The sequence below is a fragment of the Microcoleus sp. SVA1B4 genome (assembly GCF_036700545.1).
Classification (GTDB): domain Bacteria; phylum Cyanobacteriota; class Cyanobacteriia; order Cyanobacteriales; family Microcoleaceae; genus Microcoleus.
On the sequence record NZ_JAUBPB010000031.1, the window covers coordinates 1 to 46,317 of the forward strand.

The following is a 46,317-nucleotide window of genomic DNA, read 5'->3' on the forward strand; positions in this document are numbered from 1 at the left end:
ACAGAAGCAACAACAAGAAGACAAATCTGACAGCCGTACATAGACACTGCCACGACATTATTCACGCCAAATGGGAAGCAAAAGAGTGGGAGATGAGAAGTGATGAATCTTATTTCTAACCCCCTAACCCTTAATGGGAAAGAGGTACGCATGACAAGCGCCAAACAGTCGAGGAGCCGGATGACGGGAAACTATCACGTCCGGTTTTGCATGGGAGTTCGGGGTAGCGATACCCCGTTCGACCCTAACAAATGGGATAGAAAGTGCGCGTATTGTGGAGTTACGGATACACCGCTACAAGTCGAACACATTCATCCCAAAGCCAAAGGCGGATCTAATCGTATTTCTAATCTTTGCCTTGCCTGTGAAAAATGCAATTTCAAGAAAGGAACTCAAGACATTGAGAAATTCCTCTCTAAGAAGCCAGATGTCTTGAAAAAGATCCTGTCTCAAGCAAAACGTCCATTAAAAGACGCAGCAGCCGTTAATTCGACTCGCTGGGCGTTATTTAATCGACTCCGTATGACTGGTTTACCAGTTTCTACTGGTAGTGGCGGTTTGACAAAATTCAATCGCACTCGTTTGCAGTTACCTAAATCTCACTGGTTAGATGCTGCTTGCGTAGGTAAAGTCGAAGAGTTGAAGGTGCTGACTTCTCAACCGCTGCTAATAAAAGCAGCAGGACACGGTACTCGACAAATGTGTGGCACGGATCGGTTTGGCTTCCCAATTCGACACAGATCGAAAAAGCAAATCCATTTTGGTTTTCAAACTGGCTATATCGTTGGCGCGACAGTCACCGCAGGCAAGAAAGTCGGTTCATACGTGGGACGAGTTCTTTGCCGTGCGTCCGGTTCGTTCGACATCGCTACAACAAAGGGAAGAATAGCAGGAATTAGTCATAAATATTGCAAACCTATTCACAAAAAAGATGGCTATTCCTATGGATTTTGATTCAAAGCGACTGAAGTCGCAGCCGCTTTCCTCCCCATGTCTAAAGCCAGGGGCTTCTCGCTCGTTTTCTGGTGACAACGCTGACGGAAGGTAGTCAGGATTTTACTCCTCATTAATAGTTTTTAAGGTACTTTTCGAGAGGCGCGCTTCTACCCAACCCAGCCCAAAATCCGCAGCTAATGCCATTACAGCGGCCGGAATTGCCCCTGCCAAAAGTAACTGATTGTTGACGGTAGCAACGCCACGAAAAATAAACACCCCCAAGCCACCCGCGCCAATTGCAGCGGCGATTGTAGCGAGTCCGATCGCAATTACCGCAGCAACTCGCACCCCCGCCAGAATCACGCCCAGTGCCAGGGGAATTTCCACTTGCCATAACAGTTGCATATCCGTCATCCCCATGCCTCTTCCCGCTTCCGTAATCGCTGGATCGACGCCGACAATACCAGTATAAGTATTGCGGATAATTGGCAGTAAAGAATACAGAGTGAGGGCGATAATTGCCGTGCGATCGCCTATTCCACCCACTACCGGCACCGGGATTAGCAAGCCAAACAAAGCTAAACTGGGAATTGTTTGCATAATATTAGCAAATCCCAAAATAGGCTTTTTCAATTTTGGTTTTCTCGTAGCTAAAATTCCCAGGGGCATCCCCACAATAATAGCTATAAAAATTGCAACAGTTACTAAATATAAGTGTTCAGTTGCGCGCTGAATTATCTCAGCGCCATAGCGGTTGATAAAAATTATCATTGGGTAATTGGTTATTGCTGATTGCTGTCAACCTTATAAATCATTTTCTATTTCAGGACTTGGTTCACCAGGATAGAAGCGAGATTCCAGAATTTCCTCTAAGCTGTAAAGGCAATTTTGAGGAAATGTTTTGAGAGGTAAATCGGTTTCTCCTACTGCCAAATCTCTACCATTTTGATAAGCTTCTGGGAAAGCTTCTTGCAAGTAAGGTTTCAGACTTGGGTTATCCTGTATCAGTCTCTGAGTGTCCCGCCGCTGCACTCGAATTGTAGACAACCAGCTACGACTGCGCTGCTGGGGCTGATATTGCCACTTCAGCAAATGTCCCAGCAAAATGCTCAAACGATTTCTAAGTTCTTGACGTTCCTGTTTGCCCAAAGATTCAATCTCCTCAATTAAATTTGGCAAGTCAAGTTGACTCCACTGACACTTGCGAAGTAACTTGGCTTGTTCTTGCGTCCAAGCATAGAAGTCTGTCTCGTAAAGACTGTGCATCGTTTGATTATCAGCTTAGTTACTAAAACTATATTATCAAATTTTTGCTAAATTATTCAAATTTAGCTACTTGCAAACATTCAAGAAATGCCCCAGCTTCTGGATGCTGAGATTTGAGAAAATCATCAGGTGTTGCCAATTCAACCAACCGTCCGTCTTGCATCAAACCAATTCTAGAAGCTAACAAAAAAGCTTCTTGAATGCCGTGAGTTACAAAAATCACAGTTTTGCCAAGTTGCTGCTGCAATTGACCAAATTCTCGCTGCAATTCCAGACGAGTAATCGGGTCTAAAGCACCAAACGGTTCGTCCATTAACAATATCGGAGGGTCAGCGGCCAGTGCTCTGGCGACGCCTACCCGCTGCCGCTGTCCGCCGGATAACTGATGGGGATAGCGTTTGGCGAAGTGCTGGGGGTCGAGGTTGACTAATTCTAACAGTTGGCGGACGCGAGACTGAATACGATCGCCCTCCCAACCTTCTAATTTCGGCACTAAACCGACGTTTTGCTCGACGGTAAAATGGGGAAATAAACCGATTTCTTGAATCACATAACCAATTTTTCGGCGCAGTTGAATTGGGTTCCACTGAGTTGTCGGTTTTCCCATCACAAGAACTTCGCCGCTGCTTGGCGTTAGTAAATTGTTAATCAGTTTCATGGTAGTAGTTTTGCCACTCCCGCTGCGTCCCAGCAATACTAAAACTTCTCCTTGCAGGACTTTGAAATTGAGTTTGTCTACTAAATGCCTGCGGTTGAGACGATATGTAACGTCGAGGCATTCGACAGCAACTTCATTATTGAGAGGCATGATTAGTTCTGGTGATTTGGGTTTTCAGGAATTTAAAATCGGCGACCCTCGGAAAACAATTCCCAATTCTAAAATCTAAAATCTAAAATCGACTTGATTTTGCCATTCTAGCAATAAGGCTCGACATTGGAGGCAAGTTAATTTTTTAAGCAAGTCGCGAATTCCGTCTGGGGTGACAGGATATTCAGCACCGATAAGTTCGGGGTTTACTGTTGCTGTCGGGTGCAATTGTGCTACAAAACCGTAAAGTTTTTGATTTGAGAAGGAACTGTTTATTGCCCAGCCAATGGTATTGATCGGTTGGATGCGGGCGATCGCACTTTCGGTCACGCCTAGTTCTTTCTTGATTATAGCTGGAACGGCTGCTGCTGGCGTGGCTTCGGCTGGTACGCGACCGCCGGGAAAATCCAGGGTTGATTCTGCTACACCGGGGCGATACATCGGTCGGGGAAACAGCAATTTGTCAGCTTGAATGGTCAAGATTACAACTGAATCCGCTCTTTCTACTCGCCAATATTCTACTTTTTTTCCTTCGGTTGTTTCGAGATGTTCGGCGATTAGTTTTACCCAATGAGACTTGATCTCTACAAAGCGATCTAGAGTTTTCCACTGGGATTTTGCAGTTTGGTTCATGTCGGAATTTTTGAAATACATCAGATGTTGTTTGCTATGGTAGGCGATCGTTGCCGAGCGCAACAATAGCCGATCGACCTTTTCAGCTTTGAGCCCGTTTTTTCCTCTCGATTGTAAATTTTTGCTACAACCTTACACATTCGCCTAGATAATTCGGTAACATAGACTACATAATCAAAGTTTATCTGCGCCGTCGCTCTGGGTTGTTGCAACCCCGACCTGGTTCAGAGTCTTAGCCCAAAAGGAGTTGTGATGAAACTGCAAACAGATATTCGTACTTGGCAATCCCAACCAACGCCCGGAAGCTTCGCCAATGTCCGCGACTGGGAAAGATTTGGCTGCGCCGTACCTGCACCAAAATTGACTCCTTCTATGTGGGTTAAATTGTTCAACCCGCCAACCGCATTCAGCTTTGACGAAGCGTGGCTGTTGTGTGAATCTTCGGAAGAACAGTGGTTAGCTTGGATTCCTGATTATGGCGAAATTTTACTGAGTACACATGAATTTTGCGCTCCTAAATCGTGAATTACGCAGACAAAGTTTCATAAACCAGGTGTTAAAATCCATATCCCTCCGGTTCCACGGGATTTTTGGGAAACAAGCTGGTTTCTGCGTAATAATGTCGTTTGCAGTGAGGAATGCAAGTCCTTAAACCTTGATAAGGACTTGCATTCCTCACTACAAACCTCTTATATGATGTCGTTTCTGCCGATCATACAGCACTTTCCAGGTAAGTGAAGTACAGAGAAACCGGGTTTCTTGAATAAAACCGGTTTCTGGCGAGAAATCCAGAAGAAACCCGGTTTCTGGGGTGTACTTTATAAACCTGGAATCCGCTGTATAAGTCCTAATAGATATTAATTGAAATTTCGCCAACAAAAAGAGCAATAGAAAACCTATTGCTCTTTTTGTTCAAAAACACTCTCTAGTTTTTATCTTTAGATAGCGGAAGTTATATCAACTGGCTTCGATTGACCCCAATATTGCTGCGGTGACGGGTTTACTGTATCGATGCTTGCATGGGAGATATTGGTGAACCCGCCCTTACAGCAATTACGGTCAATTTAGCCCATGTGATATTGCTGGCTTATTTGCAAACTGCACGGTTATTTGCGTTTCTGACAATCGTGCCTACTCTACCATTAATCTGAATCGGGTTCTTAGTGCTGGCTCGAATCAAGAGTGGTTGTTTTGCCAGACATTCTCTGATTGATGCTGCCCAGGCGGTGAGAGCTCCGGTGTATTCTGTACGACCCGCTGGGGCGCGAAACTGATCGGTAATTAGGAAATCCGAGGTGATGCTAGTGTCAGTACCAACATTGGTAATAATGGGAAAATCAAAGGCTCTGGGCAAGGTTCTGTCCTGGATTCTGCCCGGTACTAACTGGTATTTCTTCGATCCACCCCTGTAGTCAATACCTGCTTGAGGGCTGGTGGGAGGGCTGGTTTGAGCTAAGGCGGGAACAGGCAAGCTTGCTACCAAAACGGTGCAGCAACTCCAAAATAATTTCGATTTCATTCGATTCATCTCCTCAACTTTATGACGATTAGCACTAATTTAGGTATGCTCAAAAGACACTAGCTTTTATTGAGAAAGCGCCTGATGATATTCAGCTTTTGAGTTTGAGTTCAACTTACCTAATTGATTACCAAACACCTTCAAAAATGTTAAAACTGGTTTGCCTGACCAACTGTAGAAAAGTTTCAGTTGAGTGAGATATGTACACATCTGAAGTTGTTACAGTATTGGGGAGTCGGTTTTACCAGAATGATTCATTTTTGAGCGATGTCATTGGAACTTTATCAAATTTTGTCTCAGATATCAAGTTTTGCCGATCGCGTATCCTGTTTTAACACTGGTTTGTGGCTCGATCGAGGTTTGAGTGTGGCGCGCTATACCAGGGCGAGAAAGATGGTAGAGTGCATCGATGGGCGTTTGAGTATTTTCAGGCGACAATAGACAGAGAAGGGGCTTGAAAATAGGTGATTTTAGTGGAAGATAGTAAATTTATCGACGTATCGGGCATTATGGGTGTTCCCGCGGCTCCGGCGGGTTACAAATCCGGCTTTGTGGGTATTGTCGGACGCCCGAATGTCGGAAAATCAACGCTGATGAATCAGTTGGTGGGACAGAAAATTGCGATTACTTCGCCGGTGTCTCAGACGACGCGTAACAGGCTGCGAGGCATCCTAACGACACCGGAAGCACAAATTATTTTTGTAGATACTCCCGGAATTCACAAGCCACATCACGAATTGGGCAAGGTTTTGGTGCAGAATGCCCGCACAGCGATTCAGTCGGTGGATGTCGTGCTATTTGTGGTGGATGGTTCGGTGGAATCGGGAGGGGGCGATCGATATATTATCGAAATTCTCAGCAATTGCAAAGTTCCGGTGATTTTTGGGATGAATAAGTTGGACGAACAACCGGAGGATTCTGTGTTGATCGATCGAACTTACGAGCAAATTGTCAATCCTGAGTGGCCTGTAGTGAAATTTTCCGCTCTCACGGGCGAGGGTGTCGAGCCGCTGCAACAATTGTTAATCGAACATTTGGAGGTTGGGCCTTATTATTATCCGCCAGATTTGGTGACTGACCAGCCGGAACGCTTTATTATGGGCGAATTGATTCGGGAACAGATTTTGCTGCTGACGCGAGAAGAAGTGCCGCATTCCGTAGCAATTGCGATCGACATTGTTCAAGAAGAAGCAAAAATTACTCGCATTCTGGCGACAATTCACGTCGAACGAGATTCCCAAAAAGGCATTTTAATCGGTAAAAGCGGCAGTATGCTCAAGTCGATCGGCAGTGCGGCCCGCGAACAGATTCAAAAGTTAATTGAAGGCAAAGTATATTTGGAGTTATTTGTCAAGGTGCAGCCGAAGTGGCGGCAGTCGCGCACTCGTTTAGCCGAATTGGGCTATCGCGTGGAAGAGTGAAACTTTGGCAGTTGGCAGTTGGGGTTCTTTCGTTCTTTAGAGCTCTTGCAAAACATCCTTTTCATCAATTGATGGGACGGGCAAGATGCCCGTCCCACAAGATTTATTTTTTCTTGTGGGATGGGCCCCAGAGCCCGTCCTAATTATTTTTGCAAGAGGTCTTTTAAATCAAGAATCGAGCACGACTTTCGCTCATAGGATCGCGAATTAAATAACTTACAATTTTAATTGTTATTGTGGGATGGGCGTCCCGCCCGTCCAAAAAGGACGGGCTTTCAGGCCCATCCCACAAACTTGTGGAAGTTATTTAATTCTCATTCCATAGAGAGTTTCATCTGGTACTGAGAGTCGGTACAAACCCCCGCTTAACAACTAGAACGCCATTCCAATAACAGTACAGTAAACTGAGAGCAGCCCCATTCGCCCCAGTTGACCTATGCCACGTTGGTTCAATACTGCTGGCCCTTGCCGCGATGACATCCACTATCTGCTTCCTGCGACCCGTCGCCTCCCTAGCCTGGAACGACTGATTGCTCAGCAGAACTATTTCGTCATCCATGCACCCCGACAAGTGGGGAAAACCACCGCTATGCTGGCGTTAGCCAAACAACTCACCAACAGCGGACAATACACCGCCGTGATGCTGTCAGTTGAAGTAGGCGCACCCTTCAGTCAAGACATTGCTGGTGCAGAAGAGGCTATTTTGGGGGCTTGGCGAGATAACATTTCCGTCCGTCTCCCACTCGAACTGCAACCGCCTGACTGGACAGCGATACAATCGGGGGGACAGAAAATTCGGGCTGCTTTACAAGCTTGGGCACAATCTTCTCCTCGTCCTTTGGTGGTTTTCATCGATGAAATTGACGCACTACAAGACCAAGCGTTGATTTCTATCCTGCGACAACTGCGCGATGGTTATCCCAATCGCCCGAAAGCGTTTCCGCAATCGGTGGGTTTAATTGGTTTGCGGGATGTTCGCGATTACAAAGTGGCTGCGGGGGGAAGCGATCGACTCCATACATCCAGTCCGTTTAATATTAAAGTGCGATCGATTACTCTGAGAGATTTTAATGCCTCAGAAGTCGCGGAACTCTACGCGCAACATACCCAAGATACCGGACAATTTTTTACACCTGAAGCCGTAGCCTTAGCTTTTGAACTGACTCAGGGACAACCTTGGTTAGTGAATGCTTTAGCTAAGGAAATTGTAGAAGAATTAGTGACAGATGAATCTATAGAAATTACACCAGAACATATTTTATCAGCTAAAGAAATTTTAATAAAACGGCAAGATACGCATTTGGATAGCTTGGCAGAACGACTCAGAGAAAACCGAGTCAAAGCCATTATCGAGCCGATGTTGGCGGGTTTGGAACTGGGCAATATCCCCAATGATGATATTCAGTTTTTAATCGATTTGGGTTTGTGTAAGATGGATGTTCTGGGTGGATTGACGATCGCCAACCCCATTTATCGGGAAGTTTTGCCCCGCGTCCTCACCGTAACGCCAATGGCTTCTCTGCCACAAATTGCACCGAGTTGGTTAACGGCCCAGGGGACATTAGACACCCAAGCGTTACTCAAAACTTTTCTCGCGTTTTGGCTACAGCATGGCGAACCGTTACTCAAAAGTGCATCTTATCCCGAAATTGCCCCGCATTTAGTGTTGATGGCATTTCTGCATCGGGTAATTAATGGTGGGGGAACATTGGAGCGAGAATATGCGATTGGACGCGACAGAATGGATTTATGTTTGCGTTATGGTGAGGTAACATTGGGAATTGAATTGAAGGTTTGGCGAACTCGGAAAGTCGATCCGTTGAGTAAAGGGTTGGAACAGTTAGATGGATATTTGGCTCGATTGGGACAAGATGAAGGGTGGTTGGTGATATTCGATCGTCGCGAGAATGCGCTTGAATTAGAAGAACGATTGAATACTGAAATTCATCGGACACCAATGGGGCGAACCGTTACAGTTATTCGTGCGTGAAGAAGTTCTGATGAATGTTTTGGTTCGGGCGATCGCCGAGAGTGTGCGATCGACTCTAATCTAAAATATAATTAAGAAGGGGTTGACATACACGATCGAGCTGCGGTATTACTCGATTATATCCAGTAGTGTACCGCAACTGCAATAGAATTATTCGATCGCGCACCCATGTAACAAGCTAGTATATCTAATCTTTTCGCCAAACCTCAAACGAGGAGATTCTCAAAACTTCCAACTATGAACTACCGAAACCACATCACGATCGAAGCAAATAAACGCGGTGGTAAGCCTTGTGTACGCGGCTTGCGAATTACGGTTTATGAAGTGCTTGAGTACCTGGCTTCCGAGATGACAGAAGCAGAAATTCTTGACGATTTTCCCGATCTGACGCGAGAAGATTTAAAAGCCTGTATTGCTTATGCTGCTGACCGCGAACGCCGGTTTATGACCGCGACCTTATCGGCATAAAATTACTTTTTGATGAAAACTTGTCGCCCAAGTTGCCGAATCGTTTGAGCGATATTTTCCCAAATTCGCTTCACGTTCGAGATGTGGGAATGAAAGCAACGATCGACCCAATAGTTTGGGATTATGCATTCATACAATAATTTGATGATTGTCTCGAAAGACGCGGATATGCACGACCTGAGCTTAGTATTTGGGAATCCACCGAAAGTTATTTGGCTTCGCCTGAGAAACTGTTCGACATTGCAAGTTGAAAATTTGTTACGTCGTAATTTTAACGCGATAGAATTATTTTATGAAGACGAGAATTTATCGCTGCTTGCTTTATCATAATACACCGAATCGAATTAGCGTTAGGGTAGGTAGTTTTTCCATGATTATTCCACCAATTTTTTAAAGCCTCACACGCCAATTCACTGGTATCTTTACTGTTTCATAATGTTATATATCCTATGTTTTGTTGAAAATCATAAATCCCATGTGGAATCACTTTTCCGTGACCTAAACTCCAAAATTCATGATCTAAAAGCGATCGCCCAACTCTACATTCTGACTCAACGCTTGTAGCCGATCGCGATCCAATAACTCAATCTGAGAACCATTGATCGTAATTAATCCTTTATCGTGGAGATGCGAGAATGCCCTAGAAAGGGTAGCAGAAATCGTCCCTAAAATAGCAGCTAGTTGAGTTTTAGTAACATCTAGATTAATAACTTGATCTCCATTAGCGCGATCGCTCAAATCTAATAAATAAGCCGCTAATCTTTGTGGCACTTCTTTAAACGACAGATCTTCCACCATCTGTGCCAATTTACGCGAACGGGTTGCCAAACTTGTCAGCATATTGATGGCGATCACAGGATATTGATGAAGTAAATCCAGAAAAGCTAACCGAGGGAAGAAGATTAATTCTGTGGATTCCAATGCGATCGCCGAAGCTGGAAAAGCTTTGCCATCAAAGGTGGCAACTTCGGCAAAGTAATCGCCTCTTTTTAATAAATGTAAAATGTGTTCTTTCCCATTGGATGCAGTCTTAAATACCTTAACACGACCAGCTTGGACAATGAAAAACCCAGTTGCATCACTGCCCTGATGGAAAATTGTCTCATCTTTTCCAAAGGTTTGCAGTTGAGCGATCTGAGCTAAAGGAATCAGTTGCTCTGCCGATAATCCTTGAAAAATCAGAATGTTTTGTAACCAGTTGCTCAAATCGACTCTATTTAACATCGTTTAGGGTAGTGAGGATGGTTGGAACAAAGCGCCGAGCTAGACAAGATAAACGTACTTGAGCATTTTTTAAGGTTGTTTTTGACTTAAGTCAAAGCATTATTAGGTTCTATTCTCCTATGCTATGTCGATAGGTACTTTAAAACCGAATTTATGGCTTTATGGCAAACCCAACCTTTGACAAAGTGGTGACAGCCCGCGCTCGTCCCCGTCAAATTAGCCTACCCGCTTGGCTGGTGCTAATTTGCATCGTCACTTTTTCAGTGCTGATCTTTGCAGGATCGGCGATTTACAAAAATGCACCACCGATTCCCGCTACTGTGGTGTCGCCGCAACAGGAAATCATTCTAACTCAAGCGAATATTGAAGCTGGGCAAGTAACCTATCTGGGTCGCGGTGGACAACATATTGGGAGTATTTGGGGGCACGGCAGTTACCTAGCTCCCGACTGGACAGCCGATGTCCTGCACCGTTGGGGTCTTGCTACTGCCGGACTTTTATATAACGGTAATTCCGATTTTAGTGAAGCCGATTTACAGGCTTTATCGGCAGTCGATCGCGCTACCCTCCAAGCGCAGGTACAGCAAGAATTTAAAACCAATCGTTATGAGTCAGAGACAGGCGCTTTAACCCTAACTGCGGCTCAAACTCAGGGACTAACCAAGGTTTTTGATAGCTATAAAACTTTGCTATCCCAAGGCTCCAAGATTCATTCCATTCCTAGCGGTTGGTTTACTGACGACACGCAAATCCGTAATGTCACCGCTTTCTTTAGTTGGACGGCTTGGGCAGCATCTGCCGATCGCCCGAATGCACCATTTTCCTATACCGCCAACTTTCCCCACGATGACTTGATTGGCAATCAGGCTCCGGCTCAATTCTTGATCTGGTCAATTGTGTCGGTGATTGTTCTCATTGCTGCGATCGGTATATTTCTGTTTGTTTACATCACCCAAGAAGATAGCGAAGAAGTAATCGCTGTCGCCCATCGCCCCCTGATTCGCCTTGCCACACCTAGCCAAAAAGTCACCACCCTCTTCTTTGGGGTTGCCATGACTTTGTTTTTGGTGCAAATGTTGATGGGAATGGTCACAGCCCATTACGCGGTAGAAGGCGATGGCTTCTATGGTGTGCCACTTCAGAAATATTTACCCTATGCCGCCTCACGGACTTGGCATTTACAGCTAGCAGTATTTTGGATTGCCACCTGTTGGCTCGCCGCAGGGCTATATTTCGCGCCAAGGTTTGGTAAACATGAGCCGAAGTTGCAAGCTTGGGGCAATGGCGGTTTGTTAGTGGCTTTGACTGTCGTTGTTGTTGGTTCCTTAATCGGATCTTGGGCTAGTGTCCAAGGCATTATCGGCGGTGACAATAGTTTCTGGTTTGGACATCAGGGCTATGAATATGTAGAACTTGGTCGCCTCTGGCAATTATTGCTGATTGGTGGCATGGTGTTTTGGCTCTGGCTGATGTACCGCGCCCTCAAGCCTGCACTCAAGGCGGAAGGCGATAAAACGGGACTGAATCACTTCTTTCTCTACAGTGCGATTACGATTCCCCTGTTCTATGCGTCAGGGTTGATGTACAACAATCACACCCATTTGAGCATTGCTGAATATTGGCGTTGGTGGGTTGTGCATCTTTGGGTAGAAGGTTTCTTTGAGGTATTTGCGACGGTAGCGATCGCCTATCTATGTAGCGAATTGGGCTTTCTAAAGCGCTCATCAGCCCTGAGAGCCACCTACATGACGACAATTCTCTATCTCGGTAGTGGCGTAATCGGCACGTTACACCATCTCTACTTTGCAGGAACACCTGTATTCATTACGTCGATGGGTTCCGTTGCTTCAGCCTTAGAAGTCGTTCCCTTGACCTTAATTGGCTTTGAAGTGGTGAAGTCGATGAAGCTATCCCAAGAAGCGCAAGGATTTTATCGAGTACCACTAAAATTCTTTATTGCCACTGCTTTTTGGAACTTAATTGGCGCAGGTGTCTTTGGTTTCTTAATCAATCCACCGATCGTTCTCTATTATTCCCAAGGACTAAACACAACCCCAATTCACGCTCACTCTGCACTCTTCGGTGTGTATGGCTCCCTGGCGATCGCCCTGATGCTCTTTGCCTTGCGTGAAATCACGCCCGATCGCGCTTGGGATGAGAAAAACTTCAATTTATCCTTCTGGTGGATCAATGTTGGTCTAGGCATGATGATGGTTTTAGGACTGATTCCTAATGGTTTTTATCAATTGGTGCAATCCGTTAATCATGGCACTTGGTACGCTCGCAGTGCTGAAGTCATTGGTTCGGCATGGATGCAGTGGACAGTTTGGCTACGCATCCCTGGGGATATCGTCTTCTCGGTTGGTGCATTGATCCTTGTCTTTTGCGTGATTAAAGCGATCGTGGCTATTTTCCAACAGCCTACTCAAGCCCAACCCCTCGAAACCATTGCGGCTGAGACTCCGGTCGTCAGTCATTAGTTGCTCAATTGTTCAAATTATCTTTCGTATTTATTGAGGATTCAGTCAATGATTCGTCTCTTAGTTGGTATTCTCGTTTTTGTGATCAATGTCGTCTATGCCGATCGCCCTTATCCTCGATTTTATGTGCTAGAAACCGTGGCTCGTGTTCCTTATTTCTCTTATCTATCGGTACTTCACCTCTATGAAACCTTGGGCTGGTGGCGGAAGGCTGATTGGTTAAAAATCCACTTTTCGGAGTCGTGGAATGAACTACATCATCTGTTGATTATGGAATCACTGGGAGGATCGAGCTTTTGGGTCGATCGCCTTCTAGCACGAGCCACTGCACTCATTTACTACTGGATTATCATTTTGGTCTACATGGTGTCGTCCAAATCTGCCTACAACTTCATGGAACTTGTAGAGGGACACGCCTATGCCAGCTACGACAAGTTCCTCAATGCCGAAGCTGAAGCTCTCAAGCAACAGCCCGCACCAGATGTCGCTATCCAATACTATCGAGATGGCGATTTGTATATGTTTGACGAGTTTCAAACAAGCAGTGCTAATGTATTCCGTCGTCCAACGATCGACAATCTCTATGATGTGTTTGTTGCCATTCGGGATGATGAAATGGAACACGTGAAAACAATGGTGGCTTGTCAGCAGCCGACTGCACAATTCTCGTTAGTCAGTCCCCATGCGATGCAGGCAGCTTCTACGCTAAAGGTTGAGTTAACTGCAAAGACCGATGCTGTGGAACTCAGTCCCTCGAAATAGGTGATTTCAACCCGTCGTTCTCTGGTATGAAAACGTTGGTATCGCCCCGTGTCTAGGGGCGATCGCGGCTTTTCTGATGGATGCTATTATCGAAAACAATCACTAATTCTTATTTTGCGATCGGGACTTTCTTCCCTTCGTCGATCGTCTTGGACTGAAATCTGTTCTCTAAACTAATCTGCTAAAAATCCCATATCAAACTATGAACTACCGAAACCACATCACGATCGAAGCAAATAAACGCGGTGGTAAGCCTTGTGTACGCGGCTTGCGAATTACGGTTTATGAAGTGCTTGAGTACCTGGCTTCCGAGATGACCGAAGCAGAAATTCTCGACGATTTCCCCGATCTGACGCGAGAAGATTTAAAAGCCTGCATTGCTTATGCTGCTGACCGCGAGCGTCGGTTTATGACCGCGACATTATCGGCATGAAATTACTTTTTGATGAAAACTTGTCGCCCAAGTTGCCGAATCGTTTGAGCGATCTTTTCCCAAATTCGCTTCACGTTCGAGATGTGGGAATGAAAGCAACGATCGACCCAATAGTTTGGGATAAAGATAGCTTTTTTAATTAGGACGGCTTAAGTGATTGAGTCGAATCGTGTGGCGAATTCGATCGAGGAAAGGAGATTCTGATGGGGAGTAAGAAGGAGTTGACATACATCGTCAATCTGCGGTATTATACGGCTATACTCAGTATTGTACCGCAACTGCGATATAATTATAAGTTATGCTGCTCAATCACTGAGCTATGCCGTACCAAAATTACTGCTGCCCGGAAAATCATAATGAGCCAATTTCTACGCATTTGGGAATAAAAGCATCTGCTCTATTGTCAGAGTAGTCGGGGTTTAGTCTTGCACTTCAAGAGTTTTGTATATGAGCATACAATTTGTCCAAAGCCTAAAGGGACGGATAGAGTCTGAGATTGAGATATTAGAGAGAAATATAAAAGGTCAGAAGAGTGTTAATTTTCTTATTAAAACTCGCTGCTCGATAAACTCGCTTAAAAGCATTTCGGTGCGTCTAGCAAGAATGAAAGCACTGCTCGAAATACAAGATTATAATTTGGTTTTTATTGGGAAAATAGGCGTTGGTAAAACTACAGCTATATGTCATCTATTTAATCTGTTTCACAAAGAAGAAAAACCTGTTGGTAAAACCGGAAAGACTGTCAATAAGATTAGTGAACTGCTATCTACGGGATCAGGGAGGACAACTATTTGTGAAGTTGTCATACAGCCCTCAATGTCCAAGAGAAGCTTCCTTGAGATAGAGCCATACAGTGATGATGAAGTTAAAGAATTTATCCGAGAACTCTGTATCTACTTCTGGAATAAGGAACATGATCAAAATTCAGAAGTAACTGGCCCACCACCTACTGAACTGCTAAGAGCCATTAGAAATATCACTGATCTTCGAGACTCTCAGATTGAAGGAAAGCGTGTAGATAAAGCATCTGAACTTGCCCAGTCATCTGAAAATCTTGATGGCTTTTTAAAGTCCGTTCTTGAAAGAGCAAATTTATCACGCAGAAATCAAACCCGTTTAGAATCTCCCCATGATTTTGAAAGTGTAGAAGATGAGAGAAAGTGGTTGCGTCATAACTTTAGCAATTTGAATCTTGGAAAAATGGATAAATTCTCTTTGCCCAAGAGAATTTATGTGGGTGTTAGTAATAAACTAATTGAATTTAATAAATATCCTCGCTTCAGATCAATCATTGACACAAGAGGTATGGATGAGGCCAGAGATAGAAAAGATCTGTCTGATTACATCCGTAACCAAGACAATTCAATCTGTCTGTTTGCGGAACAATTTCTAGCTGCTCCAAGTAATGTTAGCGAGCTTCTGAAGAGATACCTAACGCGAGAATCGAGAGATATTGATACAAAAGTAGCATTACTGGTTCTGCCTCGAAAGGGCGAACCTGAAGATGTCGTCAACTTAGATGGAAAAGTAGAGGATAGAGACGAGGGAATTAAGGTTAGAAAAAATCAGATCGATGATGCTTTTGCAAGAGAGAACATCAACTTCTTGCCAGAGAATATTTTCTTCTATGATGCTCTTCAGTTCTACGACGAGGAACATATCCTGAAACCTCAGTATGAAAAGGATAATGTTTCTGATGCAAGAATTGAACTGTTAGATGCTATCAATGATTTAATTTCTAGAAGAGAGAGAGCCTTACTTCAAGAAGCAAAAAAATATGACGAGATTTTTCAAGACATCAAAAGTGGAGGAGGATTAAGCCCCCAAGAGGAAAAATTAATAAACGATCTAAAAAAAACTATTGAGTCTCATGAAAAGACAGAGTTTTTGAGTAATTTTGAGAATAGATATAAGAATCATCTTAAAAGCTATCATGTGACGGTTTTTCGTGCAATAAATAATAGGTTTGGCACCTATGATCTGCGAGATATAGATATTTATTTCGATGGTTCTACTGTTGCAGAAGTATTACTTAGGGACAGGCTTCGTGAGTCAAAGGCAGAGATTATAGGTGCTGTTGAGTTGGTTGAGAAACATGCCTCAGAACAATCAGGGCTTAAACCCGTCATGAAAATTTTAAGCAAACAAATAGATGAATATTTTGAGAAATTTATTATTGAGATCGGGCAAGAAATTTGCTGCTGTATCAAAGATAGTCTTGCTCCCCAAACTTACTCTAATGAATTTTGGGATTATGCTCAAAATAGGTGGGGTCAAGGGCATGGCTACAGAGATGATGTACTTGACCAATATGGTAGCCAAATTAATAGTTTAGATGATTGGCTGGTTGAGAGAGTACAAGAAGTTTGGAAGCAGAACTTTATGGATAGGATTCTAGAGTTCTTTGGTTAAAGTTGAAGTTGGCACAGCATAACAATCCCGCTGCACCGGAACGAAGTCGAGTTATCGGTGAGATGCAAAGTTCATCTGCGTCCGGTGAGCGGGAACGTTAGCCCGCTAAATCTTGGTTAGGGTATAGTTGATAATCATGAGTTAGTTGTAATCAAATACATTGTAAAGATTTAATGAATTTACGTAAAAACATTGTATTTATTGTGGAAAAAATATAAACTCCTAAAGGGTGCTGTTCAATTTGTTGTATTCCCGGCTTATTGATAAAAGTCGGGCTGCCGTTGGATTGAAGTTGTAAAAAATTCAAAGTGTAGGAGCATACCCATGAACAGGAGATTACTGATTTTCTCGATCGCAGCGGTGGTTTAGGGAATGGGGCATAGGTAATGGGTGGGATGTTAAACCAAAATGTCCCTGTGTACTAACGCTATCTCGCAAACGCTGCCTGACTTTGGAGATGATTCGGAAGCTCGATCGAGAGTTAAGCTAAATAAAACTCCGAGTTCTGCATCAATGCTTATTACAAGCGAATAATTTCGATCGTGCCTCGCGATCGCACAAAACAAACATCAAATTCTCGAAAGAAGTTGGTTTGCCCGAGAATTAATGGAACCTGAGAGGCTTGTGCCCAAGCAAATGCTAGGCGAACGGGTTCCAGATTCCCAATTTGAACATCTACAAATACACCCCGCGCCTCAACCGTTGCCAGATTTCCTGCCAATGGCAAGCGGACAGTTTGTTCCTCCCAAATTGCACCCAATTGCAGACCAATGTCATAAGGTAATAGATTGACCGCAGACCCAGTATCTAGCAGTGCATTCGCCGAGACAGAAAAGCCTGCATGAATCAGAGTGATGGGAATCGTGGGTAATGCTTCATCGTCAGAAAAGGGAAACTCGATCGAACTAGGCATGAGTAGATGCCTCTCGATCGTCTCGAATCATCTGCATCATAATGTTTGCCGCTTCCGTTGCATCGTAGAGCGATCGAACCGGATACTCTGATGCAGAAAAGATGACTTGTAGTTCAGCGTCTGGGATTTGCACTGCTAGGAGTTTGAAGAGTGATAATTTGTCTGACTGGCTCAGATTGTTCACCAAAGGTATTAACTCAGCGAGAGACATGGTTTAAACTCCCAGAAGTACGAGAATACATCTATCATAAACGCTGCCTGAGTTTGGAGATGATTCGGAATCTCGATCGAGAATTAAGGATTCCGTAGGAGATTCCGATCAAACTTTATCCTGCCCAAAAACAAAGAAAAAGCCGCCCTAAAAGGCGACGTACTGAGCGTAGCCGAAGTGACGGGACTTTAGCCCTCCGCTTATTACCAACAACTATCAAGGCAACTCAACAGAACTCGGTTTAGCAATGTGAGGCAAACCCCAGCCCAATTTTTCCCGCAAAATGTGGAAAAACTCAAAAGATTGCACCCGAATAAACCGGGCTTGGTACGGAGCTCGCTCGACTTGCACCCAATCCTCCGGCAGAACATAACATCCGCCGTTCCCGTCTACCACCATTACCAGGCGGTTTGGACTCGCCGGCAAAATCTTGACCGGCTCGGTGTTGGAAAACACCAAAGCCCGCGAAGCCATTGAATGCGGGCAAATAGGCAGCAACTGCAACACCGGCACTCCGGGAATGATCACAGGGCCACCGGCTGAAAGGGCGTAAGCTGTCGATCCTGTGGGAGTCGCGATGATGACTCCATCTGCGGCAATGTCAATAGAGGCGTGCTGACCGATCGCCACTTCAAAATGACACATACAAGTCAGCGGTTCCCGGTGCAGCACCATTTCATTGAGACAAAGGGCTTCCCAGAGGCAGTCGTTTTCTCGAAACAGCCGCACCGCCAGCATGGATCTTTCTTCTATTTCGTATTCTCCGGCGATTACCTTTTCCAAAGCTTGCGGCAGCAAGTTCAGGTAAGTTTCTGTTAAAAAGCCCATGTGACCGGTATTGACAGTCAACAGCGGCACTCCAATCGGAGCGACTTGGCGAAATGCCGACAGCACCGTACCGTCGCCGCCCAAAACCACTGCAAACTCCATGTCGCTGTCAAAACCGGGGGGGACGAGTTGTTCGATCTGAGTGTGGCACAGGGGGCGATCGGGGCTAGAATAGCCCAGAATTCCTCCCGAACCAGAAACCGAGCAAACCTCCCAGCCGCGGGCAGTCAGCTTGTCTTCCAACTCTGCGGCGATGCGACAAGCCACAGGTTTAACGTCGTTGTATATAATCCCAGCTTTCGGCACTTTAAAATGTAAAGGGCATCTTTTGTTTACTCCGTTTTTTAGTTTTAAGCTGCTCGTACTCTATTTCCTTGAGCTTCTTCATAATCAGATTAAAGTATTCTTCCAGATAAGACTCCAAAGTAGTAGTTTCTTTAGGGTCGATTCCGAAGACACTGTAAACATCATCCATCGGAGCTTTCAAGGGTTTTCCGGCTGCCAAAACTTCTGAAAAAGCCAACCTGTCAGCTACGTTCCAACTCCACTGAAAGAACTTAGCAAATTGACGAGTAGCCTTCAACAAGGCGTCTGGGGTGCGCGTAATTTTGGCTTGCTTGCCTGATAGCCGTTCGCACAACCGCACGATTTCTTCAGCATCCCAAGCGCGATTTCCCACCACCGGAAAGCTTTTTTTCTCGGTTTCAGGAACGGAAAGGGCCCGGACGGCAAATTTAGCAACGTCCTGAGTGTTCATGTAGGCAAGGGCGGATGGCTTGTTGGGCAGCCAGACTGCCTGATTGTCCAAAATTGGCATTGCATACAGGCTCAGCAGTCCTTGCAAAAAGCCGCAAGGTCTCAAGATTGTGTAGTCTAGACCGGATTCTGCTAAGAACAATTCGGTACAGCGCTTGATTTCCAACAAGGGGACTTGGGGATATTTCTCCGCGTCTAGGAAGGAAAAGAATATGTAACGCTTGATGCCTGCTGCTGCTGCTGCTTGGATCAGCGAGACTTTTCCGTCCCAGTCTACTCTTTTGATGCTGACAGAATCGGCTGCACTCGCTGTTGCTGCATCGATAATCGCAGTGACGCCTTCTAGGGCCGGAGGCAGACTGTCTGGCTGGCAAAGGTTCCCCGGTACGAGTTCAGCGCCCCATTCTTTCAAAAATGCAGCTTTTCTGTAACTTCTGACTAAACAGCGCACCTGGTAGCCCTCGTCTAGGGCGCGGCGGGCTATTTGGCGGCCGAGAGTGCCGGTGGCACCTAAAATCAATAAAGTCATCTAGGGATTAATTATGAATCTTAAACTTTCAATAAGATGGTATCAGGTTTTTGTTAAGTTTTTTATAAAAACTTAACAAAAACCTGAAATTTTCTCATTTTAGGCTTGAGATATTCGCCAGAAGGCTTGCTTTCGGCAGCAAGTAGTCTCTAGAAGGCAGAAGGTAGAAGGCTTCTGAAGGATTGGTTGAAAAAAACTTATTCTTCGCCGCCTTGCAATTTGAGCAGGAGGAAGCCTCCACCTATACCCACGAAAATTAGGGAAAAGGACAAAAAGGCTGCATTGAAAATTTCAGGATTCATGATTATATATGTCCAATTGGGCGATCGCATTAATTGACACTCCTCGCCCTGAAGGCACGAGGATTCTTAAGACATTTCGATCTTAATATCCCTAGTAATAGGGTTCCCAGGCTGACCACGAAAAGCACATAGGTGTGTAGTCATATCTCCTCTGTGAATGTTTTGGGCGTAGACTTTCCCCCAGTCCGGGGGTAGGTTTTTAAATCTTGTCTGATCTGCTTATTGTACCATATTCATTTGTTTAGATAAATGTGTTATTTTACTTGAAAATGGAAAAAGCCGTCCTAAAAAGACGGGGTTTTAAACCCAATCTTCTGATAAAGATAATATAATTTGGGTCAACCAGGTACATGAATGCTAAAATTTCAGTGCCGAAATTCCTGTATTTTGTTGGAGAAAACTGCCTTGAGTCTCGATCGGGAATCAAAACTAGCTGTAACTCTGGGAGATCCGGCGGGAATTGGCCCGGAAGTGATTCTCAAGGCATTGGCAGATCCCGCTGCTGGTTTGATGGTGACGGTTTTCGGATCTAAGAGAATTTTGCAGCAAACTTACGATAAGTTGCGATCGAGCAATCCAGCAGCAGAAGCGGCAAATCCCGAAACATTAAATATTATTGATATTGAACCAGACAACAAGTGGGGCGAAATAGTCCCCGGTGTCGGGAGTGCAGCTAGCGGGGCTGCTAGCTTTGCTTACATGGAAAGTGCGATCGCCCGTACCATCGCCGGCGAATTCTCCGCGATCGTCACAGGCCCGATTTCCAAAACTTGTTGGCAGGCTGCAGGTTACAATTATCCCGGACAAACAGAACTCCTCGCAGAAAGGGCGAAATCGCAGCGGTTCGGAATGCTGTTTGCCGCCACATCTCCCCACAGTGGCTGGACGCTAGTAACTTTACTGGCTACCACACATATTTCGCTCCGTCAAGTACCCGATGCTTTGAGTCCAGAATTACTGAGTGAAAAACTAGAATTACTGATAGACTGTTTGCGGGAAGATTTTGGGCTGGAAAGACCGAAAATTGCGATTTCTGGCTTAAATCCTCACAGCGGCGAAAATGGCAAACTGGGAAATGAAGAGCAAGACTGGATGATACCTTGGTTGGAAACGCAGCGCGATCGCTTTCCTCAAGTGCAGTTAGACGGGCCAGTCCCCCCCGATACCCTGTGGGTAAAACCGGCTAAAGTTTGGTACGGTTTAGCCAAGGAAGCTCACGACGGTTACTTGGCAATGTACCACGACCAGGGGTTGATTCCAGTAAAATTGATGGCTTTCGATAAAGCAGTCAACACTACAATTGGCTTGCCTTTTGTCCGCACATCTCCCGATCACGGCACAGCTTTTGATATTGTAGGTCAAGGGATTGCAGATGCCTCCAGCATGAAGGCAGCATTGCAGTTGGCGGCCCAGTTGGCTAGTCGCAGAACAGCAGTTAAAATAGGGCGATAGCTTTAGTACGCCTGACGCTTGGAACAATTGTGTCATTCCTATTGATTTTCGCTGGGGTGAGGCGGCAAGCAAGCTGGTAATTTCCTTCGGTCGATTAAAATCAACTATTGGTAGCGCAGTATGGCAGCATTTAATGATAATTCCGGCAAAATATATCAGTCAGAAAAAGAGGTTTCTGATGCAACTCTGGCAAGTTCTAAAGCTGGAGAGCAACTTCAGGAATTGCTAACCATATTGACTGAATTTCAGTTATTGAAAAAAACCAAAAAAGAGCCAAGCGAGTTGAAATTACCGCTTTCGGAAAAGTCTGTTCAGCGATTAGAGGATGATGAGAATCGGCGCAAACAATTGTCTTTCCTGATCGAATCACCGAGTATTGTACCGGAAGTATTAACTAACGATGAAGAGATACCTTCTCAAAGACGAGAAAACAATAATGAGGAACCAGATTTATCTATAGCCGGGAAGGTAGCTAAAAATAATCGGCAGTCGGAGGAAGAATTAGAAGAAGCAGTTGAGCAGTTTAAGCAGTTGCAACAACTGCTGTTTGAAAGGGATTTACCGGAATTTTACAGTAATGTTTTGAGTGTGGAACAAAGGTTAGAAAATTTTGAGAAGTTGATGTCTGATCCCGAAGAGTTGATGATTTTGCTGAAACCGTTAATTCCTGAGTTAGTGAGAGAAGAATTAGATGGGTTGAAGTTGGAATTACAAAAGGCGATCGCACTCGCGAGCAATAATAAAATTAATCCGATCGAGTTGGAGGCAAAATTAGCAAATTGGGAAAATCAAATTGCTAACTTGAACCAGCAGCCACTGCCGAATACAGAACACTTAATCCAACGGCTGATGCCAGTGGTGGGCGATATGCTCAACCGTAAGGTAGAGGAGTCTAAGTTAGAGGTAGCTTCGGCGATCGCACCTAGAGTCAATCAAGTAATTCACAATCAAAACGGACTTGAAGAACAGGTAGTAAGAATTGAAGATAGAGTTGCAAATATTCAGCAGCGTTACCAGCAGCAACCGGAAGATTTAATCAAGCAGCTAGTACCAGTAGTTAGCGAATTGCTGAACCGCAAAATTAGTGAATTAAAATTAGAAGTTGTAGAAGCTGTTGCCCCCTCAGTACAGGTAAGAATAGCTTGGGTAGAAATAGAAGAAAAAGTATTGAGCATCATCGAGGGCCGACTGGCTACGCAACAGTCGCCAATTCAGAAGCCAGAAGAGATAATGGCGATGCTAATGCCGGCAATAACTGATTTGCTGAATCAGAAAATCGATGAATCAAAATTACAAGTAGCAGCGACGATCCAACCTTTGATAGAATCAGCAATTCTTCAAAGGGAAGTTCAAGGAAAATTGAGCGACGTAGAAAGTAGACTAAATAATCTTCAGCGACAGCAAAAAACTCAGCCGGAAGATATAATGGCAAGGTTAATGCCGTTAATGATTGAGTCGCTGAACCGGAAAATCGAGGAGACAAAGTTAGAGGTGAGAGAGGCGATCGCACCTGGTGTCAACACGGCTATTCAAAACAGCGGTATTGCAGCACAAATATTAAATAATGAAACTAAGATTGTCGAAGTTCAGCAGCAAGTTTTAGCCGAGATAGAAGGGTTGATGGCAAGAATAATGCCAGTGATTATAGAAATGCTGTCTCGAAACATCGGGGAAGCAAAGCTAGAGATAGAATCTGCGATCGCCCCTGCTGTCGATGCCATCATTCAGAATAAAAGGATCGATCAAAGACTCGCGAAGATCGAACAACAGATTGTGGCGATCGAACACCGGATTTATGAATCGACAGACTTGTTTACCGATTTACTGAAACCTTTGATTGACGAGCTGATGGTTAGCCATCACGCTCAACTACAAAAGTCGGTCATCGAATCTATTTTACCATTGTTAGATGAAGTTGTAAGTTATAATTACAGACTCAACGATAAAGTAGGGGAACTCGATCGCAAAATTACTGATGCGGAATGGGGAGGCGATCGGGAAGAGTTACTTGCCAGAATTAAAATCATTTTTCCCGAAATGATGCTCCAAACAATTAATGAGTCGAGAAAATCATTTGTCGAAACCATAAGTCCGATAATTGATGAAATAATTAATAGCAAAACCAGAGAAAATAGACAATCGATGGGAGTAGCCATATCGCCGGCTCTGACTGTGGGAATCAGCCACAGAATGAGTGAATCGCCCGATGAAATTGCAATGGCGATCGCGCCGGAAATGGCCACCGCTATCAAACAGCAAATTCATCTCAAGCGAGAAGCAATGTCGGATGCACTTTATCCGATCATCGGCAGCACGATTTTAAAATACATCGCCGAGATGATGCGGGAGATTAATGAAAAACTCGAATCATCTTTAAGCCCAGAGGCAATTAGTCGCAAAATTAAATCCAAAGTGCAGGGAATTTCTGAAGCAGAATTGCTGATGAAAGAAACAACACCACTGAGTGTTAAAGCGGTTTTTTTGATTCAAGCAAAATCCGGCTTAGTAATTTCAGCAGTGCAGCATTCTGAACGCGAACAGCTAGAATCAGAAATGGTAGCCGGGATGCTGACTGCTATTCGGGCTTTTGTCAACGATTGCATATCTCAGTCGGGAAATATTGCCGAGATTGATGCAATAGAATACGGCACATCTACCATAGTATTGGAAGTTGCGGGTTCGTGTTATCTGGCAGTAGTGATGCAAGGAGAAACCCGCCAGTGGTTTAAGTACAAAATGCGATCGATATTCAACAATATTGTTCAAGAATACGGAGCTCAAATTCAGTCATTTAACGGCGATCCAGCCAATGTGCCACCCGAAATAAACTCGAAATTGCAAAAATTAATAGATACAGAGGTAAAAGTTAAATCTTCTAAACTTCCCATTTTACCCATGATCGGTTTGGCAGCGTTAGGTTTAATTGGCGTACCTTGGGGAATTCATCAATACCGCAGCTCAGTTGCAGCGAGCTTAGAAGCAGATACAAATTTAGCATTACAATCTGCTCCCGATTTATCAGTTTATCGCCTTGTGGCGGATGTTAAAGATAGAGTATTGGAGATTTCGGGACGAGTGCCGAATCAAAATCTGCGATCGAAAGCGGAAAAAATCGCTCAGCAAGCGGCTCCCCAATCAAGAATTGAAAATAAAATTATAGCCGTTGAAGTACCTCCCGATCCAGTTTTAGTAGAAGCCGATGTCAAGCGGACAGCAGCTCTTTTGAATAAAGTAGAAAGCATTAATATCTCAGCTCGCTATGCAGAGGGAAAAGTCGCCATTGCAGGCAGCGTAAGCAAAGTGCCAGATGCTCAGAAAATAACTCAAGCTTTTGAGACAATTCCGGGGGTGAAGTCGGTAACAAATACAGTGATTATAGGAACTCCACCGCCACCAAAGATAATAATGCCAGTTCGCGTGTATTTCGGTGCAGGCTCGGCAAGTTTGCAGGCGAAAGACGTAGCACAAAAGCTTAGCAAAGTCAAGGAATATATGGAGAAAAATCGCACGAAGAATTTAAGGATAGTGGGCTACAGCGATTTTAAAAGCACTCCGGTAGAAAATCAAAAGTTGGCACTGGAAAGGGCGACAAATGTGAAAAATATTTTGGTTAGACAAGGGATAAATGGCAACAGAATACAAGTTGCTTCTACTAAGGGTCGTCCCGAAGGTGTGGAGGCCAATCAACCGCTGTGGCTGAGCAGATTGGTAGTATTTGAGGTGATCAATTAAAATTGGGAATTGGGAATTGGGAATTGGAAATTGGTAATTGGTAATTGGTAATTGGTAATTGGTAATTGAGAATGGGAAATTTTCCCTAATAACTATTGACTACTGACTAATATCATGTCCGATCGATTAACCATAATATCCCGGTCGGGGCGGGTTTTTGAGATGGTTAATTATTGGCAGGTATTGTTGGTGAACCCGCCCCTACCTGATTGCGGGTAATCGACAGGATATGACTAATGACTACTGACTACTGACTACTGACTACTGACTAATGACTACTGACTAATGACTCTTAAATTAATCGAACTCGCCCGGAGGTAAAGGCTTGTATTCGATCGCCCGCCAAGCATACTAACAAGCGGCCGCTTCCATCAATGCCGGCGGCTTCTCCGCAGATGGTTTCCGAGGAAAGTTCGATCGCCACCGGGCAGCCAATCAACGCATCGCGGCGGCGCAATTCCGGCAAAAGTAGCGCTAAACCGGACTTGGAGGCTGGCTTGTCTGTGGTAGAAAACATATCGGCTAGTTCGAGTAAATAGTGCCGCAGTCGATCGACCAAACACAGTTCATCCGGTACTGTACTAGCAATAGAATGCAAGCTTATCGCATTGCCGATCGCACTTTCATCCAATCCCGCAGCCGCGAAATCTACGCAGCGGTTGAGTCCAATTCCCACAACGGCGCGAGTTTTGCCCAAAGCATTGCCGGAAGTAGCTTCGCAGAGAATTCCGGCTAATTTGTGGCGATCGATCCAGACATCGTTTGGCCATTTCAGGCGCAGCATATCGCGACAGTCGGGAACCAAATCTTCGATCGCGTAAATCACCGCTAAACCCGCTGCTAAACTGAGCCCTGGCAACAGATTGGGGTTGAGGTTGTCGAGAACAAAACTAACAGTCAAGACACCGCTTGGGGCGTGCCAGGTGCGCCCGTGTTGGCCGCGCCCGCTGGTTTGCTGCTTGGTAAATACTGCATCTCCGTGGTGGAGTTGGGCCGCGCGGGCGATCGCCCAACTGTTGGTACTCGGACAGCTATCCAACGAGTGTAGCCAGTGATGGAGGTTTGGGCGATCGGGTTCTGTGGATGCGGGCACGGGAGTTAAGGGCAATTCAGACAAGATTTGATTTGTAGTATTTGATATCTAAAAGCTGATTATCGCATTTTCCAGAAGTGCCACCTCGCGCGACGGCGAGAATTCAGAGACATTGGAGTGTAGTACGGTTTCAGCATCAGATTTACCTTACGCCACAAGATCAGTTTAGCAGCAAAAATTTTGATATATATGGGTTTTGGGGAACGTAGAGGGTTGTTTGGAGCGATCGACACCCCTTTAAAAAACCCAATTTCAAAAAAAGTTGTATTACCCCCTTGACAGTCTTGTAATACTCAATGTAGTATAAATGTATGGCGAAGGGGAAAGAGCTTCAAAGCCTTACCCCACGAGCAATATGAACCTTGAAAACAGAATAGGAAGTTAATCATGTCACATAATTGTGGACATCGGCGGTGTAGACTCCGGCAACAATAGCCCGATCGGTTGTAGTACGCGGAATCAACCGCCACCCCGTCCCAACTTGAGTAATTCAAGGACAGAATATTGTTCATTTTCGCGGGGGTATAGCTCAACCGGTCAGAGCAGTCGCCTGTCGAGCGAAAGGTTGCGAGTTCAAGTCTCGTTACTCCCGTCAGTCGATTTTAGATTTTAGATTTTAGATTTTAGATTTACTCCACAGGAGAAGAATCGGGGAATTGGAACTTTGGTCTAAAATCCAAACCTCCTGTCGGAAAGCAAGTATCCGTTTTTCGGCGGGGGTCAAAGTCCCGTAGGCAAAAGTCAAGCCGTCTCCCCCTCTGGCGTGAAGATTGCGAGTGCAAACCTCGTCGGGACTCCCAGGTTAGGTGGCTGAGTGGCTCAAAGCGTCGGTCTGCAAAACCGATTTTCGCGGGTTCAAATCCCGCCCTAACCTCTGTTCCCAATCATAAATTAAAAATTAGAAATTAAAAGATTAAACTAACAGTCTTTTAATTGAAATTTTTAACTTTGAAAAGGAACGAAGCGAAAGTGACATTGCAGCGTAGCTTAATAGTAAAGCGCCAAGTTCATACCTTGGTCAATGCGGGTGCAAATCCCGCCGCTGCCACCAAAAGCAGGGATGGTGTAACTGGCAACACTCTGGTCTCCAAAACCAGCATTCTGAGTTCAAATCTCAGTTCCTGTGCCAATTTATAGTGCTGTAGGCAAATGGTTTAAGCCGCTTGGTTTTCACCCAAGTGATTGCGGGTTCAACTCCCGTCAGCACTTCCAAACTGGGTCGTTGGCAGAATGGTTTTGCAGCCGCCTTTTAAGCGGATGGATCGAGGTTCAATTCCTCGACGACCTACCAAAATTTCAATCTTGGGTCGGCCCTCCTATTGGCGTGGGTAGCTGTCTGTAAAACAGTAGCTTAAAGCGTTGCTGGTTCAATTCCAGCCCGACCCATTTGTAACTGCATTTAATCCGCAGTTGCAATCTTGAGAACGTGGTGTAACTGGATAACATCTCAGTCTACGAAACTGAAGATTTGGGGGTTCAAATCCCTCCGTTCTCGCTGAGGAGAAGTGGCCGAGTGGCTTAAGGCGCTTTCCTGCTAAGAAAGAGCGGTTTAACAACCGTCGTGGGTTCAAATCCCACCTTCTCCGTTTTCCCCCGATAGCTCAGTTGGTAGAGCGCTTGTGTGAAGAACAAGAGGTTGTCAGTTCGATACTGACTTGGGGGATTGCGTTGCCTTATAGCTCAATGGTAGAGCAAGCGGTTGTTAACCGCTAGGTTGTAGGTTCGAGTCCTACTGGGGCAGCCATTTTTTAAATTGCCGGGTAGACAAATTGCTAAAGTCGCCTATCTCTAAAATAGGAGTTTATGTAGGTTCAAAGCCTACCCCGGCACCGAATTATTGGGAAGTCGCCTAATCGGTATGGCACCGCTCTTTGAAAGCGGAAAAATGCAGGTTCGATCCCTGCCTTCCCAGTTCTGCTATTACCAAAGCAGATCAATTACACTCCTGTAGCCCAATTGGCAGATGCCGCAAGCTCAAACCTTGTGTGTTGCTGGTTCAAATCCAGTCAGGAGTACCAAATTTTCAACTAAGTTTTTACTTGCTCCTGTGGCGGAATTGGCAGACGCGGCAGACTTAAAATCTGTTCTATTTTGATTGTGAGTTCGAGTCTCACTAGGAGCATGAACGGGATGTAATTCAGTGGCCAGAAGCCATGCTTTGGGAGCATGGAGTCGTTGGTTCAAATCCAACCATCCCGACTTTACCCCTGTGATGTAATTGGAAAACATCGCTTACTCAAAATGAGCGTCTTACAGGTTCGAGGCCTGTCGGGGGTATTAGGTTTTATTCAATCTAAAATTTAAAATCTCAAATCTCAAATCGGTTTTGCCCCTGTAGCCCAATCGGTAGAGGCGCTAGATTTAGGATCTAGTTAGTGCTGGTTCGATGCCAGTCAGGGGTATTTGGTGACATCGCGGGTGAAGTAGCCTGGGTAGGCTTGGAGGTCTCATAAGCCTTTTAATAGCAGGTTCAACTCCTGCCCCCGCCACCAAAAATGCAGGTGTGATGTAACTGGCAACATGAGGCTCTTGTAAAGCTTTTATGCGAGTTCAAATCTCGCCACCTGCTTGGGAAAGTGCGATCGCTCTTTAAGCAGGATTGCGATCGCCACCTTCCCAAATTTGCAGTTGTCTTTCTGCTGCCACAAAACAGTTGACATACGGTGTGGGATACACAAAATAATCGTAAGCCAGTGCCATTTGCCGCGCGGCTTCGCGATAAGGAACTCGGCCGATTCCCGTTCCTAAACCCGGACAAACAACACTCTCAATTTTACGTTCTGCGTGTTGATTGTAGCGCCGAATTGTTAACAGCATTGCCCACGTTGCCACATACGGAATGTCTGTTCCTACGACAGACATCGGTACGCGCATGGTGGGAGTATGAGCGATAAAAGGATGTTTGGGATGGTGAGTTTCGATGATGAATGATGTGCCAACGGGTTGTTCGCCTAGATAGTCTTCCAAGATATGCTGCTGAACCCTAACCATTAGAGAATGACCGAAAAAATCAACAATGGCTGCATCGATACCGCCATCCATCATGCCAAATGAATTGGCGGGACTAACCAAACAGTCATACTCGGTTAAATCCTCGAAACGTTTGTTGGTAATTTCGACATTGGGTAGGTAGAAAAAATACTCTTGGAATGCGGCAAATAGTTCTGGATTGGGTGCTGTAAGTATAACTTTCATATTTTTGCTCTCCGCTCTCTAGTTTAGCAAATTACTAAGGGCGATCGCTCGGTAACACTAATTAAAGTGCGGATATGGTGCAACGGTAGCATCTGAGTCTTCCAAACTCGCGATACGGGTTCGAGTCCCGTTATCCGCTTGGCGAAACAAGAAGTTTGTTAAATCTCACATCTTGCACTCTTCTCCAGAACAGGCTTTCCGGCCTGTTCCACAAAGAGTAGATTTTCTTGTGGAACAGGCCGGAAAGCCTGTTCATAAAAGGCTTATTGACGATGGTGCAACATCTCAGTTAAATCCAAAATCTCTAATTTAAAATCTCAAATCGATTGGCGGGTGTGATGTAAAGGCTAGCATCTGAGTATGCCATTCTCAGCGCATGGGTTCGAGTCCCATCATCCGCTTTTGTAGTCCTGAGCTTCGATGGTAGAGCGTTTGCCTTACAAGCAGACGCGGGGTAATCTCCTGTCAGGACTACCAATTTAGGGGAGTGTAGCTCAATGGATAGAGCGCCGCGCTATGCGCTACCGCGCACGCTTCGCTAACGGACGCGGATGTTGTGGGTTCGAGTCCTGCCACTCTCGTTGTTTTTGCTTTAATTTAAGGAGGTTGATTCCATTGAATGGATAATTTTTTATATTAAGATCGATTCCCGTAGGGAATCGCACAAATCAACAAAAAATACGGGAGTGTAACTCAACTGGATAGAGTGTCGAGCTTCTACCTCGAATGTTGTGGGTTCAAGTCCTACCGCTCCTGCTGTCTGGGGTTCGTAGCTTAATTGGTAAAGCATCTAACTGGCTGTTAGAAAGATATCGGTTCAAATCCGATCGCAATCCACCACACCGATTTTAGATTTTAGATTTTGGATTTTGGATTTGAGATTGATTTCACAAATCAATCTGGAAGCTTGAATATTCGTCTAAGATTTTGTTATGGGCGACTTAATACCACTTTAAAAAACTAATTAAACTGTCGGTAATCTCCAAACCCATATCCACTAACTCATCCCCAATCTCAAATCTCAAATCTAAAATCTAAAATAGTATAAGGGGTCATAGCTCAATTGGTAGAGCGCTTGCTTTGCACGCAAGAGGTCAGGAGTTCGATTCTCCTTGACTCCACTTACGGTGTCTGAAATCGAAGCGGTCGAGACGCTAGCCCGTGAAGCTAGTTATTAGCGGGTTCAATCCCCGTCAGACACCCCTTGGAAGATGCCGCTAAATGGTTGGCAACCAGTCTTGAAAACTGGGGTACAGGTAACTGTAAGGGTTCGATTCCTTCATCTTCCTTTTAACCACCGGAAGTCGAAAAGCGAGACACCGTGCTGATAACGCGGGGATAGGAGGGGCAGTACCTCCTCGGTGGATGGATTGGTTTATAATAAGTCTAAATTTACTACTTATTCAACATAAAAGCCATGAGATTTCAAGTTATAAAATTAGAATTAATTCAGTGGATTTTGTTATTGAAGGATATTCAAATTTTAAACGAAATCCAAAAACTGAAAGAAACGTCGCCTGAAAAGACTGCCGTCTTCAAACCCCGTAAATTTGGCTGTGAAAAAGGAATTTTTACTTGCGTTGCGGATGATTTTGATGAAACAAGTCCTGGTTTTTACGATGTAAAATTGTTGTACCAAATGAACGTGAAAGATGAGAAAACTAAACTATTACGTTGCTTGCACAGTTGATGGGTTTATTGCTCGCGAAGATGGGTCATTTGATTGTTTCCCTATGGACGGAGAGCATTTTGCTGATTTGTTAGATTCCTTTCCTGAAACTTTTCCGGCTCACTTTCAGGAAGCACGAGGCATTCGTGCAGAGAACAAGCAGTTTGATGCGGTTTTGATGGGACGGAAAACCTATGAGGTAGGGCTAAATGTTGGTGTAACTAATCCTTATCCCAGCTTGAAGCAGTATGTCTTTTCGCGCACTATGGAAGCCAGTCCCGATGAGAATATTGAACTTGTTTCGGACAATCCTGTTGAATTGGTTAAGGAATTGAAAAGGGAAACGGGTAAAGACATCTGGCTCTGCGGTGGTGGGGCTTTAGCGGCAACTCTTTTTTCTGAGATTGACGAGATGATTGTGAAGTTAAATCCGGTAGTAATTGGAGCGGGAATTCCTCTTTTTTCCGGTGCAATCGAGCCGACCAATTTGGAAGTTGCCGATCGCAAAATCTACAGCAACGGTTTCATGTTGCTTCATTATCGAGTGAAGCATTAGCGATAAGCTGTTCGGCATTTAAAGGACTTGCGTAAGGTGCGTCAGCATCTAAGGTTTTCCGTTTCAGCGTAAAAGTTCTAGCTGACGCACCCTACTAGCCTTGTTACTGGTTTAAATGCTCCACAGCTTAAGGACTTTATTTGTTGCAATTACTGCGGGCAAAAAAGGACTGAAGTCCTTACTACAAAATGATTTTCTAGGAATTACACAAAAATTGTATGCGGTATTTTCTCGATTTCAATGTTGAGTCAGACTGATATCTTGCACCATTCTCAATTAGCGGTAGGGGCGGGTTCGCCAACAGCCTTAAAGCTTGCAAATAGGTTCTATAAACCCGCCCGACCCCACGAAAAATCCTCTTATTGATATTGCTGCAAGATGTCAGGTCAGACCGATCGCCACAAATTTTTACAGAAATAGTTGATTTTTCAAAACGGTTGTGTTATACTAGCTTAGATGCGGGAGTATAGCTCAGTTGGTTAGAGCAGGTGACTCTTAATCTCAAGGTCGAAGGTTCAAGTCCTTCTACTCCCATCCCCAATAACCTACTATTCACAAGGCTTTGAGACTTTAAACTGTCTCTAGTATGTCGTTTTTCGCCCATTTTGCGCTCACGATAGCAGCCAACGGCGGTAGCGGTTGGATTACAGTGAGTGTTTGCGTGGTCGGATTTTTAATGTCGATCGACCCGCCCGATCGATAAAAGTGCGATCGCCCAAGCTATTTTGAAACTGAATAACAACAGGGAATGGTGATTAGCTATGATGGCAAATCTCTCGGCGCGCTGCTATGGGGGCGATCGCGATTTAGATGCGATCGCCCATTTAATCAATACTTGCGAAGAACTCGATCGGCTCGATGAAGGCACTTCCATCTCGGAATTACAACAAGAATTTAACCAACCGTCCCTAGATGTAGCGCACGATATCCGCCTTTGGGAAGATGCGGAAGGAAAATTAATCGGTTTTGCTCAGTTGTCGGTTTCTGAGCCTGGGGAAGTAATTGACGGTTGGCTGTGGTTTCGCGTCCACCCCGACGTGCGATCCGGTGATGTGGAAGCAGCCGCGATCGCCTGGGGTGAAGTGCGGATGCGTGAAGTGTCTGCGATGCGGGGCGGGCGCGTGAAGCTGCGAACCTACGCGCGCGCGGAGGATTGCGATCGCATTTCTGTGCTGGCTAGTTGCGGTTTCAAGGCCGATCGCTATTTTTACCGAATGGCGCGATCGCTCTCTGAACCAATACCTGAACCGCAATTCCCCGAAGGTTTTGCCCTTATTCAGTTCCCCGGCGAACAGGATGCGGCAGCTTGGGTAGAAATGTTCAACCAGTCGTTTATCGATCACTGGAATCATCACGATTTAACGGTGGATAAATTTAAGCACGAGTTAGCTAAACCCGATTACAGAAATGATTTAGACTTGATTGCTGTTGCTGATGACGGCACATTTGTCAGTTTTTGTTACTGCGAGATTAGTGTGCAAGAGTGCGATCGTACCAGGCGCAATGAAGGCTGGATTGCTTGTCTCGGCACTAGGCGCGGCTTCCGCAAAATGGGATTGGGACGAGCAATGTTGCTCGCTGGTTTGCATCGGCTGAAAGCTGCCGGTGTCGCTACTGCTATTGTCGGCGTCGATGCTGAAAATCCATCAGGTGCATTGCATCTTTACGAGTCTGCTGGCTTCCACAATATTCGCGACAGTATTTCCTATGTTAAGGATGTTTGATCGATGTTACAGCGGGCGATCGCACTCCGACCCAAGAAACCGGGTTTTTTACCGGATCTGCGGGTTGTAACGAGATATTTTCCTGAAAAAACCCGGTTTCTCGCCCCTCGTGTAAGTTTTATCTAAAAAACTTTTGCTACCCCCTTGACACCTGTGTAGTATTTATGTAGTATAAAAATACGGAAAGCGCAGGACAAGCAAAAACTTGTATTTTCCGGGCAAATTCTGAACCTTGACAACTAAATATTGCTCAAAATTTCAACGAACATCAATTTGAAAGTCTTGTAATATAGACTCGATGGTCATGTTGTTACTTTATACGAGACTGTTCGGTTACAAATTGACTCGAACCGAGTCAGATGTTGTACGAAATCAGTCTAATTTCAACGAATTTAATGCGGATTCAGAACAGACAAGTTCTGCCAGATTTCAATCAAGCAAAAAGGCTGAGCAAATCCGCAAAATCAAACAAGCTTATCATTTAGAACGGCGCTTCTTTCAGTAAAGATTATCAGATTTCGTGAATCTTTACCGATACTGGCAATTTGCCCGCGTCTCACAAAAAGCAAAAGTCGAGAGCAGATAAGCTACTAATCCAAAATCCAAAATTGCTCTAGGAGGTATCGGTAATGGTTCACATTCGTTTTGAAGGACGTTCCTACGATCTGGCCGAAGACCAACTGGGTATCGCGGCAGGAATGAGCGACAAGGCTATTAAGGAACGTCTGGCTAATCATTTTGATGTCAAGGGCGATCGCTTCGAGTCTTACGTGCTCGATCGCCGTCCCAGCGGTGATTTAATTGTCCGCCCAGAAGCTGTTTACGGCTAGAAATTCACTTAAAGCACCTATTAGGCAGCGCACCCCAACTAAAGAAGCTTACAAACTGGATACGTTCGACTTTAAATCGAATTGTAGGTTCAATTCCTACTTGCCGCGAGGCTAAAGCTTCTCTGACTTGTGCGCTGCCTTTTATAGCTGAATTTTTTATATCTATCCGGCACTTAAAAGTTCCACTTCGCGCCCCAACAAAGGAAGCCTACATACTAGCTCTTGATTGGGCATTTCTCTGAAAATAGAAGTCGTAGGTTCAACTCCTGCGTATGTGCAAATGGCTTTCTTAACTTGCGCGAAGTGACTTTTGAGGCGCTATAAGCTATTGTGGTTAATTCAGGATAATAATTAAGTAATCCTGTTTGTATTGAAGACTTCCGTCCTCAAAAATAAATTGGTATTAGCCATGAGAAAATGTTGGCCGATATCTCGCCGATGAAAGTCACAATTACTCGATCGTACATCTGGCTAACGGTTTGATTGCAAAATATGCCGATCGCAGTTTACCCTTTCGCTACTAGACGCGCGATCGCCTGATGTCCTGGGAAGCTCGGATTAATTGGGTTGAACCAGATTTGAAGTCACTCGACTCCGAAACAGTCCGCCAGGGATTGAAATCCCTGTCTAATAGCTAAAGTCCTCTGAAGAGGACTAAAGATATTTGTTTTTGTTGGTTTTTAATCACAGAAAATACATTTTTAAACACGCATTTCAGTCCTCTTAAGAGGACTTTAGCTTTGAGCCAGGGATTTCAATCCCTGGCGGACTAAGGCGCTAGGTGCAAAATATTAGGTGACACCAATGAATATGAATACAGCAGAACGCGATTTGCGTTTGGAACTGCTCAACAGTCTGCTTACAACTCCACACCGTCAATTAGAAAAAGTAGCAGAAATTCACAAGTTAATTGTCGAATTAGACCCGATTTTTTACGGTCATTTAGCAGTGTGGTATCAACGTCACGGCGACGTGCGCGATCACAAGGAAGTTTTTGCCGGAAATTTGCTGACTTCGGCGCTGACGGAACACCGAGATGCCGGGTTTATGATGCTGCAAGAGTTCCCTCCCTACGAGGTTTCGCGGATTGTGGACTTTATGAAGCGGCACCAGAATAAGGTGCCTCGCAGCGCGCGCACTGCTGTCACTCGCTATCTGAAATCGCGGGAAAAGAATGCACAGTTTTTCGATCGCGCCGCCATCCGCAACCGCAAGGCGATGAAGCATTTGTACGCAACGCTGCACGTCAAGCCGAGCGATCGCGCTAATGCTATTCTATTTAAAGACAATCCGCCGGAAGACTCTCTGGCATTCGTTTTGAAGCAGTTGGCCAAGGCGGCGACACCTGCGGAACAGGCGAATTTGATTGTTGAGTACAAGATTCCGTATACGATCGCAGTTGGTGCGATCAAACAGCTAACGCCAACGGTTTTGGCCGCGCTGATTAACTCGATGTCGCCGCAGGAAGTCATCAACAATTTGAAATCGATTCAGTCGCGCGGGGCGATGGATCACGCGGAAGTCAAGCAGTTGATTGACTCGAAGCTGGATGAAGCGGCAAAGTGCGATCGGGTTTCTGCTTACAAAGCGAGTGTGGCGGGTGCGGGCGCGAACTTCGACGCAGCAACGGCGGCGAAGCTGGAAGCGGTGACAAACGAACAGGTGAAGAAGCGCGGCAAGATTGCCAAAGCAACCGGTTTGTTGATTGACAAGTCGGGTTCAATGGAAAGTGCGATCGAAGTCGGGAAGCGTCTCGCTGCTTTGATTTCGGGCATTTCCGACGCTGCACTGTTTGTTTATGCCTTTGACACGATACCGTATCCAGTGCAAGCAAACGGCAGCGAATTGACAGACTGGGAAGGCGCTTTCAAGCACATTCGCGCTGGCGGCGGCACAAGTTGCGGTTGCGCGGTGGAAGCAATGCGAATTAAGAAGCAGGTTGTCGAGCAATTCATTATGGTAACAGATGAAGGCGAAAACGCTGCACCTTATTTTGCAGATGCTTATCAGAATTACTGCCGCAGTTTGGGGGTAATTCCTGATGTTGTGATTGTGCGAGTTGGTGCTTGGTGCGAATATGTCCAAAAGAAATTGAAGGACAAACAAGTATCGGTGGAAACCTTTACGTTTGCAGGTGATTATTACTCCTTACCGAATTTAGTGCCGATGTTGAGTCGTCCTTCGCGGCTGGAATTGTTGATGGAAATTCTTGATACGTCGCTGCCTGTGAGGGATGACAAGTGATATGATTTAGGCATTGCCCGTGAGTTAAGCTGGCGGGCAATGCTCACCTTATTTTTTCTAGGAGGGAGCATAAAATTGAAAAAATGATTCAGGGTTTGCCAGATGAGTGCTGAGGGTGAGAGCGATCGCGTAGAACGTCAGGCCGTTTTTCAGCCGGAGTTTTTAGAAGACCTAGAATATTGGGTACAAACTGACCGCAAGATGGCGTTACGCTTAATCAAAATGGTCAGAGAAATTCTGCGAGACCCGTTTGAAGGCATTGGCAAGCCGGAACCCTTGAAATATGAGTTTTCTGGCGCGTGGTCGCGTCGTTTGAATAAAGAACATCGTATTGTTTATTTAGTGAGTGATGACCGTATTGATTTTCTGAAAGCGCGCTATCACTATTAGTAAAGTGATAAAAGTTGAGTCATTAAGTTAGTCGGAGTTATAAATTTATGTCAACTGAGATTACATACACTGAAGCTGAAGCAAATTTTAAAGATTTCTGCGATCGCGCTGTTGAAACTGGGGAAGTAATAGTTATTACTAGACCTAACGGCAAAAATGCGATTTTGATTTCTGAGGCAGAATTAGAAAGTTTGCTAGAAACGCTTTATTTGCTGAGGTCGCCTGCTAATGCAACTCGCTTGTTAACCGCACTGAAGCGAGCTAAATCAAGAGTCGTTCAACCTCAGACAATCGATGAAATTTCCAAAAAATTTGGGCTTGAGGAAGAGAATGATACTGAAAAAATCCTACAAATGAGAGTAAAGTAATAGAGTGAGGAATCCGATCGCCCTTTATTCCAAAACTCCCGGTTGCCTGTCCTCAAGCGATTCCTATTATTGCATTTTCACATCGACTTCTTCCTTCTTCCTTCTGCGATAATTTCTAGTAATTCTGGATTAGCGATGGAGGAGAGTAACTGGGAATCCGCACCCGCCAAAGCAGCGCGTAACTTTTCCGAAGTCAGTGCGGGATATTTTTCTAACACCTGCTGTTGAGTCCATCCCGCAGCAAAGAGCCCTAGCAAAAATTCTACAGACAATCGAGTTTCTGGCGCTGCTGGTTGACTTGTTGAAGCTTTCGGGTTTGGATGAATGAGCTTTCGCCAGTCCATTGTTTTACTTAAACGATTTGGGAAGATTCCGCCGATTATACTGCATTTGGACACAGTAGAAACACGGGCATCGTTGACTGACTTTGTAACAGTGCCACCGCAGGTCATACCATGTTAAATTTTAGATTTTAGATTTTAGATTGGGAATCACTGATGAATTAAGGGTTTGAAGCTTGGCTAGAGTCGCATTTTTTGGGAACTGGTGTCATTTGGCGATTTTGCCATTAAATTGTTATTACGATCGCAGTACAGCACTTTCTTATAGACTAGACTAATGGGGTAGCGACGGGGCGAGATCCCTTTTTCCTTCAGTCCGTTTCAATACCGAACCGCGTTAGCCAAGCCCGCCCCTACGGGGGCTACGCCAACGAAGAGGATCGCACTAAATCTCAACCCACTGTCTAACGGACTGTGCCATCCACAGTGCAACCCACAATACAACTACTTTAACTTCTTAAAACTATGGGAAAAAAGTCGAAAGCCAAAAAATCCCAGGTCAAAAAATCTAGTTTGCTCTCCCAGCGACTGCAAGAAGCTCTCGATCGAGGCAGCAAAGTTTGGATTAAAACAAATAATAGCAGTTTCGGTGGCATCCCGATTAATTTGTTCGGGGAGTTTGCGGAACTTTTGGTGATAGTTCCCCCTAACGAACAGGCGGAAAATATCGATGCTTACGGACAAGTTACGTGGCTGATTCGACTCTCTGATATTATTGCACTTGCTTACCCTACTGAATACTGGTCTAAAGATAGATTAGAAAGTTTGCTGCCACCTGATGCAGTTACTTCCGAAGTAGGAGATTAACTGTAAGGTGCACATGGCGCACCCTACTTTTAGCCGATTTGTATTCTGTAAGGTGCGCCCAGCGCACCTTAAACTTACTATTTTCTAAACTATTTTACCAGCGATAATCTACACTTCTCTGACCAATTTTTATCACTTTAATTAGTTGTTGCAAGCTGAAAGCTGCACTTTACAACTGCCGCCCTCTAGTTCGCTGCAACCGGCGAGAGCTTGAGCTTCTGCTGCGGCTTTATCGTCGCCCCAGCCCGCACCGGCTCCTCCTTTGCCTACGGCGATCGCTCCACAATTATTACTATTAGATGTCAGCGGTTCGCAGTCGTTAGCACCTCCGCTTTGTTCATTGCAAGCGGCTACTGCTGCGTTTAGTGCTTCTTTCTCCGTAGCATGATCCCAACTAATACCAGTGGCGTCAGAAGTCGGAGAATAAGCAGTAGCTCCATAGCTGTCCTGAGCTTTAGCAACCTGGACTGAGCCAAAAAGAGGAAGTGTCAAAGCAGTGACTACAACCCACTTAGAAAAAAGCTTTTGCAGCATATTTACTTAAGATATTTACAACGTTAAGTTGCGAGGTTCGCTCAATATTAGATTAGGAGATTAATTTCTGTCAATAGTGTTGAGGAATCTTTATAATTTCTTAAATTAAAAGTGTTTTGGGTAACAAAAAGTAAGATGACGGAGGTCAATTCAGTGGCAGATATCCGCAAAATCCTCAGCCAACTGGCTGCCCAAGAAGCGCACCTACTCGATACCCAATTCCTGGCTCCTTGCGTGCGTGGGGGAAGCGTGCGGATAAGAGTTAGCTCAATGGTTTATACTTTTCTACCGCAGCCGCGCAAATTTGAAGGATGGGCTATTTTTAGGCCGATTAATGAGAAAATTGCTGCGGTAATTGAGGAGCCGAGTTTGCCACAAGTGACCGACTATTTGCAACTCCTCCTCCCCGTTCGCTTGCACTTGGCTTACGTGCTGCAAGGGCAAACGTGGCTGGCTTATCCTGTTAACGAATCTGATGCTAAACAGCGCACGGGTGTTGCGAAACCAGTACCAGTGCATTTAGTAACAGAAGGTTCGCAGTTTGAGCCGATTGTTGCGCGCTGGGACGGTCATTGTTTGTGGTTTGAAGAGATTGACAGGCGCGCCGATCCGCTGCCATCTGAGAAGTTAAAAGCAGCTTTAAAAAAGTTGATTTTGCCTCAAGAAGTTCGCTTTAAAGGGATGACGCCGGAAATGCGAACAGTTTACGAATTGGTGTCCCGAAATATTAAAGATTTCGATCCGAAAGTGCGGGAAGAAAAGCGCTTGCAGCGGGCGTTGAAAATGGGCGGCGGTGAATTGCGGGATTTTTTAGATCGCGAAAATTATTGGTTGGTTGAATGGACTAGCGGAACGGGAGAACACCACACTTCTGCGATCGCCAAAAATGACTTGACAGTTATGAGTGCGGGGATTTGTCTCAGCGGATTGGACAAAGACTTCGACTTGCATTCATTGGTTGGAGTCGTCGAAAATCGCTAATTCTTGATTACCATGAGCATATTTTTTCACGAACAACTTTATAGAAGTGCCGCAGTGATGTCGCTGATCAAAAATTTCCCGGTAACGGTGTGCGGCGCGGGCGCTTTGGGTGCGAATATTACAGAAAGTCTGGCGCGATCGGGCTTTTGTCAGTTAAAAGTCATCGATCGCGATCGCATCGAGGAACGCAACCTTTCCACTCAACCCTATTATCGATCGGACATCGGCGCATTCAAAGCCAAAATTCTCGCCAACAACCTCTATCGCGCTTTGTCCGTCAGCATTGACGCGCACTCAAAAGAATTGACACCCGCAAATGTCGATCGGCTGCTTGTCAACAGCGCCACAGTCATCGATACTTTTGATAACAGTGTCGGGCGGCAAGCAGTCAAGGATTACTGTGCCAGTGCCTCCATTCCCTGCGTGCACGTCGGATTAGCTGCCGATTACTCCGAAATAATTTGGAACCAACACTATCGGGTTCCTTCAGCGGCAAATGATGACGTTTGCGATTACCCGCTGGCGCGAAACTTGGTAATGCTGACAGTTGCAGTTGCCTGCGAAGTAATTGTTACCTTTGCTGCTACCAAAGAGCAACAAAATTTAACTTGCACGATCGGAGATTTTGCAGTAAAGCCACTTATATTGTAGAATGTCGGTTGACTGTTGCCAGAAACCAGGTGAATCGAGATTGGATGCACCCATCCCAGAAACCCGGTTTCTCACTCTCAAACAATCGTCAAACTTGCAAAAAACGCTTGAGAAAATTAACAGGGAAAGTATGGCGGGAACACAGACTTTTTATTATTTACTAGCAATTCTCGGTCTATTAGTTTTGACTGGCACAAGTAGAGCCAACTATGCAGCGAGCTCCGCAGTTTGCCACACAGATGATTGCCATCAACCAGTAGTGAGACACCATAAAAGGATTTTAAAATGCGGCTCGAAAGGGCACGATGTGAAGAAACTGCAAAAGTTGTTGAACGCGCGGGGCTTGTCCGCACACCCGATCGTAATTGATGGCGTTTTCGGCCCGACAACCGAAAATGCAGTGAAAAGATTTCAGCGACAAGCGGATATTCCTGTAGACGGAGTTGTGGGAGGCAAAACTTGGGACAGACTGTTTGCTAGTTTGTAACTTTAAGCACCGGACAACAAAGGTTCCTAAGTCATCATTGCTAATCATTAATCGCTGCGGTTTGTAGTTGGACAGATAGCGCATTTTGTGCAACTACAGACACAGAAGCTTTAATCAACAATCAATCGCATACTAGATTGCTAATGAATGAAGTTTTAGATTTTTGGTTTGGTCGATCGCACTCTCCTGAGTTTGGCAAAGTCCACAAGAAATGGTTTGAAAAAGATGCGGATTTTGATGCAGAAGTGCGATCGCGATTTCTGCAACAATACGAACTAGCCGCCTCCGGTAAACTCGACTCATGGCACGATTCCCCCGAAAATTGCCTCGCATTAATTATACTGCTCGATCAATTTCCGCGCAATATGTTTCGCGGAACGCCCCAAGCATTCGCCACAGACAACAAAGCTTTAGCCACCGCCGAATACGCTGTTAATCATAACTTCGATCGCGAATTGCTGACTGTACAAAAATTGTTTATTTATCTGCCTTTTGAACACAGCGAAAACTTAGAAAACCAGCAAAAATCTGTCGAACTATTTAGCCAACTCAGCGGCGAACCTGAAAGCGATTCACTCATTGAATACGCGCAGCAGCATTTGGAAATAATCGAGCGTTTTGGGAGATTTCCCCACCGCAATCAAATTCTCGGCCGCGAAACAACCCCCGAAGAAGCGGAGTTTCTGAGACAACCCGGTTCGGGATTTTAAAGTGCGATCGCAAAACCTTTAGGCTACTTAGATTATCAATATGTGCTTCAAACACCAAGAACATATAGACAAACTTTCAACTCAATGCCCGCCACAGGACTATGAACCTAAAGAAATGCTGGCTTTTAGATTTGTATTTGAACCCAATGATGAACGATCTATTAATAACTTTAAACCAGTGCTGATAATAACTCCGCAGCGCAACCTCAAACCCGAAACTGAAGCCACCCGATGTCAAGGTTATGCGCTATCATTATTTGATACCAGGGAAAATGCCGAAAAACGTTATTTAAAACTAACAAAAAAAAGAAAAAAACTGCGCGATTCTCTGGGGACTCACATAGCAGCAGGAGCGATCGACAAAACAGATGGAGTTCTCTCCAAAATAGATGATAACGGTCACTTGAGCCTACATGAATTTGCTACTGCTGATTTAGCAGCCAAATTTGTAATAACATCTTGTTTATTGTAAGGTACAAAAATATGGAACAATTAATAGGATTTCAACTAAGTAAATTTCCTTTATCTCTCAGAAGCATAGTCACTTTAGAGTATTTTGACGGCCCCCTGCTGTCACTTTTTGAGAATGAATACGGCGATAGCTATCTTTATTCTTGGTGCGATGTAGATAATTTGTACAATCGCTGGTTGGTTTTCCGAGTTGCACAACTAACTCTCAAGCTTTACATAGAGGGACAAGTTTCATTGCATGAGTTAATTGTAAATCCTGTTGACGGATTTCTATATTCATTAGATATAGACAATGATTTACAGGTAAAAAACACTTATTTAATCCTGCCGGAAAATTTACCGACAATCTACTTGCCAGAAACAGATTCCTATTACGAACTGTATGATTTAAATGGCGAAACTGCGGAAGAAGATAGGTTATTAATTTTTCAAAAAATTTTCGGCGAATCTCAACTTAGCAAGGTTTGAAGCTGACTAAAAAACCAGATCCCCGACTTCTTGAAAAAGTCGGTATCTAATAGATCGCCCAATCCTCAGCGGCGATACTGCACCCGATAAATCCGGTTATTCGCTTCCTCAGTAAACAGCAAACTCCCGTCAGGTAAAACCAGCAAACCAACCGGTCTCCCCCAAGTTTTCGGGCCCGACGGATCTGTGAGAAAACCAGTCAGAAAATCCTCATAATAACCTTGAGGGCGTCCGTTCGCCGCATTAAAAGGTACAAACACGATTTTATAACCAGTTCCAGAGTTCCGATTCCAACTGCCGCGAAACGCCACAAATGCGCCGTTGAGAAATCTTTTGGGAAACGTTTTGCCGTCGTAAAACTGAAGCCCCAAAGCCGCCGAATGCGCCTGAAACAGCACGTCCGGCATTAATGTTTTAGCCGCTAAATCAGGTCGAGCGCTATTGCCATTTCTAGCGTGGCGCGGGTCGAGCAAATTCGGCTTAAAATAAGTGTAAGGCCAGCCGTAAAACTCGCCTTGACGAATTCTTGTCAAGTAATCCGGCACCAAATCATCTCCCAAACCGTCGCGTTCGTTGACTGTCGTGTAGAGTTGATTGGTTTTTGGGTGAAAATCCAATCCCACAGGATTTCGCAAACCAGAAGCAAAAATTTGTTGGTTTTTGCCCTCCAAATTCATCACTTGAACAGACGCCCTCGGCAGCGGTTCAACATCGGCATTAGACTGCGATCCAACTGAGACGAAAAGCTTGCTATTGTCCGGGGAAACGACAACATTTCGCGTCCAGTGTTGGTTGTAGCCGCCCCCCGGTAAATCAGCAATTTTTTGACCAGTACCTGTCAATTGTTCCTGCCCTTTTGTGTAGGGAAATCGGCGGACTTCAGCGGTATTTCCGAGGAAAAAATAGCGATCGGCAAAAGCCATGCCAAAGGGAATATTTAACCCGTTTTGGGCACTGGCAAAAGTTTTGCGAACCTCAGCAACCCCGTCGCCGTTGGCATCCCGCAACAGCGTAATCCGATTCTGCCTGGTTTCTGTTACCAAAACATCGCCTGTCGGCGTCAAAGCTAGCCATCGGGGAGCGTCTAAATTGTCAGCAAAAACGTTGACGACAAAGCCAGGAGGCACTCGCAGCACTGGCGATGCGGGAATCGGTATTACTTGAGGAGGTTTTGAGGCGCTTTCGCTGGCTCCTGGCTGCGGCAAAGTAGTTGCAACAATGCGGATTGGCTGCGGCGACAGCGGTTTGGTCGGTACAATTTGATTTGTCGCAACATTTGCCAGCGGTGCACGGGAGGGAATTTGCGACAGGGGGCCGTTGTCGCCCACAGCAGGGGCGATCGCATCTGTAGCTCGATCGCACGCAATCATCGGCAACAGCAGAATTAGCAGCAAGAAATGCAGGTAATACATAGCAGCGATTTCTCCACAATTGCTGGACAATTCTATTATTCTAACTGCTATTAAACAGCGAAGCCACCGCGTGCGCGGCGACTTAATTTCGCTTACTCATACCAGTTGCAAAAAAAGAAGGCAACTGTAGGCCCGTGTTCCAAACCTTGATCTTCATCAGTCAATCGATTTTAGATTTGCTATTTTAGATTTTAGATTGAAGAAAGCAATCCCACGAATTAATCCGGGGGCCCCGGATCAAATTGCTTGATTCTCATTGGCAATTTTCAATCTAAAATCTAAAATCTAAAATCGTATAACCTAGGTCTACCAAAGTCCTCTCACAGGAGCCGGACGGGGAGCAGGAGCCGGAATCGGACGGGGAGCCGGAACCGGAGCCGAACGCGGAACGGGAGCCGGGCGAGGTACCGGAGCGGGTGCTGGAGCCGGACGCGGTGCCGGTGCTGGGGTTGCAGGACGAGCAACCGTTGTGGCTACCACCTTATAATCGGGGATCACCGCGATATTTTGGATCTGAGATCCGGCGACGGTGGCTCTGACTTTCATTCCCGGTACGAGGCCAATAATTCTCAGGACGCATCTTTGAACCCTGAGAGTCCTGTACGGCGCGCTTTCTTCGCGAATAGTTACTACGTCGCCGACAATACTTTTGACAAAACCGACAATGGTTGTAGTGTTTGCTGTTGTGGTGGTCTGCGTTTGGGCTATTTGAGTTGCAGGGTTAGCCATCGCAGGATGTACTGAGACCGCCGAAATTACCACCGACAGTGTTGCACCTGTCAATAATTTGATGTTCTGAAGACGCATTGAAACCTCACATTAACTGCTATTCAGGGTCGGGTTTGCTTCCGCTGCACGAAAGTCCCAACCTCTATACCTAATCCAGTTTAATCCCCAGAGTAGGAAATTTATGACAATCTCAAAAAAAGATTATCGAACAAGTATTGAAAGACTAAATTTTACATCATAAGTTCCCGATTTACAACAAGTTCAGCGGTTTGCATCTCTAGAGTGTTGCCGTGATATATTGAGTTTATTCGATCGACCGTTGCCGTTTTTTTCCGCCCACCTAACTGTTGCTGGGGGGGAACTCTACCCAAAGACAGATTGTGCTTGCCGGATACTGCAGCGCCATAGTTTGAATAGTCGATCCCCAGTCGGTCATTGCTAAAAAATCAAATTAGTCGGAGGTAAAATTTCATCATTTTCTTGCAAGATTTACGCAGAAACCTGGTTTTTTAACGACATTCTATTGCGTAACTCCACTGAGCAGCTTATAAAAACCTTGTGGTTTTGGTATTATTGCCTAAGCTTTGTGTTGAGTTACAAGTTATCAGTGGTGGAATTTCAACTAAAAACTGTACAGCGCAGTTGCCGTCATTCGATTTTAGATTTTAAATTTGAGATTTTCGATTGACACCACGGATAAATCCGGGGGCTTGAGGATGCAAGGATTTGGGATTGGGGATTGATTCCACGGATAAATCACGTGGCGGGTACCATCAAGAAATTCTTGGTCAAAAAGCATCTCAAAATTTTTCGGATCGGGTGCGGTTGGCGGATAATTAGATCGGAACTTTGTAGGAAATGCTGGTGAGGAGTTTAGCGAACAAAACAATGGTGAACAGCAAATTTTTGTTTAACAAGTTAATTGTACTGAGCTTGAGCGCAGCCGCGCTGTCGATCGGCATACAGCAGCAGACGACTGCCGAAGTGGTGGCTAATTCAAGCAATAGTGCGATCGCAGCGCAGCGGCCCACCTCCGAGACACAGTTGCCGAATCTCGGAACCCCAGAACTGCCGCCCTTGGGAGAACCATTTCGTTACATTCCCCAGGAACCACAGCCTGCGGTAAATCCTATTGAGGAAGTGCGTTTAGTGCTGAAATTGCGAGAACGCCGCGTCTATGTTTACCGACAAAATAAGGTGCAAACCAGTTTCCCGGTTGCTGTGGGAAAAGGCGGGTGGGAAACTCCAACAGGCAATTTTAAAGTTATGCAAATGATCAAAGATCCAGTTTGGCAAAATCCTTGGACAGGAGAACTTATTCCTGCTGGGCCAGACAATCCATTAGGGAGTAGGTGGATGGGGTTTTGGACGGATGGCAAGAATGTGATTGGTTTTCATGGTACTCCGAATCCAGAGTCGATCGGGGGGGCGGCTTCTCACGGCTGCGTCAGAATGTTTGATAAAGATGCACAGGCTTTATTTGAGAAAGTCGCAGTTGGCACACCGGTGATAGTTGAGCATTAATTATTCGGAGTTTGGGGTGCATCAAAATATCTAGGAACAGGCAAGATGCCTGTTCCAC

The 46,317-nt window shown here is 45.1% G+C and carries 46 protein-coding genes, 27 tRNA genes and 2 pseudogenes; 57 read left to right on the forward strand and 18 right to left on the reverse strand.

The window, feature by feature from the left end; genetic code table 11:
- Positions 1 to 249: 249 nt before the first annotated feature.
- Positions 250 to 954, forward strand: a pseudogene (locus tag QT987_RS15680) (HNH endonuclease); the annotation flags it as partial.
- A 102-nt stretch (positions 955 to 1,056) separates the two neighbouring features.
- On the opposite strand, the gene QT987_RS15685 reads toward QT987_RS15680, so the two are convergent.
- From QT987_RS15685 to QT987_RS15700, 4 genes are all read right to left on the reverse strand, one after another.
- Entirely contained in the window at positions 1,057 to 1,707 is a 651-nt protein-coding gene (locus tag QT987_RS15685) for an ABC transporter permease (protein ID WP_333241578.1), read from the reverse strand.
- Between the two features lie 33 nt (positions 1,708 to 1,740).
- A complete protein-coding gene (locus tag QT987_RS15690) occupies positions 1,741 to 2,202 on the reverse strand; it encodes a DUF29 domain-containing protein (RefSeq protein WP_333241580.1) in 462 nt (153 codons plus the stop codon).
- Positions 2,203 to 2,254: 52 nt separating this feature from the next.
- Entirely contained in the window at positions 2,255 to 3,010 is a 756-nt protein-coding gene (locus QT987_RS15695; RefSeq protein WP_333241582.1) for an ATP-binding cassette domain-containing protein, read from the reverse strand.
- Positions 3,011 to 3,085: 75 nt separating this feature from the next.
- Positions 3,086 to 3,643, reverse strand: coding sequence for an NUDIX hydrolase (locus QT987_RS15700; RefSeq protein ID WP_333241584.1), 558 nt, complete (start codon positions 3,641 to 3,643; stop codon positions 3,086 to 3,088).
- A gap of 252 nt (positions 3,644 to 3,895) precedes the next feature.
- Between QT987_RS15700 and QT987_RS15705 the strand changes: the two genes are divergently transcribed.
- Entirely contained in the window at positions 3,896 to 4,168 is a 273-nt protein-coding gene (locus tag QT987_RS15705; RefSeq protein WP_333053531.1) for a hypothetical protein, read from the forward strand.
- 562 nt (positions 4,169 to 4,730) lie between these two features.
- On the opposite strand, the gene QT987_RS15710 is transcribed toward QT987_RS15705, so the two are convergent.
- Positions 4,731 to 5,162, reverse strand: coding sequence for a hypothetical protein (locus tag QT987_RS15710; protein ID WP_333241586.1), 432 nt, complete (start codon positions 5,160 to 5,162; stop codon positions 4,731 to 4,733).
- Between the two features lie 267 nt (positions 5,163 to 5,429).
- Here QT987_RS15710 and QT987_RS15715 point away from each other — a divergent pair, with 267 nt between their 5' ends.
- The 6 genes from QT987_RS15715 (at position 5,430) to QT987_RS15740 (ending at position 9,371) form a co-directional block, all read left to right on the forward strand.
- Positions 5,430 to 5,603, forward strand: a complete 174-nt coding sequence (locus QT987_RS15715) for a hypothetical protein (RefSeq protein WP_333241588.1) — start codon at positions 5,430 to 5,432, stop codon at positions 5,601 to 5,603.
- A gap of 68 nt (positions 5,604 to 5,671) precedes the next feature.
- Positions 5,672 to 6,583: a GTPase Era gene (gene era, locus QT987_RS15720; protein ID WP_333241677.1), complete on the forward strand. Its 912-nt coding sequence runs from the start codon at positions 5,672 to 5,674 to the stop codon at positions 6,581 to 6,583.
- A gap of 436 nt (positions 6,584 to 7,019) precedes the next feature.
- On the forward strand, positions 7,020 to 8,573 hold the full coding sequence (locus QT987_RS15725; RefSeq protein WP_333241590.1) for an ATP-binding protein: 1,554 nt from the start codon (positions 7,020 to 7,022) through the stop codon (positions 8,571 to 8,573).
- A gap of 237 nt (positions 8,574 to 8,810) precedes the next feature.
- Positions 8,811 to 9,041, forward strand: coding sequence for a DUF433 domain-containing protein (locus tag QT987_RS15730; RefSeq protein WP_006634608.1), 231 nt, complete (start codon positions 8,811 to 8,813; stop codon positions 9,039 to 9,041).
- A 44-nt stretch (positions 9,042 to 9,085) separates the two neighbouring features.
- Positions 9,086 to 9,181: a hypothetical protein gene (locus QT987_RS15735; protein WP_333241592.1), complete on the forward strand. Its 96-nt coding sequence runs from the start codon at positions 9,086 to 9,088 to the stop codon at positions 9,179 to 9,181.
- Positions 9,182 to 9,209: 28 nt separating this feature from the next.
- Positions 9,210 to 9,371: a DUF5615 family PIN-like protein gene (locus tag QT987_RS15740; protein ID WP_333241594.1), complete on the forward strand. Its 162-nt coding sequence runs from the start codon at positions 9,210 to 9,212 to the stop codon at positions 9,369 to 9,371.
- Here QT987_RS15740 and QT987_RS15745 read toward each other — a convergent pair.
- Together QT987_RS15745 and QT987_RS15750 are read right to left on the reverse strand one after the other, a co-directional pair.
- A pseudogene (locus QT987_RS15745) lies at positions 9,313 to 9,456 on the reverse strand (hypothetical protein); the annotation flags it as partial. The gene QT987_RS15740 and the pseudogene QT987_RS15745 overlap by 59 nt on opposite strands.
- 104 nt (positions 9,457 to 9,560) lie before the next feature.
- On the reverse strand, positions 9,561 to 10,247 hold the full coding sequence (locus QT987_RS15750; protein ID WP_333241596.1) for a Crp/Fnr family transcriptional regulator: 687 nt from the start codon (positions 10,245 to 10,247) through the stop codon (positions 9,561 to 9,563).
- A 179-nt stretch (positions 10,248 to 10,426) separates the two neighbouring features.
- Between QT987_RS15750 and QT987_RS15755 the strand changes: the two genes are divergently transcribed.
- The 5 genes from QT987_RS15755 to QT987_RS15775 all read left to right on the forward strand — a co-directional run bounded on the left by QT987_RS15755 (position 10,427) and on the right by QT987_RS15775 (position 16,352).
- On the forward strand, positions 10,427 to 12,745 hold the full coding sequence (locus QT987_RS15755) for a nitric-oxide reductase large subunit (protein ID WP_333241598.1): 2,319 nt from the start codon (positions 10,427 to 10,429) through the stop codon (positions 12,743 to 12,745).
- Between the two features lie 48 nt (positions 12,746 to 12,793).
- A complete protein-coding gene (locus QT987_RS15760; RefSeq protein ID WP_333241600.1) occupies positions 12,794 to 13,507 on the forward strand; it encodes an alternative oxidase in 714 nt (237 codons plus the stop codon).
- A 202-nt stretch (positions 13,508 to 13,709) separates the two neighbouring features.
- Positions 13,710 to 13,940, forward strand: coding sequence for a DUF433 domain-containing protein (locus QT987_RS15765; RefSeq protein WP_006634608.1), 231 nt, complete (start codon positions 13,710 to 13,712; stop codon positions 13,938 to 13,940).
- Positions 13,937 to 14,083, forward strand: a complete 147-nt coding sequence (locus QT987_RS15770) for a DUF5615 family PIN-like protein (protein WP_333241602.1) — start codon at positions 13,937 to 13,939, stop codon at positions 14,081 to 14,083. The genes QT987_RS15765 and QT987_RS15770 overlap by 4 nt, the downstream gene beginning before the upstream one ends.
- Positions 14,084 to 14,543: 460 nt before the next feature.
- Positions 14,544 to 16,352 (forward strand): hypothetical protein, encoded by a 1,809-nt coding sequence (locus tag QT987_RS15775; protein ID WP_333241604.1) that lies wholly within the window; start codon positions 14,544 to 14,546, stop codon positions 16,350 to 16,352.
- Positions 16,353 to 16,872: 520 nt separating this feature from the next.
- Here the strand turns inward: QT987_RS15775 and QT987_RS15780 are convergent.
- The 5 genes from QT987_RS15780 to petM form a co-directional block, all read right to left on the reverse strand.
- Complete coding sequence (locus QT987_RS15780; protein WP_333241606.1) at positions 16,873 to 17,265, reverse strand: aspartyl protease family protein; 393 nt, start codon at positions 17,263 to 17,265, stop codon at positions 16,873 to 16,875.
- Positions 17,258 to 17,476, reverse strand: a complete 219-nt coding sequence (locus QT987_RS15785; RefSeq protein ID WP_333053554.1) for a hypothetical protein — start codon at positions 17,474 to 17,476, stop codon at positions 17,258 to 17,260. The genes QT987_RS15780 and QT987_RS15785 overlap by 8 nt, the downstream gene beginning before the upstream one ends.
- Before the next feature lie 216 nt (positions 17,477 to 17,692).
- On the reverse strand, positions 17,693 to 18,610 hold the full coding sequence (locus tag QT987_RS15790; RefSeq protein WP_333241608.1) for an NAD(+) kinase: 918 nt from the start codon (positions 18,608 to 18,610) through the stop codon (positions 17,693 to 17,695).
- A 1-nt stretch (position 18,611) separates the two neighbouring features.
- Positions 18,612 to 19,589, reverse strand: coding sequence for an NmrA family NAD(P)-binding protein (locus tag QT987_RS15795; protein WP_333241610.1), 978 nt, complete (start codon positions 19,587 to 19,589; stop codon positions 18,612 to 18,614).
- A 197-nt stretch (positions 19,590 to 19,786) separates the two neighbouring features.
- Entirely contained in the window at positions 19,787 to 19,921 is a 135-nt protein-coding gene (gene petM / locus QT987_RS15800; RefSeq protein ID WP_445242817.1) for a cytochrome b6-f complex subunit PetM, read from the reverse strand.
- 324 nt (positions 19,922 to 20,245) lie between these two features.
- Between petM and pdxA the strand changes: the two genes are divergently transcribed.
- On the forward strand, positions 20,246 to 21,343 hold the full coding sequence (gene pdxA / locus QT987_RS15805; RefSeq protein ID WP_333241612.1) for a 4-hydroxythreonine-4-phosphate dehydrogenase PdxA: 1,098 nt from the start codon (positions 20,246 to 20,248) through the stop codon (positions 21,341 to 21,343).
- A 120-nt stretch (positions 21,344 to 21,463) separates the two neighbouring features.
- Positions 21,464 to 25,075: an OmpA family protein gene (locus tag QT987_RS15810; RefSeq protein ID WP_333241615.1), complete on the forward strand. Its 3,612-nt coding sequence runs from the start codon at positions 21,464 to 21,466 to the stop codon at positions 25,073 to 25,075.
- Positions 25,076 to 25,367: 292 nt separating this feature from the next.
- On the opposite strand, the gene QT987_RS15815 is transcribed toward QT987_RS15810, so the two are convergent.
- A complete protein-coding gene (locus QT987_RS15815) occupies positions 25,368 to 26,192 on the reverse strand; it encodes a biotin--[acetyl-CoA-carboxylase] ligase (RefSeq protein WP_333241617.1) in 825 nt (274 codons plus the stop codon).
- A 494-nt stretch (positions 26,193 to 26,686) separates the two neighbouring features.
- Between QT987_RS15815 and QT987_RS15820 the strand changes: the two genes are divergently transcribed.
- The 17 genes from QT987_RS15820 to QT987_RS15900 all read left to right on the forward strand — a co-directional run bounded on the left by QT987_RS15820 (position 26,687) and on the right by QT987_RS15900 (position 28,737).
- Positions 26,687 to 26,760, forward strand: a tRNA-Asp gene (locus tag QT987_RS15820).
- A 208-nt stretch (positions 26,761 to 26,968) separates the two neighbouring features.
- Positions 26,969 to 27,042: transfer RNA gene (locus tag QT987_RS15825), tRNA-Cys, on the forward strand.
- A 102-nt stretch (positions 27,043 to 27,144) separates the two neighbouring features.
- Positions 27,145 to 27,219 (forward strand) — tRNA-Met (locus QT987_RS15830).
- Between the two features lie 3 nt (positions 27,220 to 27,222).
- Positions 27,223 to 27,297, forward strand: a tRNA-Trp gene (locus QT987_RS15835).
- A gap of 6 nt (positions 27,298 to 27,303) precedes the next feature.
- Positions 27,304 to 27,380: transfer RNA gene (locus tag QT987_RS15840), tRNA-Glu, on the forward strand.
- A 4-nt stretch (positions 27,381 to 27,384) separates the two neighbouring features.
- Positions 27,385 to 27,459: transfer RNA gene (locus QT987_RS15845), tRNA-Lys, on the forward strand.
- A 13-nt stretch (positions 27,460 to 27,472) separates the two neighbouring features.
- Positions 27,473 to 27,554: transfer RNA gene (locus QT987_RS15850), tRNA-Tyr, on the forward strand.
- Positions 27,555 to 27,588: 34 nt separating this feature from the next.
- Positions 27,589 to 27,663 (forward strand) — tRNA-Arg (locus tag QT987_RS15855).
- Positions 27,664 to 27,667: 4 nt separating this feature from the next.
- Positions 27,668 to 27,754: transfer RNA gene (locus QT987_RS15860), tRNA-Ser, on the forward strand.
- Between the two features lie 4 nt (positions 27,755 to 27,758).
- Positions 27,759 to 27,831, forward strand: a tRNA-Phe gene (locus QT987_RS15865).
- Positions 27,832 to 27,837: 6 nt separating this feature from the next.
- A tRNA-Asn gene (locus tag QT987_RS15870) sits at positions 27,838 to 27,912 on the forward strand.
- 94 nt (positions 27,913 to 28,006) lie between these two features.
- Positions 28,007 to 28,080, forward strand: a tRNA-Gln gene (locus QT987_RS15875).
- Between the two features lie 29 nt (positions 28,081 to 28,109).
- A tRNA-Leu gene (locus tag QT987_RS15880) sits at positions 28,110 to 28,186 on the forward strand.
- Positions 28,187 to 28,209: 23 nt separating this feature from the next.
- Positions 28,210 to 28,290 (forward strand) — tRNA-Leu (locus QT987_RS15885).
- A gap of 4 nt (positions 28,291 to 28,294) precedes the next feature.
- Positions 28,295 to 28,367: transfer RNA gene (locus tag QT987_RS15890), tRNA-Pro, on the forward strand.
- A 129-nt stretch (positions 28,368 to 28,496) separates the two neighbouring features.
- Positions 28,497 to 28,570, forward strand: a tRNA-Leu gene (locus QT987_RS15895).
- A gap of 95 nt (positions 28,571 to 28,665) precedes the next feature.
- Positions 28,666 to 28,737, forward strand: a tRNA-Thr gene (locus QT987_RS15900).
- Between the two features lie 20 nt (positions 28,738 to 28,757).
- Here QT987_RS15900 and QT987_RS15905 read toward each other — a convergent pair.
- Positions 28,758 to 29,363, reverse strand: coding sequence for a macro domain-containing protein (locus tag QT987_RS15905; RefSeq protein WP_333241619.1), 606 nt, complete (start codon positions 29,361 to 29,363; stop codon positions 28,758 to 28,760).
- Between the two features lie 68 nt (positions 29,364 to 29,431).
- On the opposite strand from QT987_RS15905, the gene QT987_RS15910 reads away from it, so the two are divergent.
- The 17 genes from QT987_RS15910 (at position 29,432) to QT987_RS15990 (ending at position 37,144) form a co-directional block, all read left to right on the forward strand.
- Positions 29,432 to 29,502, forward strand: a tRNA-Gly gene (locus QT987_RS15910).
- A gap of 190 nt (positions 29,503 to 29,692) precedes the next feature.
- Positions 29,693 to 29,764, forward strand: a tRNA-Gly gene (locus QT987_RS15915).
- A gap of 5 nt (positions 29,765 to 29,769) precedes the next feature.
- Positions 29,770 to 29,840 (forward strand) — tRNA-Val (locus QT987_RS15920).
- Between the two features lie 6 nt (positions 29,841 to 29,846).
- A tRNA-OTHER gene (locus QT987_RS15925) sits at positions 29,847 to 29,944 on the forward strand.
- A 101-nt stretch (positions 29,945 to 30,045) separates the two neighbouring features.
- Positions 30,046 to 30,119: transfer RNA gene (locus QT987_RS15930), tRNA-Arg, on the forward strand.
- A gap of 7 nt (positions 30,120 to 30,126) precedes the next feature.
- Positions 30,127 to 30,203, forward strand: a tRNA-Ala gene (locus QT987_RS15935).
- Between the two features lie 208 nt (positions 30,204 to 30,411).
- Positions 30,412 to 30,484 (forward strand) — tRNA-Ala (locus tag QT987_RS15940).
- Positions 30,485 to 30,569: 85 nt separating this feature from the next.
- Positions 30,570 to 30,652: transfer RNA gene (locus tag QT987_RS15945), tRNA-Ser, on the forward strand.
- 128 nt (positions 30,653 to 30,780) lie between these two features.
- Entirely contained in the window at positions 30,781 to 31,053 is a 273-nt protein-coding gene (locus QT987_RS15950; RefSeq protein ID WP_333241621.1) for a hypothetical protein, read from the forward strand.
- Positions 31,016 to 31,588 carry a dihydrofolate reductase family protein gene (locus QT987_RS15955; RefSeq protein WP_333053563.1) on the forward strand — a complete coding sequence of 191 codons (573 nt, stop codon included), beginning with the start codon at positions 31,016 to 31,018 and terminating at the stop codon, positions 31,586 to 31,588. Before QT987_RS15950 ends, QT987_RS15955 begins: the two co-directional genes overlap by 38 nt.
- A gap of 460 nt (positions 31,589 to 32,048) precedes the next feature.
- Positions 32,049 to 32,122 (forward strand) — tRNA-Lys (locus QT987_RS15960).
- Positions 32,123 to 32,349: 227 nt separating this feature from the next.
- Positions 32,350 to 33,312: a GNAT family N-acetyltransferase gene (locus QT987_RS15965; RefSeq protein ID WP_333241623.1), complete on the forward strand. Its 963-nt coding sequence runs from the start codon at positions 32,350 to 32,352 to the stop codon at positions 33,310 to 33,312.
- Positions 33,313 to 33,941: 629 nt separating this feature from the next.
- Positions 33,942 to 34,142: a hypothetical protein gene (locus tag QT987_RS15970; protein WP_333209070.1), complete on the forward strand. Its 201-nt coding sequence runs from the start codon at positions 33,942 to 33,944 to the stop codon at positions 34,140 to 34,142.
- A tRNA-OTHER gene (locus QT987_RS15975) sits at positions 34,102 to 34,250 on the forward strand. Before QT987_RS15970 ends, QT987_RS15975 begins: the two co-directional genes overlap by 41 nt.
- Before the next feature lie 696 nt (positions 34,251 to 34,946).
- Positions 34,947 to 36,386, forward strand: a complete 1,440-nt coding sequence (locus QT987_RS15980) for a hypothetical protein (protein ID WP_333241679.1) — start codon at positions 34,947 to 34,949, stop codon at positions 36,384 to 36,386.
- Between the two features lie 102 nt (positions 36,387 to 36,488).
- Positions 36,489 to 36,776, forward strand: a complete 288-nt coding sequence (locus tag QT987_RS15985; protein ID WP_006634628.1) for a Txe/YoeB family addiction module toxin — start codon at positions 36,489 to 36,491, stop codon at positions 36,774 to 36,776.
- A gap of 47 nt (positions 36,777 to 36,823) precedes the next feature.
- Positions 36,824 to 37,144 carry a type II toxin-antitoxin system prevent-host-death family antitoxin gene (locus tag QT987_RS15990; protein WP_333241626.1) on the forward strand — a complete coding sequence of 107 codons (321 nt, stop codon included), beginning with the start codon at positions 36,824 to 36,826 and terminating at the stop codon, positions 37,142 to 37,144.
- 77 nt (positions 37,145 to 37,221) lie between these two features.
- On the opposite strand, the gene QT987_RS15995 is transcribed toward QT987_RS15990, so the two are convergent.
- A complete protein-coding gene (locus tag QT987_RS15995) occupies positions 37,222 to 37,488 on the reverse strand; it encodes a DUF433 domain-containing protein (protein ID WP_333241628.1) in 267 nt (88 codons plus the stop codon).
- A gap of 462 nt (positions 37,489 to 37,950) precedes the next feature.
- On the opposite strand from QT987_RS15995, the gene QT987_RS16000 reads away from it, so the two are divergent.
- Complete coding sequence (locus QT987_RS16000) at positions 37,951 to 38,292, forward strand: hypothetical protein (RefSeq protein WP_333149124.1); 342 nt, start codon at positions 37,951 to 37,953, stop codon at positions 38,290 to 38,292.
- 141 nt (positions 38,293 to 38,433) lie between these two features.
- Here the strand turns inward: QT987_RS16000 and QT987_RS16005 are convergent, their stop codons facing one another.
- Entirely contained in the window at positions 38,434 to 38,826 is a 393-nt protein-coding gene (locus QT987_RS16005; protein WP_333053569.1) for a DUF4189 domain-containing protein, read from the reverse strand.
- Between the two features lie 135 nt (positions 38,827 to 38,961).
- Between QT987_RS16005 and QT987_RS16010 the strand changes: the two genes are divergently transcribed.
- The 6 genes from QT987_RS16010 to QT987_RS16035 all read left to right on the forward strand — a co-directional run bounded on the left by QT987_RS16010 (position 38,962) and on the right by QT987_RS16035 (position 42,594).
- Positions 38,962 to 39,807, forward strand: a complete 846-nt coding sequence (locus tag QT987_RS16010) for a hypothetical protein (RefSeq protein ID WP_333241630.1) — start codon at positions 38,962 to 38,964, stop codon at positions 39,805 to 39,807.
- A gap of 12 nt (positions 39,808 to 39,819) precedes the next feature.
- Positions 39,820 to 40,458, forward strand: a complete 639-nt coding sequence (locus tag QT987_RS16015) for a ThiF family adenylyltransferase (protein ID WP_333241632.1) — start codon at positions 39,820 to 39,822, stop codon at positions 40,456 to 40,458.
- Between the two features lie 40 nt (positions 40,459 to 40,498).
- Positions 40,499 to 40,945, forward strand: coding sequence for a peptidoglycan-binding domain-containing protein (locus QT987_RS16020; RefSeq protein WP_333241634.1), 447 nt, complete (start codon positions 40,499 to 40,501; stop codon positions 40,943 to 40,945).
- Between the two features lie 143 nt (positions 40,946 to 41,088).
- Positions 41,089 to 41,655, forward strand: coding sequence for a DUF924 family protein (locus QT987_RS16025; RefSeq protein ID WP_333241636.1), 567 nt, complete (start codon positions 41,089 to 41,091; stop codon positions 41,653 to 41,655).
- 40 nt (positions 41,656 to 41,695) lie between these two features.
- On the forward strand, positions 41,696 to 42,127 hold the full coding sequence (locus QT987_RS16030) for a hypothetical protein (protein ID WP_333241638.1): 432 nt from the start codon (positions 41,696 to 41,698) through the stop codon (positions 42,125 to 42,127).
- Positions 42,128 to 42,138: 11 nt separating this feature from the next.
- Complete coding sequence (locus QT987_RS16035; RefSeq protein WP_333241640.1) at positions 42,139 to 42,594, forward strand: DUF6575 domain-containing protein; 456 nt, start codon at positions 42,139 to 42,141, stop codon at positions 42,592 to 42,594.
- A 65-nt stretch (positions 42,595 to 42,659) separates the two neighbouring features.
- On the opposite strand, the gene QT987_RS16040 is transcribed toward QT987_RS16035, so the two are convergent.
- Both QT987_RS16040 and QT987_RS16045 read right to left on the reverse strand, forming a co-directional pair.
- The gene (locus tag QT987_RS16040; RefSeq protein WP_333241641.1) at positions 42,660 to 44,006 is read right to left on the reverse strand and encodes a sorbosone dehydrogenase family protein; all 1,347 of its coding nucleotides are present in this window, start codon (positions 44,004 to 44,006) and stop codon (positions 42,660 to 42,662) included.
- Positions 44,007 to 44,312: 306 nt separating this feature from the next.
- Positions 44,313 to 44,813 (reverse strand): autotransporter, encoded by a 501-nt coding sequence (locus tag QT987_RS16045; RefSeq protein ID WP_333241644.1) that lies wholly within the window; start codon positions 44,811 to 44,813, stop codon positions 44,313 to 44,315.
- 810 nt (positions 44,814 to 45,623) lie between these two features.
- On the opposite strand from QT987_RS16045, the gene QT987_RS16050 reads away from it, so the two are divergent.
- The gene (locus QT987_RS16050) at positions 45,624 to 46,259 is read left to right on the forward strand and encodes a L,D-transpeptidase (RefSeq protein WP_333241646.1); all 636 of its coding nucleotides are present in this window, start codon (positions 45,624 to 45,626) and stop codon (positions 46,257 to 46,259) included.
- Positions 46,260 to 46,317: the final 58 nt, after the last annotated feature.

Coding starts and splice junctions, on each gene's coding strand:
- QT987_RS15685 (WP_333241578.1), bottom strand. CDS start 1,707: ATGATAATTTTTATCAACCGCTATGGCGCTGAGATAATTCAGCGCGCA.
- QT987_RS15690 (WP_333241580.1), bottom strand. CDS start 2,202: ATGCACAGTCTTTACGAGACAGACTTCTATGCTTGGACGCAAGAACAA.
- QT987_RS15695 (WP_333241582.1), bottom strand. CDS start 3,010: ATGCCTCTCAATAATGAAGTTGCTGTCGAATGCCTCGACGTTACATAT.
- QT987_RS15700 (WP_333241584.1), bottom strand. CDS start 3,643: ATGAACCAAACTGCAAAATCCCAGTGGAAAACTCTAGATCGCTTTGTA.
- QT987_RS15705 (WP_333053531.1), top strand. CDS start 3,896: ATGAAACTGCAAACAGATATTCGTACTTGGCAATCCCAACCAACGCCC.
- QT987_RS15710 (WP_333241586.1), bottom strand. CDS start 5,162: ATGAAATCGAAATTATTTTGGAGTTGCTGCACCGTTTTGGTAGCAAGC.
- QT987_RS15715 (WP_333241588.1), top strand. CDS start 5,430: ATGTCATTGGAACTTTATCAAATTTTGTCTCAGATATCAAGTTTTGCC.
- era (WP_333241677.1), top strand. CDS start 5,672: ATGGGTGTTCCCGCGGCTCCGGCGGGTTACAAATCCGGCTTTGTGGGT.
- QT987_RS15725 (WP_333241590.1), top strand. CDS start 7,020: ATGCCACGTTGGTTCAATACTGCTGGCCCTTGCCGCGATGACATCCAC.
- QT987_RS15730 (WP_006634608.1), top strand. CDS start 8,811: ATGAACTACCGAAACCACATCACGATCGAAGCAAATAAACGCGGTGGT.
- QT987_RS15740 (WP_333241594.1), top strand. CDS start 9,210: ATGCACGACCTGAGCTTAGTATTTGGGAATCCACCGAAAGTTATTTGG.
- QT987_RS15755 (WP_333241598.1), top strand. CDS start 10,427: ATGGCAAACCCAACCTTTGACAAAGTGGTGACAGCCCGCGCTCGTCCC.
- QT987_RS15760 (WP_333241600.1), top strand. CDS start 12,794: ATGATTCGTCTCTTAGTTGGTATTCTCGTTTTTGTGATCAATGTCGTC.
- QT987_RS15765 (WP_006634608.1), top strand. CDS start 13,710: ATGAACTACCGAAACCACATCACGATCGAAGCAAATAAACGCGGTGGT.
- QT987_RS15770 (WP_333241602.1), top strand. CDS start 13,937: ATGAAATTACTTTTTGATGAAAACTTGTCGCCCAAGTTGCCGAATCGT.
- QT987_RS15775 (WP_333241604.1), top strand. CDS start 14,544: ATGAAAGCACTGCTCGAAATACAAGATTATAATTTGGTTTTTATTGGG.
- QT987_RS15780 (WP_333241606.1), bottom strand. CDS start 17,265: ATGCCTAGTTCGATCGAGTTTCCCTTTTCTGACGATGAAGCATTACCC.
- QT987_RS15785 (WP_333053554.1), bottom strand. CDS start 17,476: ATGTCTCTCGCTGAGTTAATACCTTTGGTGAACAATCTGAGCCAGTCA.
- QT987_RS15795 (WP_333241610.1), bottom strand. CDS start 19,589: ATGACTTTATTGATTTTAGGTGCCACCGGCACTCTCGGCCGCCAAATA.
- petM (WP_445242817.1), bottom strand. CDS start 19,921: ATGCGATCGCCCAATTGGACATATATAATCATGAATCCTGAAATTTTC.
- pdxA (WP_333241612.1), top strand. CDS start 20,246: ATGCTAAAATTTCAGTGCCGAAATTCCTGTATTTTGTTGGAGAAAACT.
- QT987_RS15810 (WP_333241615.1), top strand. CDS start 21,464: ATGGCAGCATTTAATGATAATTCCGGCAAAATATATCAGTCAGAAAAA.
- QT987_RS15905 (WP_333241619.1), bottom strand. CDS start 29,363: ATGAAAGTTATACTTACAGCACCCAATCCAGAACTATTTGCCGCATTC.
- QT987_RS15950 (WP_333241621.1), top strand. CDS start 30,781: ATGAGATTTCAAGTTATAAAATTAGAATTAATTCAGTGGATTTTGTTA.
- QT987_RS15955 (WP_333053563.1), top strand. CDS start 31,016: ATGAGAAAACTAAACTATTACGTTGCTTGCACAGTTGATGGGTTTATT.
- QT987_RS15965 (WP_333241623.1), top strand. CDS start 32,350: ATGATGGCAAATCTCTCGGCGCGCTGCTATGGGGGCGATCGCGATTTA.
- QT987_RS15970 (WP_333209070.1), top strand. CDS start 33,942: ATGGTTCACATTCGTTTTGAAGGACGTTCCTACGATCTGGCCGAAGAC.
- QT987_RS15980 (WP_333241679.1), top strand. CDS start 34,947: ATGAATATGAATACAGCAGAACGCGATTTGCGTTTGGAACTGCTCAAC.
- QT987_RS15985 (WP_006634628.1), top strand. CDS start 36,489: ATGAGTGCTGAGGGTGAGAGCGATCGCGTAGAACGTCAGGCCGTTTTT.
- QT987_RS15990 (WP_333241626.1), top strand. CDS start 36,824: ATGTCAACTGAGATTACATACACTGAAGCTGAAGCAAATTTTAAAGAT.
- QT987_RS15995 (WP_333241628.1), bottom strand. CDS start 37,488: ATGGACTGGCGAAAGCTCATTCATCCAAACCCGAAAGCTTCAACAAGT.
- QT987_RS16000 (WP_333149124.1), top strand. CDS start 37,951: ATGGGAAAAAAGTCGAAAGCCAAAAAATCCCAGGTCAAAAAATCTAGT.
- QT987_RS16005 (WP_333053569.1), bottom strand. CDS start 38,826: ATGCTGCAAAAGCTTTTTTCTAAGTGGGTTGTAGTCACTGCTTTGACA.
- QT987_RS16010 (WP_333241630.1), top strand. CDS start 38,962: ATGACGGAGGTCAATTCAGTGGCAGATATCCGCAAAATCCTCAGCCAA.
- QT987_RS16015 (WP_333241632.1), top strand. CDS start 39,820: ATGAGCATATTTTTTCACGAACAACTTTATAGAAGTGCCGCAGTGATG.
- QT987_RS16025 (WP_333241636.1), top strand. CDS start 41,089: ATGAATGAAGTTTTAGATTTTTGGTTTGGTCGATCGCACTCTCCTGAG.
- QT987_RS16030 (WP_333241638.1), top strand. CDS start 41,696: ATGTGCTTCAAACACCAAGAACATATAGACAAACTTTCAACTCAATGC.
- QT987_RS16035 (WP_333241640.1), top strand. CDS start 42,139: ATGGAACAATTAATAGGATTTCAACTAAGTAAATTTCCTTTATCTCTC.
- QT987_RS16040 (WP_333241641.1), bottom strand. CDS start 44,006: ATGTATTACCTGCATTTCTTGCTGCTAATTCTGCTGTTGCCGATGATT.
- QT987_RS16045 (WP_333241644.1), bottom strand. CDS start 44,813: ATGCGTCTTCAGAACATCAAATTATTGACAGGTGCAACACTGTCGGTG.
- QT987_RS16050 (WP_333241646.1), top strand. CDS start 45,624: ATGGTGAACAGCAAATTTTTGTTTAACAAGTTAATTGTACTGAGCTTG.